This is a genomic window from Catenulispora subtropica (genome assembly GCF_039531675.1).
GTDB classification, from domain to species: Bacteria; Actinomycetota; Actinomycetes; order Streptomycetales; family Catenulisporaceae; genus Catenulispora; species Catenulispora subtropica.
This window is the reverse complement of sequence record NZ_BAAAQM010000066.1, coordinates 1-57493: the sequence shown is the minus strand read 5'-3', so window position 1 is coordinate 57493 and position 57493 is coordinate 1. Positions and strand designations below refer to the sequence as shown.

The following is a 57493-nucleotide window of genomic DNA, read 5'->3' as shown; positions in this document are numbered from 1 at the left end:
GTCGTTGAGGCGGTGGATCGGCGGCAGTGCGAAGGCGAAGCCGTCGAGGGTGGCGTACTGGCCTGAGAGCTTGGTGACCACGATGGTGTGGCTGCCAGGGTTCAGTCCGGTGGCGGTGAACACCGGGACGTTGGAGTGCCGCTGCCCGTCGGCGGGGACGGTGTTCGCAATCTGCTGAGAACCGCTGTCGATGGTGATTCCCAGGGTGCCCTCGTCGATGTACTGCTCGCCGAGGACCTCGATCAGGCTGCCGGTGAAGGTGTAGGTGGCGGTGGCCCCGTTCGCGGTCGCGTAGTGGATGTCGTCGCTGTAGTCGCCGAGGCCGCGGTGGGAGCTGAGGGCGAAGCTGTTGTAAGCGATCGATGGATCGGTGTCGTTGGTGCGCAGTGTCGGTGGCGCGGTGTCGGCGGTGCCGAATCCGTCGAGCGTCGTGAACTGGCCGGAGAGCTTGGTGACCACGATGGTGTGGGCACCGGGACTGAGGCCGGCGGCTGTGAAGACCGGTACGTTCGCGTGGCGCTGCCCGTCGGCGGGGATCGTGTCGGCCGTTTGTTGGGCGCCGCCGTCGATGCTGACGCCGACCGTGCCCTGGTCCGTGTACTGCTCGCCGAACACCTGGACGAAGCCGCCGGTGAACGAGTAGCTCGCTGTGGAGCCATTGGCTGTCGCGTAGTGCACGTCGTCGCCGAGGTCGCCCGTGCCGCGGCCGGCGGAGTATGAGAAGCCGCTGTAGGTGATCGACGGATCCGTGTCGTCGATACGACCGGTGACCCAGATCTGCGAGGCGGACGTTCCGGCGGGGACCGTCACCACGAGGAAGCCGCTGGACAGGCGTTGGATGTCGGAGGCGCTGATCTGGGTGCTGCCAGCGTATATCAGAGTACTGGAGGTGAATCCCTCGCCACCGATCAGCACCTGGTTCGCGCTCGACGTCGGTGACACGTAGTACGCCTTGGGAGCGAGCGGCGTGTGCCCGGCGGTCACGCCCGCGCCGGAGATCAGGTTCGCCGGGATGTCACCGGGACCCGGGGCCGCGGAGATCGTCGTGTTGCCGCTGGCATGGGTATCGGTCGCCGCACTGCACACGTAGCTTCCATACGGCGCCGAGAAGTAGTTCCCGCTGACCCAGATGTGCCCGGTCGAGGAGCAGCCGCCGGTGGCGTTCTGCCCGGCGCTGAACGCGGCGTTGCCCTGCCAGTTGATCCACTCCGAGCCGGCGTCGTCGTAGTACGTGAAGTCGGTGTTGCCGCCGTTGTAGGCGACGTTGCCGGTGGCCTGCAGTCCGTGCGCGAGGGTCTGGGCCGGGTCGGCCTGGTTGTACGGCACGGGGTTGCCGTTCGCGTCGACGTACTGCGACTGGTGGCCCTCGGCGTAGATCGCGCCGCCGTCGCTGCGCACCGTCAGGAAGTCGTGGAACAGGTTGTCGCTGATCGTGTTGTCCTCGTTGATGTTGGTCGAGTTCTGCGGCGTGCTCGCCTGGTCCACGTGGCCTTGGATCACGCCGGCCGTGATCCCGTCGTAGGGCAGGTCGTAGAGGTCGTTGTGGGTGATCGTGGTGCCCCGGGAGAACAGCAGCGTGATGCCGGCGGCGGAGGAGTAGTCGGTGCCGACGTGGTGGACGACGTTGTCCGAGACCGTCGTCCCGGTCAGGATCTCGTTGGTCCCGATCGTGTCCCCGGCCACCGCCGACGCGTTGGGCGTGCAGTTCTGCTTGATCAGCGCCGGATCGTCGGGGTCGGTGGCCGGGTGCGGGTTCGTGGGGTTCGGGTCGTGGGTGCAGCCGAGCAGGATGCCGGTGGAGGCGATGTCGGTGAACTCGTTCCCTGAGATCAGGGTGTCGGTCGACCCGTACATCACGCTCAGGCCCGCGCCGCCGAGTTCGGCGAAGCGGTCGCCGCTCAGCGTGATCCGGTTCGCGGCGCTGAAGGCCACGTTCGCCAGCGGCTGCGTCAGCGAGCCCCACGGGCATGAGCCGTAGGGGTTCGAGAAATGGCACATGGCCTGGTTCGTGGCGCCGGTCATCCGCAGATTGCTCTGAACGTCGGCGAACCCGGCCGAGGACGAGGGGCCGTTCCAGGTGGCGTAGGAGAACTGGAGGCCGCTGAAGGTCAGGTCGTGCAGCGGCGTGGCCAGCGTGCCCGCGCCCTGCACCAGCGACTCCAGGCGGGGGAGTTCGACGTCCAGGCTGCTCATCTGCTGGCCGGCGGCGGGTTGGTAGTACAGCGTGTTCGCGGCCGCGTCGAGGAACCACTGTCCGGGGTGAAGCAGGGTTCGAGCGTTCTCGATGAGGGCCGGCATGGTGCTGGGGTTCATCGACGGCAGGCCGCCGCTTCCCTGGCTGAACGCGGACCGGGCGGTGACGTCGGCCCAGCACGGCTGCGTCATGGTCAGCGTTCCGGCCGAGTAGGCCGCCACGCGGCAGCGGGACTCGGTCCACGAGCCGTTCGCCGCCGGATAGTCGAATTCGATCCCTGCGATCTGCGCCGCGGTCAGCTGGCCGAACCAGCTCGTGGCGGCGCTGTCGCCGCTGATGGTGTAGCCGGTGGAGGTGCCCGACCATCCGCCGCGGAAGCCCAGGGCTCCGGGACCGGCTTCGGCGATCGGCGCTTCACGGCCGTTCACGTACAGCTGCCGCGTGGCGCTCCCCGCCGGTACCGGCGCCGACCAGACACCCGAGGTGCCGACCTGGGTCCAGTTCGTGACCTGCGACGCCCCGGAGATCACCGGGTGCGCTCCCGCCGCGGCCCGCCACACCACGGGATGGCCGCCGCTGCCCGAGTCCGTCGGGCCGAACGCCCAGGTGGCCGTGAGCCGATAGGTGCCGTCGCCGACCACGACGGTGACGTCGGCGCCGGTGGTCGAGGGGGACAGGCTCCGCACGGCGCTCTGCGCACCGGCCAGCGAGCACGGAGCCGCCTGGGTGCACGCCGAACCCGAACCGGTCGGGGAGGCGTACAACGTCGCGGAGGTGGCGGCCGACGCGTGTCCGGGGACGAACACGGCCGTCGCGGCCGCGAGGAGGGCGGCGCCGGCTCCGGCGAGCCGCCGGGGGTGAGGGGATGTCACGTGAGCAGCCTCCTTGGCCGTCATTCATCCGATGTAAGGGAACGAAGGACGTCGATCTCGTAGCGTGTGACGAGATCAGTGCGGAGCTGATCGCTCGGTCGAGCGGAAACATCGGATGACAGTGCGACGGGAACGGTAACTGCGGGTTCAGTCGGCGTCAATACTCGAAGCCGCCGCGAAGCGCCGCGCCAGGACCGCGAACGCCTCCGTGAGTTCGGCCGGGCCGACCACCTCGACGGCGGCGTCGAACGTGCCGAACGCCGCCGCCAGGCTCGGCCAGGACCACGAGCCCAGCACGAGCCGGCACCGGTCCGGGCCGGCCTCCTCGACGCCGCCGTCGCGGGTGTAGCCCGCCACGACGGCGGCGGGCAGGTCGAGGATCACCTCGCCGCGACAGGGCCAGGCGCCGGACTCGTCCGCGCCCCGGAACCGGGCCACGACGAAAGCGGACGCGTCTCCGCCGGGCACCTCGCGCGGCGCGAAGCGTGGTCCGGTGGGGGTCCGCGGGGTGAGCCGATCGGCGCGGAAGATGCGCCAGGCGGAGCGATCGAGGTCCCACGCGACCAGATACCAGCGCCCGGCCCAGGCCAGCAGGTGGTGCGGCTCCACCTTTCGGGGCGCCGGACCGGCGGGATCGTCGTCCGACACCCCGGGGGCGGCGTAGTCGAAGCGCAGCACTTCGCGGGCCCGCACAGCCGCGCTCAGCGCGGCCAGCACCCGGCTGTCGACCTGCGGGCCGGGCCGGTCGGCGGGGTCCGCCACCGTGGCGACCCGCAAGGCGTCGATGCGGTGGCGCAGACGGGCCGGCATGACCTGGCGGACCGTGGCCAGCGCGCGGGCGGCGTCCTCGGCGATGGCGGCACCGGTGGCGGAGGCGGTCTGGAGCGCGACGGCCAGCGCGACGGCCTGCCCGTCGTCGAACAGCAGCGGCGGCAGCTCCGCGCCGGCCCCCAGCCGGTAGCCGCCGTCGGGACCCTTGATGGCCGCGATGGGATAGCCGAGCTCGCGCAGCCGGTCGACGTCGCGGCGCACCGTGCGCGGGCTGACCTGCAGTCGTTCGGCCAAAGCGGCACCCGGCCAGTCCCGGCGCACCTGGAGCAGGGACAGCAGAGCGAGCAGGCGCGCTGAGGTCGTCGACATGAGATCGATTCTGCCCGAGAAGAGGACACAGCCTGACCTCTACCGCTGGAAGTGTGCTCCTCGAAAGCCCTGTACCACCTCGAAAAGACAAGGAACCGCCATGTCCGTCGACGTTGTGACCCATCTGAACTTCCGAGGCGAGGCCCGCGAGGCGCTCACCTTCTACCAGTCCGTCTTCGCAGGCGACATCGCGCTCGTCACTTACCAGGACGCCGGGAACGTCACCGACCCCTCCGAAGCCGACCAGGTCATGTGGGGCCAGGTCGCCGCCGACAACGGCTTCCGCGTGATGGCCTACGACGTGCCGTCGCGGATGCCGTGGAACCGCGGCGAGAACAGCTTCTTCGTGTCGCTGCGCGGCAAGACCGCCGAAGAGGTCACCGCGCACTGGGAGAAGCTCAGCGACGGAGCGACCGTCGTCCAGCCGCTCGGCCCGGCGCAGTGGGCACCCCTGTACGGCATGCTCGTCGACCGCTTCGGCATCACCTGGGTCGTGGACGTCGTCAACCGATGAGCGCCTGCGCCTGCACGGTCGCGGCCGCGAACCGCTCGGCCGGGTCGGCGCCGGCCGTCAGCACGTCGTGCATCGCCGCGGCGGTCATGTCCTGCACGGCGCGGAACCCTCCGAACACCGCTCCCCGCGTCGCCGGGGAGTCCGTGGTCGCGCGCAGCTGTTCCAGGGCCGCGAGGTGATGGGGCCGCTCGGCGTACCAGCCGTCAGCGTGTAGCCGCGCGATCGCGGTCTCCGTCAGCGGGACGAACGCCCGGGAGTCGGCCTGCTCCGCCGGCTCGGCTCCCGGTGCCGCCAGATACTGCAGGAACGCCAGCGCCCCGTCGGTGACGTCCTCGTCGAGCCGGTCGGCCAGCCACAGCGAGTCGCCGGCGACCAGGTTCCCCGCGAACGGGACCCGGTCGTTGTACGGCATCGGCGCGGCCACCGCCTCGAAGCCCGCCGCCCGGGCGGCGCGCATCACCGGCCCGGCCTCCACCGAGGAGTTCAGCATCAGAGCCACGCGCTGCTCCGCGAAAGCGTCGAACACGCCCTGCCAGCCCATCGGCGCCCCGGTGTAGAAGAACGCTCCTTCGCGGTGCAGGCGCTGCCACCAGGTGACGAACTCCAGCATCTCCGCTCCGGCCAGGCCGACCTTCTCGGCCGGGCCGGACCGGCCGTTGTCGGGCTCGGCGAGCAATCCGCCCTGCTGGGCCACCGACTGCTCGAAGAACCAGCTCTGGTTCGGCCACGCGACACCGTGCTCCGGCCCGCCGCGCAGCAGCGCCAACGCCGAGCACGCCCGCTCGACCTCGGCCCAGGTCCGCGGCGGCGCGGCCACCCCGGCCGCGGCCAGCAGCGTCATGTTCGCGTACAGCACGGTCGTCGACGGATTCCGCGGCATCGCCAGCAGCTCGCCGTCGAACGTGTACGCGGCCCGGGCGTTCGGCAGCAGATCGCCGACCACGACCGGGACCCCGAGCACCTCGCTCCGGCCGCCGATCGCCGCCTCCAGGGACCGGAACAGCGGCGCGCCGTCGGCGGCCCGCGCGTCGCGCGCCTCCTGCGTGAACGAGTACTGATAAGCAGCCACCTGCGGCGCCCGCCCCTCGGCGACCGCCGCCGCCATCTCCTTCGGGACGAACCGCACATCCACCCCCCGCACCCGCACCTCGAACTCCGGATGCTCACGATTGAACTCCTGGGCCCGGCGCATCGCCGGCGCGGTCAGTTCCGGCAGCAACGGCCAGTGGTTGAGCCAGACTTCGAGGGGGCGGGGTCGGTTCATCGTCGTCGTCGATCCTCTCCGGCTGTGCGCAGGCATCATTACCACCTTTCGCCGCCGCCGCCCCGCCCCGCATCTTCCGAATTGCCGCACACCCGAAGATGCCGCCCGCCGCGCCGCCGCCGGAGCATGAGCGCATGACAGTGACCGAAGACGTCGCCTCCGGCGCGCGGCCCTGGGCCGACGACGAATACGTGTTGCGCACCCTCACCTCGCCCGAGGAGGAACTCCTCGTCGACGCCGTCCTGGCCGACGCCTTCGGCCTGGAGGGGCTGGCCGCCGGCCCGCCGGAGTTCTCGGTGTTCGAACCCGAGCGCAACGCGCTCGTCGAGTTCGAGGGCGAGCCGGTCGCCAACGTCGGCGTCTTCACCCGCGATCTCATCGTCCCCGGCGGGCGCATGGCCGCGGCGCACATGACCCGCGGCGGGGTGCGGCAGACCCACCGCCGCCGCGGCCTGATGACCCGCCTGATGAACTACCACCTGCGGACCGCCCGCGACGAGCACGGCGAGGCGCTCGCGGTGTGGTGGGCCAGCGAGGCGAAGATCTACCGCCGCTACGGCTGCGGTCTGGCGGCCCGCAACGTCGGCCTGGCCGTCGACTCGCGCGAGGCGCGGATCCCGGACCTGCGCGCCGGCGGCCGGCTGCGCGAGAGCGAGCCGTCGGCGGCGGCCGAGGACATCCGCCGCGTCTACGAACGCGTCCTGCCGCACCGCCCGGGCTGGTCCAGCCGGGACCGCGCGACCTGGGCCATGCTGCTGGCCCAGCTGCCGATGGAGATGCGGCAGGGCTACTCCGCCCAGCGGGCGCTGCTGTACCAGGACTCGGACGGCATCCAGGGCTACGCCCTGTGGCGCCGCAAGAACGAGTGGACCGGCGACATCCGCGGCGGCGAGGTGAACGTCGGCGAGGTGGTGGCCGCGACCCCGGACGCCTACGCCGCGCTGTGGGACTTCCTGCTGTCCGTCGACCTGACCCGTACCGTCCGCCTGGACTTCGCCTCCGCCGAGGAGCCGCTGTTCCTGCTGGTGAACGAGCCCCGGGCCCTGCACGCGACGGTGAGCGACGGCCTGTGGATCCGGATCCTGGACGTCCCGACCGCCCTGGCCGGCCGCCGCTACAGCGCCCCCTTGGACGTGGTCCTGGAAGTCCGCGACGACATGCTGCCGGAGAACACCGGCCGATGGCGTCTGACCGTCGGCGCCGACGGTGTCGGGCGGTGCGCCGCCACCTCCGACGCACCAGACCTGAGCTGCGACATCGGTGTGCTCGGCGCGGCCTACCTCGGCGGCACGCCGCTCGGCTGGTCGGCCGGCGCCGGCCGTATCAGGGAACTGCGGCCGGGCGCGCTGGCCGCCGCCTCCGCCGCCTTCAGCTGGCCGACCCAGCCGTCCGCGCTCGGGATCTTCTGAGCCCCCGTCCCCGCAAAGCAGGAAGGTCCCGCCCGATGACCCAGACCTCTGACATGTTCACCACCGAGCCCGACACCTGCCCGGTGCTGGGCCCGTCCGCCGGCACGGCCGCGACCGCGATCCCCACCCCCGAGGAGCTGATCGCCCGTGCCGAGGCGTTCCGGCCCTCCCTGGTCGCGCGCCAGCTCGAGACCGAGCTGCTCACCCGCTACCCGGACGACGTCCACACCGCCTTCTCCGAGGCCGGCTTCTACCGCATCATGGTGCCGCGCCGCTACGGCGGCTACGAGTACGGGCTCGACACCTTCCTGAAGGTCGCGATGGCCCTGGCCCGCGGCTGTCCCTCGACCGGCTGGATGTACTGCCTGGGCGCGGCGCACGCCCTGGCCGCGGCCACCCTGTTCGGGCCCGAGGCCCAGGCCGGGTTCTTCGAGACCGGCGAGTTCATCTGCCCCGCGGTCGTCGCCCCCGGCGGCACCGCCCGCCGGACCGAGGACGGCGGCTGGGAGATCGACGGCGCCTGGCCCTACAGTTCCGGCGCCCCCTACGCCACCCACCTCATGGGCCACGCCATGATCGTGGACGACGGCGAACCGCGTCCGCTGCTGTTCGTGGCGCCGCGCCGCAGCTTCACCGTCCTCGACGACTGGGGCGACCAGCTCGGGCTGAAGGGCAGCGGCTCCAACACCATCGCGCTCGACCACGCGCGCATCCCCGGGCACTGCGGGCTGGAGGGCGCGCACCTCAGCGAGATCGTGGTCACCGACGGCACCCCGGGCCTGACCCTGCACGGGAACCCGCAGTACGGCGGCGCGCCGCTCAGCTCGATGGCCCTGGAGGGCGCGGCGCTGGCGGTGGGCATGGCCCAGGGCGCGCTGGACGCGTACGAGGAGATCCTGCGCACCAAGACCACCCTCGCCCCGCCGATCACCCCGCGCATGGAGAACCCCGACTACCAGCGCTGGTACGGCCAGGCGGTCGGGATGGTCGCGGCGGCCGAGTCCATCACCCTGGACACGGTCCGGCGCTGGCAGGACCTGTGCGCCGCCGGTCCCGCGGCCTTCACGCTGCAGGAGGACCTGAAGCTGGCGCTGATCTGCCGGGAGGCCGCCGAGCTGGCCTGGCGCGCGCTGGCCGAGATCATCCAGCCCACGGCCGGGACGGGGTCGGTGCGCAGCGGTCAACGCCTGGAACGGATCTGGCGCGACCTGTCGACCGGCCACAGCCATGCCGGGTTCGCGGTGCTGCTGACGACGGTCATCAGCCGGGCCGTCGCGCAGCTGAGCTTCGGTGTCCTGCCGGGGGTGGCGGCATGAGGGCCAACGTCGTCCCCGCGCCGGGGGAGAACTGGGTGCCGCGCGACGTCCCGGCCCCGGAGCCGGGACCGGGCGAGGTGCTGGTCCAGGTGCACGCCAGCGGCATCTGCCACAACGACCTGCTGGTCAGCCGGGGCGCGCTGCCGTTCCCGCGGCTGGATCCGGTGATCACCGGGCACGAGGCGGCCGGCCGGGTCGCGGCGGTCGGCCCGGGCGTGCTGACCCGGGAGGTCGGTGACCGGGTCGGGGTCACCTGGGCCCAGGGCACGTGCGGCCGCTGCGACTACTGCCGCCGGAACCTGCCGTTGACCGGGCAGTCGATGATGAGCTGCGCCGCGCCGGTGATGACCGGCATCACGGCGCCCGGGGTGCACGCCGACTACGTCGCGGTGCGCGCCGAGAGCACCGTGCTGCTGCCGGAGAAGGTCGCGTGCACGAAGATCGCGCCGATGATGTGCGCGGGCTACACCGCCCTCAGCGCGCTGCGGGCCGCCGAGGCCCGGCCCGGGCAGCGGGTCGCGGTCGTCGGGATCGGCGGGATCGGCCACCTGGCGCTGCAGTTCGCCAAGGCGTTCGGCCACGAGACCGTCGCGGTGACCCGGTCGCCGGACAAGGCGGAGCTCTGCGAACAGTTCGGCGCGGACCTGGTGGTCGCGGACGGCGCCGGGCTGCGGGCGGCCGGCGGCGCGGACGTGGTGCTGGTGACCGGCACGTCGAACGCCGCCGCCGCCGACGCGCTGCCGGCCGTGGCCCCGGACGGCGTGCTGGTGCTGGCCTCGATCGATCCGTCGGAGCTGCTCACCGTGCCGGCGGCGGCCGTGCAGTGGGCGAGGCGGCAGCGGATCGTCGGCGCCACCCACGGCGGTCTGGACGTGCTGGCCGAGGCGCTGGCGCTGCAGAAGGCCGGCAAGGTCACGCCGATGGTCGAGGTGTTCGCCCCGGAGCAGGCCGCCGAGGCGGTCGAGCGGCTGGCCAAGGGCGAGGTCCGGTTCCGCGCCGTGGTGGAGTACGACCCGCACTGAGCGATGACAGCACCCTGAGAGATGACCCCGGTGGCCGCGCGTCCGTACCGTCCCGGTGCGGACGCGCGACTTCGACAGGAGACTCATGCCCAACCTCACCCGAATGCAGTTCCTCGCGGCCGGCACGGCCGTGGCCGGCGGCGGCCTGCTCGCGCTGGGCGAACGCGAACCCGCGACGGCCGCCGCCGGGACGAAGGGCGTGGCGACGGCCGGATCGGCCGCGGCGCCGGCGCCGTTCACCGAGCGGATGCCGGTGCCGCGGGTGCTGGAGCCGGAACGGGACGGCGGCCTGGACCGGTACCGAATACCGATCCGGCCGGGCACCGCGCAGATCCTGCCCGGTCTGCAGACCCCGGTCTACACCTACGGCCCCGACTTCCTAGCCCCGGTCATCCGGGCCCGGACCGGGCGTCCGGTGACCGTCACGTTCGCCAACCTGCTCGACGAGGTGACCAACGTGCACCTGCACGGCGGCCACGTGCCGGCGGGCATGGACGGGCACCCGCTGGACGTCATCCAGCCCGGGGCCAAGCGCGACTACACCTACCCGAACGGGCAGCGCGCCTCGACGCTGTGGTTCCACAGCCACGCGCACATGATGGAGGGCGAGCACACCTACAAGGGCCTGCACGGGTTCTACATCATCGAGGATCCGGTCGAACGCGGGATGGGCCTGCCGACCGGGGACTACGACGTGCCGATCCTGTTGCGCGACGCGCAGTTCGACGCCGCCGGCAACCTGGTGTTCGGCAATCCCGCGCTGCGGACGACCGTGCTGGCCAACGGCAAGGTGCAGCCGTACTTCCCGGTCGAGGCGCGCAAGTACCGGATCCGGTTGCTGAACGCCGCGGTCGAGGGCGTCTTCCAGCTGACCCTGGACGGCGCGCCGATGGTGCAGATCGCCTCCGACGGCGGACTGCTGCCGGCGCCGGTGCCGCGTACCGACCTGACCATGTGCTCCGGTGAGCGGGTGGAACTGGTGGTCGACTTCGGGCGGTGCGAGCCCGGCTCCCAGGTACTGCTGAGCGATCCGACCCGCGGGCCGGTGCTCCGGTTCGACGTCGGCCCGCGCACCGGCGACGACAGCCGGGTGCCGGACCGCTTCCGTCCGCTGCCGGTGCTGCCGCGGGCGACCAACACCCGCGACGTGGTGCTGAGCTTCGATCTGTCCGGCCCGCAGCCGGTCGGCCTGGTGAACGGCCGGCCCTACGACCCGAACCGCGTCGACTTCGTCATCCGCCGCGGCACCACCGAGATCTGGAACGTCACCAACGGCGACGGGGCGATGGGCTTCCTGCACGACTTCCACATGCACCTGACCATGTTCCGGGTCCTGGACCGCACCGGCGCCCCGATGACCCCGAACGACGCCGGCCTGAAGGACACCGTCCTGATCCCGCCGGGCACCACGGTCCGGGTGCAGGCCACGTTCGACGGATTCCTCGGCCGGTACGCCTACCATTGTCATTTCATGGAACACGCCGACGTCGGCATGATGGCGCAAATGGAGATCGTTCCCTAGCCGTGCCGGGCGGGGACGCGGGAATGCCGCGGCGGTGTCGACCGCCGCGGCATTCCCGTCATGGTCGTGGAAGTGTCAGCCGGCCGGCGTATACCGCAGATTCACCATGTCGCCCTCGGTTTCGGCGCCGAGCGGGGTGAGCCGGAAGGACGGCCCGCCGGGGTTGTCGAACAGGCGCACGCCGTCGCCGACGAGGACCGGCGCGAGGTGGATCAGGATCTCGTCCACCAGGCCGGCGGCCAGGCACTCCTTGCCCAGGATCCCGCCGATGAGGACGACGTTCTTGCCGTCGGCCGCCTTCTTCGCGGTGGCCACCGCGTCGGCGACGTCGCCGGTCAGGAAGGTGACGTCGGGGTCGCCGGCCTCCGGCGGGTTGTGGGTGAGCACGAACACCGGGCCCTTCAGCGCGCCGCCGTAGACCTTCTGGCCGGCGTTCGCGCCGGAGTCATAGCTGTTGCGCCCGGCCAGCGCGGCGCCGGTGCTGGCGATGATGTCCTGGAAGGTCTGCGGCGACGGGCCGCTGAATCCCCGCATCCAGTCCATCGTGCCGCCGGGACCGGCGATGTATCCGTCCAAGGACATTGTCGTGTGCCACAAGACCTTTCCCATGCGCCCACCTTAAGGGCCGGGCGCCGCACCCGAATGTGTTCTCTGATATCCGGCGTGTCGGGATTGCCGGCGGGATTGGCGAGCTGCGGGGCGGGCACAGCGCAATCTGGAAGATGTGCCGGGGCCGCGGCGGGTGCCAGTGTTCGCACCGACCGGGCCGGGACGGGAGGGCCACGTACCGCCGGCCGGGTCGGAGCGTGTCTGTCCCCACCCCAGCCACCCCGACCGGAAGAGGTGTCCCCTTGCAAGGCTCATCGTCCGTGACCGCGCCGCCGGCCGGCCGTCCCGCCCGGCTGCCCGCGCTGACCGGGATGCGGTTCTTCGCCGCGGCCCTGGTGTTCTTCTTCCACGCGATGTACCAGGTCTTCTTCAGCTCGGCCGGCGCGCAGGCCAAGTACACCTCCGTGTTCGGCCGCGCCGGGTACCTCGGCGTCGGCTTCTTCTTCGTGCTCTCCGGGTTCATCCTCACCTGGACGGCCCGCGACACCGACACCGCGCCGCGGTTCTGGCGGCGGCGGGTGTGCAAGATCTGGCCCAACCACCTGATCACCTTCGTCGTGGCGTTCATCCTGCTGGCCAAGGTCGTGCACGCGACCAACAACCTGAAGTACGCCGCCGCGAACGTGCTGCTGGTCCAGGCCTGGTTCCCGGACCTGAACATCAACAACGGTTACAACAGCATCTCCTGGTCGCTGTCCTGCGAGGCGCTGTTCTACCTGCTGTTCCCGGTGCTGCTCGTGCTGATCCGGCGGATTCCGGCCCGGCTGCTGTGGGCCTGCGCACTGGGGGTGACGGCGCTGGTGTTCCTCGTGCCGGTCGCCGCGCAGCTGCTGCCGCACCAGCAGGACGTGCCGTTCGCGCCGGCCTCCGAGGACCAGTTCTGGTTCATCTACTTCTTCCCGCCGGTGCGGCTGCTGGACTTCGTCCTGGGCATCATCGTGGCGCGGATCGTGATCAGCGGGCGCCGGGTGCCGCTCGGGCTCGGCGGGTCGCTGGCGGTGGCGGTCGCCGCCTACGCCCTGGCGCCGGTGGTGTTCCCGGCCAAGGCGACGCTGGTGGCGGTGATGATCCTGCCCACCGCGCTGGTCATCGCGAACGCCGCCCAGACCGACGCGCAGGCCCGGCCGACGTGGCTGTCCAGCCGGGTCATGGTGTGGCTGGGGGAGATCTCCTTCGCGTTCTACCTGTGGCACTTCATGGTGCTGAACTACGGGCACCGCGCGCTGGGCCTGACGCGGCACTGGAGCACACCGGCCGCGTTCGGGGTCATCGCGCTGCTGCTCGGGGTCACCGTGCTGCTGTCGTGGCTGCTGTACTCGCTGGTCGAGAACCCGGTCATGAAGCGGTTCTCGGTCGCGCGCTCGGCCCGGCGGTCCGCGGCCGCGCCCCCGGTGCCCGAACCGGTGCCGGCGGTCGCACGACCGGAGATGCCGTGACCGCGCCCGGATCGTCACAGTAACAGTGGAAAACAGTCCCCTGTCACTTTGGGAGCGCCGCATGGAGAACACGAACGGGCCGTCGCGCGAGGAACTCGTCGCCCGCGCGGCGGAGCTGGTGCCGCTGTTGCAGAAGAACGCGCCGTGGATCGAGGAGAACCGCCGCCTGTCCGATGACGTGGTGGCCGCGCTCACCGAGTCCGGGCTGCTGAAGATGCGGGTTCCGCGCCACCACGGCGGTTACGAGTCGCCGATGCGGACGGTCGTCGACGTCCTGGCCGAGCTCGGGCGCGGTGACGGCTCGACGAGTTGGACCGCCGCGGTGTGGGCGGTCAGCACCTGGATGGTCGGGATGTTCCCGGACGAGGTGCAGGACGAGGTGTTCGCCGACCCGGACGTCCGGGTCAGCGGCATCCTGAGCCCGACGGCGATGGCGGTGCCGACGGACGGCGGCGTGGTGCTGAACGGCAAGTGGTCCTTCAACACCGGCAGCCAGCAGAGCGCGTGGAACACCAACGCGGCGGTGCGGGCTCTGCCCGACGGGTCCTACGAGCCCATCATGGTGCTGGTCCCGCTGTCCGACCTGGCGGTCGTCGACGACTGGCACACGTCCGGCCTGCGCGGCTCCGGCAGCGTCAGCACGGTGGCCCAGGACGTGTTCGTCCCGGACGCGCGGGTGCTGTCGATGGGGCCGGTGCTGGCGGGCGTGCACCAGCTGGGGCGCAACGCCGCGAGCCCGGTCTACCGGGCGCCGTTCATGCCCACCGCGTGTGCCACGGTCGGCGCTGTGGCGCTGGGGCTGGCCCGTGCGGCGCGGGAGGCGTTCTTCGAGCGGCTGCCCGGCCGGAAGATCACCTACACCGCCTACGAGAACCAGTCCGAGGCACCGATCACCCACCTGGTCACCGCGGAGGCGGCCACCCACGCCGCGGAAGCCGACTTCCATGCCTTCGCGGCCGCGGGGATGCTGGACGACAAGGCGGCGGCCGGCGAGGGCTGGACGCTGGAGGAGCGGGCGCGGGTGCGGCTGCACCTGGGCGCGACCGTGCGGCGGGCCAAGGAGACGGTCGACCTGCTGAGCTCCGCCAGCGGGGGCTCGTCGGTGTACAGCGGCGTGCCGATCCAGCGGATCCAGCGCGATGCCCAGACGCTGAGCCTGCACGCCATCATGCACCCGGCGACGAACCTGGAGCTGTACGGACGCGTGCTGTGCGGCCTGGAGCCGAACACGCACTACGTGTGAGGCGCGGCGCGGTGTGAGCGGGCGCGCGGCCTGTGCCAGGAGACTGGCACAGGCCGCGCGCCCGGCGTGCCGGCCCTATGCGGCGAAGACCGCGGCGAACTCCCGCACCAGCCGCGCCGGCGAAGCCTCCCCGCCCCGGTCCAGCTCCGGCAGCGCCAACAGGATCGGCGTGTCCAGCAGCTCGGCGGGGCGCAGATCCACGTCCACGTCCACGCAGCGCCCGCCGCGGACCAGCACCGCCGCCGGCGTCCCCACGGCCAGGGGCCGCAGGCGGAGCGCGCGGCTGCGCGGGTTGGCGGGGACGGCGGCGGCGCGGACGTGCCATTCGCCGTCCGGGACCGCCGCCAGGCGGTAGGGGCCCGGTCCGTCGAGGATGTCGCAGGAGACGGGGGCGCCCTGGACGATGGGGCTGTCGAAGGCGCCGACGTAGATGCGCATCGACGGCGGCGCGGAGGGCATGCGGATCAGGCCTCGCATACCGCCGCGGGTGGCCGCGGCGTGCTCCCAGCCGGTGGCCGGGAGGGGCATGCCGTGGCGGGCCAGGCGGCGGTAGCGCGCCGGGGGCACGCCCACGCTGCTGGTGAAGCGGCTGGTGAAGGTGCCCAGGCTGCTGTATCCGACCTCGAAGGCGATGTCGGTGACGCTCATGCCGCTCTCCAGCAGCAACCGCTTGGCCTGGTGGAGGCGGACGGCCGCCAGGAAGCGGAACGGGGACGTGCCGGTCACGGCCCGGAACACCCGGGAGAAGTGGAACTGGCTCAGGAGGGCGGCTCTGGCTATATCCGACAGGGACAACGGTTCCCGGTAGCGCTCCCACATGATCTCGATCGCTCGTGCGACGGCCTCCTGGGCCTTCGCGTCGCAGTGCGCGGTGGTGCTCGTGGTGCTTTGCATCCCATCTCCTGGCGTCGTTCACGGGCGAGCGTGCATCGGCTGTGGGGGCTCGGGGACAGGGTCCGCGCGGACGGGTGCGCATCAGACGTCTGACAGGTGGACTTGTTGACGGTTCACACTCTGGGCCTGAAATGCGGAAACGCCACAGAACACGGTTCCGGGGCGCTTCCTGGCGATCGCTGGCAGCGTAGCGGTGTCACAGGTCGTCCGCAACGCGTCGCTGACGGTGACAGACGCGGTCACGGATACCCGTGACCGCTGGTCCGAAACCTGGGGGCACGGACGGTCTCAGCCTCCGGCCGACCGCGCCGCCGCCTTCCGGGAGGCGTCGCGCGCCGACACGGAGCCGTCCGGGGCCGGCGCCCCGTACCGCACGTCCACGCCGCGTTCCCGCGCGGCCCGCACGATCCCGGGGATCGCCCGCTCGGCCAGGGCGGCGATGGTGAACGCCGGGTTCACCAGCAGGGCGCCCGGGACGGCGGAGCCGTCGGTGACGAAGATGCCGGGGTGGCCGCGCACCTCGTGCCGGTCGTCGAGGGCCGAGGTCTCCGGGTCGTCGCCGATCCGGCAGGACGCCAGCGGGTGCACCGTGTACGCCCCGACCACGTCGTTGGTCCAGGGCAGCACCCGGGACAGGCCGTCGCGCTCCAGCACCCGCTTCACTTCGGCGTCCGACAGCTCCCAGCCGCGCAGGGTGTTCTTCGTCGGCTTGTAGGACAGCGGGCCGAAGCCGAGCATCTGCTGCGAGTAGCGCGCCGCGTTGCCGGTGGGCGGCGGCGGGCCGAACACGCCCTCGTTGTCGTCCTCGGACATGGTGAAGATCGTCAGCCACGACTGCCAGCGCTTGACGATCTCCTTCTTCTCGGCGCCGAACCACGCCGGGGCCGCCACGTCGGGGGCCTGCGCCAGGATGGTGCCGAGCCCCGGCGGGAAGTACAGCTGCTCCAGGCTGAACCGCTCGAACTCGGGCTTGGCCGGGTCCAGGTCGTCCCAGGACGCCACCGTGGGGCCCTTGCCGATCTGGTTGGCCGCGTAGGCCCGGCCGTCGCCGCGCGACAGCCCGAGGACGGAGGACACCTTGTCCTCGTTCAGGATCGCGGTGTTCAGCCGTTCGCCGTTGCCGGAGAAGTACCGGCCGACCGCGTGCGGCATCGGGCCCAGGTGCGGCTCGGAGCGCTGCAGGATCACCGGCGTCGCGCCGGCGCCGGCGGCCAGCACCACGATCTTCGCCTCGATCGTCCCGCTGTCCAGCACGACCCGGTAGTCGACGTCGTCCACGGTGTTGTACGCGACCCGGTAGTGCCCGTCGTCGGTCCGCGAGATGTGCTGCACCTCGTGCAGGGGACGGATCTCGGCGCCGTGCGCCACCGCGGCCGGCAGGTAGTTCAGCAGCAGCGAGCGCTTGGCGTCGAACCGGCAGCCGGCCATCATCCAGTTGCAGTTGGTGCACAGCTCCCGGTCGATCGCCGCCGGCACCGGGTTGGCGGTGCGGCCCGAGTGGGCGCACGCCGCGGCCCAGAGCCCGCCGGCGTACGTCGCGTCGTTCCAGTCCAGCTGGCTGATCGGCAGCGACTCGGCGACCCGGTCGTACCAGGGGTCGAGCACGTCGCGGTCGATGGCCGCGGGCCACATCCGCCGGCCGATCGAGCCCCGGCGCTCGAACACGAAGCGCGGCGCCCGCGGCATCGCGGCGAAGTAGACCACGCTGCCGCCGCCGACGCAGTTGCCGCCGAGCAGGCTCATGCCGTCGCCGATGACGAAGTCGAAGATCCGGGTGCCGGACGCGCCGAACCGGAAGTCGTGGTCGAACTCCTCGGACCTCAGCCACGGCCCGCGCTCCAGCACGACCACCTCGGCGCCGCCGGCGGCCAGGTGGTAGGCCGCGATCGCGCCGCCGAACCCGCTGCCGACGACCAGCACGTCGGTGCGCTCCGGCGCGCTCACTCCGGGCTCCCGGTCGCGGTGGTGCCCGGATGCAGCTTGGCCAGCGTGCGGCGGTAGGAGAAGTCCGGGAAGCGCCACAGACCGTCGCCGTCCGGCCGGGTGTATCCGAGGGCTGCCAGGCCCGGATGGCCGGCGTCCATGGCCTGCGTGGTGCTCAGGTGCGCGCCGGTGTCGAAGGCCATGTTGCTGAAGATCGCCAGCCCCACCCACAGGAACTTCTCCGGGTGGCCGGGCCGGACCAGGTCGGCCACCAGCGTCGCCCGGTCCCGGGCCGGCAGCGCCACGAACGGCGGCACCGCCGGGTCCAGGCTCAGCCTGTTCCGCTCGGCGTGTCCCTCGGCGTGCTGGTTCAGGGCCTTGACGAGGTCCGGCAGCGAGGACGCCATGCCGCCGGCCTCGGTCCGCATCAGGTCCACGGCGCCGGCGGCCACCGCGCCCCCGCCGGGCGAGATCCCGGCCACGGCCCGGTCGCCGGGCCAGCGCTTCTCCCCGGGGACGATGGTGTCGGCGAACGCTTCCAGGGTCATCGTCTCGGGATCGGCGTCCTTCGGTGGTTTCACTGGATTCCTCCCTTATGCTCGAGTGGTCCCCATTGTCGGAACCACCGTCCGGGCCGGGCGTCTTCGCTTGTGCGCAGCGCTCGCGGCCGGGGTCCGGAGCGTCCGGGGGCCCGGGACGGCCGGCGCGCGGCGTTCGGCCGCGCGCCGGCCTGGGCGTCTGCGGGCCCGGCGCCGCCGGGGTGCGGCGGCCCGGCGCAGGATCCGCCGCCGCACCTGGTGGGCCGGCGGGACCCGCCTTCGCCTGGAGTATGCGGAGCGCGCCCCGTCCGCCGTCTTCTCCGACCTTGCGTTCGGTCCGTGATCGGGCCGGATCGGCGCGGACACCGCACGACGGGAGAAGTACGGCAAATCAGAGGTCGAGCATGCTGGACAGCATTCTGTTCGAGCACTGTTCCGGCGTGCCGCCGGTCCCGCTCCAACCAGCCTCCGGCACGCCTCGACCGGGAGGAGCCCGATGCCACCCGTCCTCGGCGTCCTGCGCCGCGTCGCCCTGGCCCCCTCGCTGGCCGCCGTCGGCTTCCGCAAGCGCGGCTTCCCGGCGAGCGCCCACGACCTGGAGTCCATCCCGCAGTCCGTGGTCTGCGGCTTCGAGTGGGGCATCGAGGCCCGGCGGCCCTGGGAGGTGGAGCGGCGCCTGAGCATGGTCGACCCCGAGCTGCGCGGCTTCGCCTTCGAGGGCGCGACGATGGCCTACACGGTGCGCGACGCCATGGCCGCCGGCCGCGGCCACCGCACCCGGGACCTGCTGGCCGGCCCCGGCGCCCCGCACATCTTCCTGGCCTACATCGGCATCGGCTTCGCGATGGCCCGGCTGCCCCGGGTGCTGTGGAAGAAGGTGCTGCCCGACCTGCCGCCGAGCCCGTACCACCCGACGATGAGCTGGTTCGCCGTCGACGGCTACGGCTTCGACCGCGCGTACTTCCACACCCGTAAGTGGGTCGACCGGCAGTACCGTCCGCGCCCGTACCCCTGGGCCGGCGACAAGGACTACTTCCTGCGCGCCGTGGACCACGGGATCGGGCGGGCGCTGTGGTTCATCCACGGGGCCGAGCCCGGCCCCGTCGCGGACGCCGTCCGGCGCTTCGACCCGGCCCGGCAGGCCGACCTGTGGAGCGGAGTCGGACTGGCCGCGACGTTCGCCGGCGGCTGCACGGCCCAGGGCCTGGCAGGGCTCTGCGACGAAGCCGGCGGACACCGCCCCGAGGTCGCGCTGGGCGCCGTGCTGGCCGTCAAGGCGCGGCACCACTCCGGCCACGTGCCCCCGCACGTGGTCGCCTCCCTCGCGGCGCTGACCGGTCTGACCGTCGCCGAGGCCGTCGACCTCGCCGACCGCACCGAAGTGCCCTTCGACACCCCCGGGCCCGTGCCGCCGTACGAGCGGTGGCGCGGCCGGATCCGCGAGAGCTTCGTCGCCGCGACGGAGCCGACCGCCAGCTGACGCCACCGGCACCACCCGACCCCCTTCCGATGGGAGCACGCCTCATGGCCGCCGTTCTCCGCAAGCTCCGCCGCCGCATCCTCACCCCGAACGACAAGGCCGTGCTCATGTCGGAGCGCGGTTTCCACGTCAAGAACCCCCAGTCCGGGGACCTGCTGGAGACCATCGGCCGGCACTTCCTCAAGGGCTACGCCTTCGCCGCCGAGGCCAAGACCGTCGAGGAGGCCGAGGCGAACCTGGAACAGCTGCCGACCCGCTTCCGCGGCTTCGCCTACGAGGGCGCCGGCATGGGCTACGCGATGCGCGACGGACTGCCGATCGGCGGCTCCCGGCACTTCGCCCGGTTCCTCGCCGGCCGGGCCCGCCACCACGAGTACATGGCCTGGATCGGACTCGGCTGGGCGATGGCGCGGCTGCCGCGCATGCGCTGGTCGCGCTTCCAGGTCGCCGACCCGCTGATGTGCTGGCTCGTCCTGGACGGCTACGGCTTCCACCAGGCGTACTTCAAGACCCAGCGCTACGTCCGCGAGCACCACCGGGAGCCCGCGTTCCCGTGGCCCGGCGGCCCGCACGCAGCGTATGCGAACCGTGCGATAGACCAGGGCATCGGGCGCGCGCTGTGGTTCATCGGCGGCACCGACCCGGACACCACCGCCGATCTGATCGAGGGTTTCCAGCCCGACCGCCGGGCCGACCTGTGGAGCGGCGCCGGTCTGGCCGCCACCTACGCCGGCGGCGCCGACGAGGACGAGCTGCGCCGGTTCATGGTCCGCGCCGAGGGCTACCACGAGCACGTGGCCCAGGGTTCGGCCTTCGCCGCGACCGCGCGCCAGGAGGCCGGGCTCATCGTCCCGCACACCGCCGTCGGCCTCGACGTGCTGTGCGGCGGCATCACCGCCGAGGAGGCCGAGCGCGTCTGCCGCCGGACCCGGCCGGCCGGCGAGAACCCGGACGGCTCCGAGCCCGCCTTCGAGACCTGGCGGCGCCGGATCTCCGCCGCGCTCGTCGGCGCCGAGGCGGGCTGAGCCGTGGGCGTCCTGGACGACACCGACACCGCCGCGCGGCCGGTCCCGGCGCCGCGCCGCTGGCCCGGACCGCCGCGCACGGCCACGTTCAGCCTGCTGGGCAAGCTGTTCCGCGACCGGCTCGGCCTGATGAGCTCCTCGGCCCAGGGGTACGGCGACGCGGTGCGCGTGGCCATCGGGCCCAAGGCGCTGTACTTCCTCAACCATCCCGACTACGCCAAGCACGTGCTGGCCGACAACGCCGCCAACTACCACAAGGGCATCGGGCTGGTGCAGGCCCGGCGTGCGCTCGGCGACGGTCTGCTGACCAGCGAGGGCGAGCTCTGGCGGGAGCAGCGCAGGACGATCCAGCCGGCCTTCCAGGCCAAGCGGATCACGCGCAAGGCGAGCCTGATCGCCGAGGAGGCGACGGCGCTGGCCGACCGGCTGCGCGCGCACGTCGGCCGCGGACCGGTGGACATCCGCGAGGAGATGACCGGGCTGACGCTGGGCGTGCTGGGGCGGGTGCTGCTGGACGAGGACCTGCGCGGGTTCGACGGCCTCGGCCACGCGTTCGAGGCCATGCAGGACCAGGCCATGTTCGACGTGGTCACGCTCGGCGCGGTGCCGGGGTTCCTGCCGCTGCCCAAGCAGCTGCGGTTCCGGGCGGCGCGGCGGGAGCTGAACCGGGTCGTGGCGGCGTTGCTGGCCGGCCGGTCCGAGCCGGGGCCCGGGCCCGGCTCGGAGGGCGACGACGTCCTGTCGCGCCTGCTGGTCTCGACCGGCCGGGCCGGCGATCCGCGGGTGCGCAGGACGCGGATCCGCGACGAGCTGGTGACCCTGCTGCTGGCCGGCCACGAGACCACCGCCAGCACCCTGAGCTGGGCCTTCCACCTGCTGGACGACCACCCCGAGGCCTGGGAGCGGCTGCACGCCGAAGCCGTCGCGGTGCTCGGCGACCGGCCGCCGGAACCCGAGGACCTGCGCCGCCTGAAGTACACCGCGATGGTGGTCGAGGAGACCATGCGGCTCTATCCGCCGGTGTGGATGCTCGGGCGGATCGCCCAGGGCGACGACGAGGTGGACGGCTACCGGATCCGGGCCGGGTCCGACGTCGTGGTCTGCCCCTACACGCTGCACCGCCACCCGGCGTTCTGGGACGCCCCGGACCGCTTCGACCCGGAGCGGTTCGACCCGGACCGCGTCCACGACCGGCCGCGCTACGCGTACATCCCGTTCGGCGCCGGGCCCCGGTTCTGCGTCGGCAGCGCCCTGGGCACGATGGAGGCCGTGTTCGTGCTGGCCACCGTGGCCCGCGGGCTGCGGCTGGCCAAGGTGCCGGGCTACCGGGCGGTCCCGGAGCCGATGCTCTCGCTGCGGGTGCGCGGCGGACTGCCGATGACCGTCGATCCGGCGTGACCTTCTGATATATCAGAGTTCGTATAAGCAACGATCCGCCCGACTGGAATGAGGCATGATGAACGACTCCGTGGCCCGGGCCGCCGAGCGGGCCATCACCACGATGCACGACAAGCTGGGGGAGCCGGTCACCGTCGACGACATGGCGCGGGCGGCGATGTTCAGCAAGTTCCACTTCACCCGGATGTTCCAGCGCGCCACCGGCGTCTCCCCGGCCCGGTTCCTGTCCGCGCTGCGGCTGCAGCGGGCCAAGCACCTGCTGACGTCGACCTCGCTGACCGTCGTCGACATCAGCATCCTGGTCGGCTACAACAGCGTCGGCACGTTCAGCTCGCGCTTCAGCCGCAGCGTCGGGCTCTCGCCGACGGACTACCGGCGGCAGGGCGGCCACGCCGACCGGATCCGGCTGTGCGACGTGCGCGGCGGGATCACCGACGCGGCCACCGTGCACGGCGTGATCCGGCCGCACCACGACCGGCACGGGCTGGTGTTCGCCGGGCTGTTCCCCGAGTGCGTGCCCGAGGGACGCCCGGTGCGGTGCGCGGTGCTGGACGGGCCGGGGGCGTACCGGTTCGAGAACGTGCCGCCGGGCCGCTGGTACCTGCTGGCGCAGTCGGTCGCCGACGTCGAGGACGGCTTCGACGTGGAGGGGCGGGGCGGTCTGGGCGGCCTTGGCGGACACGGCGGACACGGCGGCCTGGGCGGCGGTCCCGGGGGCCCGGGCGCACGCCCGCTGCGGGCCCGCGACCCGCGCCAGGCGGCACTGTCCGGCGACGGCCGGGTGTCGGTCGGCACCGTCGGACCGCTCGTGGTGCGCCGCGGCGCCGGCGACCTGGTGGCCGACCTCCAGCTGAAGCCGGCCGGCGTGCTCGATCCGCCGGTGCTGCTGGCGCTGCTGGACGCGCGGCGGGCCGCCGTCGCCCGGGTCGCGGCGGTCGCGGCGACCGGGGTCACGGTCGGGGCCGGCGCGGTCTGAACTGCGCAATCCCCGAGAACCCGGTGCCGCCCCCGGTGGCCACACTGGCACTCAGGTGGCCACTCAGGTGGGCGGCATGCCCGAGGTCTGATGGAAGGGGTCTGACGATGTCCGAGGCCGAAGCGCCCGACGGTTCCCGCACGTCCCGTGGCGCCCGCGTCTCCCGCGTCTCCCGCGCGACGCTGGTCACCGGGTGCTCCAGCGGCATCGGCCGCGCGGCGGCCCGCCGCCTGCACCGGGCCGGCCTGCCGGTCTACGCCACCGCCCGCGACGTCGGCGCCCTCGCCGACCTGGCCGCCGACGGCATCGCGACGCTGCGTCTGGACGTCACCGACGAGGCCTCGGCGGCCGCGGCGGTGAAACGCGTCGTCGAGGACCACGGCGCCGTCGGCGTCCTGGTGAACAACGCCGGCGGCGGCGTGTACGGCGCGGTCGAGGACGTCCCGCTGGCCACGGCGCGCGCCTCCTTCGAGACCAACCTCTTCGGACCGCTCCAGCTGACGCAGCTCGTGCTGCCGGGCATGCGCGAGCAGGGCGCGGGCCGCATCGTGAACGTGTCGTCCATCCTGGGCCGGTTCTCCCCGCCCGGCGGCGGCCTGTATCAGGCCACGAAGCATGCCCTGGAGGCGTATTCCGAGGCGCTGCGCGCAGAGGTCGCCCCGTTCGGGATCCACGTGAGCCTGATCGAACCGGCGACCGTCCGCACCGCCTTCTTCTCCACCGCCCTGCTGCAGTTCGCCGGCCGCCCCGACTCGGCCTACCAGCCCTTCTACGACAAACTGGCCACCTGGGCGATCGCAGTCCACGAAGGCCGCACCACCGCGGGCCGCTTCGCCGTGTCCCCGGAGAAGGCGGCCGCCGCGATCGAGCGCGCCGTCCAGGCCCGCCACCCCCGCACCCGCTACCCGGTCGGCCCCCTGGCCACCGGCGCCCTCACCCTGCGCCGCGTTCTCCCCGACCGCGCCTTCGCCAGATTCGTCGCCCGCCAGTTCCCGACCCCCTGACCCCCATGCCGCTCCACCACACCGGCTACCACCACGGCAACCTGCGTGCCGCGATGACCCAGGCCGCCCTCGACCTCGCCCGCACCGGCGGCCCGAGCGCGGTGACGGTCCGCGGCGTCGCCCGCCGCGCCGGCGTCACACCCCCGGCGGCGTACCGGCACTTCGCGACCCTGGACGAGCTGCAGGACGTGGTGAAGGAGCGGGCGCTCGGCGCGCTGTCGGAGCGGCTGGAGACATGCTGCGGACCGGGCGCCGGCGAGGCCGGTCCGGCCGGCCCGAGCGATCCGGCGGCGAACGCCACCACGGTCATCCGTGCGCTGGCGGAGACGTACACGACGTTCGCCCGCGAGCAGCCGGGCCTGTTCGCAGTGCTCTGCCACGGCGGCGTGGCGCCGGTGCAGGCGCTGGCGCTGCGCTGGTTCGGCGATCGCCTGGACGCGTTGCTGGAGGCCGGCGTCCTGACCGCCGAGCGGCGTCCCGGCCTGGACCTGGCTCTCTGGTCGGTCGTGCACGGGCTGGCGGTGCTGATGGTCGACGGGCCGCTGCGTGCGGTGCCCCGGAGTGAGCAACAGACGCGGTTGGCTCAAGTCTTGGATGTGGTTCTGGCCGGGCTTCCGCATTCTCCGTAAACTCAGGGTTCTGTTTCGCTGGGTTCGTCCGGCGTGCGGGATACGGGGAGGTGGCGGGCATGGTGCGTCCGTCTGGTTGGGATGTTCTGGGGTTGGATGGGGATCCGACTCCGGGTGTGGTGGAGTCGGTTGAGGCTCTGGCGAAGCAGTTCGGGGATTTCGCTCACGATGTCGAGGCGGCTTATCGGAGCCTGAACTCTTTCGGTGGTGATGCGGCGGCGCTGCAGTGGGTCGGTCAGACCGCTGACGCGTTCAAGAGCAACTTCGGTCCGTTGCCCGGTCGCCTTCAAAAGCTGTACACGTCCTACAGCGAGGCGTCCGATGCGCTGTCGGCCTATGCGCCCAAGCTGCTCGCTGCGCAGAACAAGGCTGATGCGGCGTTGCGTCAGGCGCTGGATGCGCATGCCGATCTGCAGCGGGCTACTACTACGGCTCACAGTGCCGCCTCGGATCTGAAGACGGCGCAGCAGAATCAGGTGGCGAACCCGAACCAGCAGGCCGTCACCGATGCCCAGGCCGCTCATGACACGGCGCAGAAGAACTTGGACGCCGCCAAAAGCAAGATGGACGCCCTGGCCGCGCAGGCCAAGCAAGCCTATGACGATCGCATCTCTGCCGCGAAGGACTGCGCGAAGGCGCTGCATCATGCGCAGTCCGACGGCATCCACAACAAGCATTGGTGGGAGCACGTCGGGGAGTTCCTGTCCGAGTGGGGCGGGAAGATCGCCGAGATCGCGAACGATCTGGCGCCGTTCCTGGACGTGCTCGCTCTCGCGACCTCCTGGATCCCGGGCGTGGACGTGGTCACCGCCGCGTTGGCTGAGGCCGACAACCTGGTCGCCCTGGCCGGCACCGGTCTGGAGATCGCCGGCGACGCGATGCAGGGGCACTGGGGCGACGCCCTCATGGGTGCCGGGATGCTCGGCGTCACCTTCCTCGGCGGCAAAGCGCTCGGCGCGTTGGGCGGCAAGGTCCTGGGCAAGCTCGGCACGGAAGCCGAAGGCGAGGAGCGGAGCCTGGTCAACGGCGCCACGAAGGACGCCGAGAGCGACGCGGGAAATCTGGCCGAGCATACGGAATCCGACATCGGCGGTGAAACCCGCAGAGCCGAAGGCGCCTCCAACGGCGTCTGCGAGACCGACCCCGTCGACGTCGTCTCCGGATGGATGCTGTCCGAGGCGACCGATCTGCGGCTGCCGGGCGTCATGCCGGTGCTGCTGCGCAGGGTGTACGCCTCCGGCTATGAGACCGGACGGCTGTTCGGTCCCGGCTGGTCCTCCACGTTGGACCAGCGGTTGTCGGTCAACGCGGCGGGGATCCACTTCGCCGGTGACGACGCCCAGTGCCTGGACTATCCGATCCCGGCCGACGGGGAGGAGGTGCTGCCGGTCCGCGGTACGCCGTGGCCGCTGCGCTGGGACCGCGGCGTCGACGAGATCCGCATCACCGACCCGTGGTCCGGCCGGACGCACCACTTCGGCGCCGTCCACCATCAGAGCGAAGCCGGGCAGATCCGCGACCTCGTGGCGATCACGGACCGCAACGGCAACCAGGTCAGCATCCTGCGTCACGACGACGGGACCCCGACCGGGTTGGAGCACCCCGGCTATCGCCTCGCCGTCGACACGGTGCCGGCGCCCGGCGGTCCGCGCGTCACGGCGATCCGCCTGCTGGACGGCTCGGAGCGGGGCGTCGTCGTCAAGCGGTATCAGTACGACGACCGCGGGCGGCTGACCGGCGTCGTCGACTCGTCGGGGGTTCCGTTCGGCTACGAGTGGGACGAGGCCGACCGCATCACGGCGTGGGTCGATCGGGTCGGGTACCGCTACCGGTACGAGTACGATGACCGCGGGCGCGTCGTGCGAACCGTCGGCGACGGCGGGTTCCTGTCGGGCTCGTTCGCGTATGATCCCGCGGCCCGGGAAACGACGTTCACCGACTCGCTCGGCGGCACCGTCGTCTACGGCTTCGATCGCAGCGGTCATGTATCCCGACGCACCGATCCGCTCGGCTACACGACGGTCTCGGAGTATGACGAACGCGGCCGTCTGATCACGAGTATCGATCCGCTCGGCAACGCCGTACGGTACGTCTACGACGAGCACGGCGACCTCGTGCGGCTGGTGGGCCCCGACGGCGCCGCCGCCGAGGTGGGCCACGACGATCGGCACCTCGCGGTGAGCGTCGGCCTCCCGGACGGGAGCCGCCGGACGCGGTCGTACGACGAGCGCGGGAACCTCGTCGCCGAGATCGATCCGGTCGGCGCGCCGACGCGCTATACGTACCGGTCCAACGGGGCGGTGGAGAGCGTCACGGACGCGGCCGGGGCCGTCACCTGGATCGAGTGCGATCGCGCCGGGCTCGTCGTGGCGGTCGTGGACCCACTGGGCGGCCGCACAGAGGTGCGACGCGACGCCTTCGGTCGGGTCGTCGAGGTAGTCGACGCCCTGGGGATGCGGACCGGCTACGGCTGGAGCGTGGAGGGCCGGGCGCTGTGGCGCACCGAGCCCGACGGCGGCAGGATCAGCTGGGACTACGACGCCGAGGGGCAACTGGTCCGCGCGGTGGACCCCCTCGGCGCGACGGTGCTGTTCGAACCGGGGCCGTTCGGCCGGATAGCGGCGCGGACCGGCCCGGACGGGGTGCGGCACGAGTTCGCCCGGGACAGCGAGCTGCGCCTGCGATCGGTGACCAAAGCCGGCGCGGTCTGGAGCTACGACTGGGACGTGGCCGGGCGTTTGCTCCGCGAGACGGACTTCATCGGCCGCGCCTTGTCATATGAGTACGACGCGGCCGGTCGACTCGTCTCCCGTTCCGACGCCGGCGGACAGCGGATCACCCTGGAGCGGGACGCGGCGGGGCGCCTGATTCGGCGCCGGACGCCGGATGGCGAGTACGCGTACCGCTATGACGCCGTGGGGCGGCTGGCCACCGCGGTGGGTCCGGACAGCCGGCTGGAGTACACGCGGGACGCCGCGGGGCGGGTGCTCAGCGAGAGCGTGGACGGCCGGACGGTGACCTCCGGGTACGACCGCACCGGCCGCCGAGTCCTGCGCACGACACCGGGCGGCTCGGTCTCCCGGTGGGAGTACGACGCGGCCGGGGGCCCGAGCGTGCTGAGCACGGACGCCGGCCGACTGACCTTTTCGCTGGACGCGGCCGGCCGCGAGGCCGAGCGGGTCCTGAACGGCCGTGTCCACCTCAGCCGCGACCACGACGTGGCCGGTCGCGTAATCGGCCAGCGGCTGTGGACCGGCGATGCCGGAAACCCCGTGGCGGAACTGCTCAACCGCCAATGGACGCGTCGAGCGGACGGTCTGCCGACGCGGCTCGACGACAGCGCAAGCGGCGGGACGCGCTACGTCTTCGACGGCGCCGGGCGCGTGACAGAGGCGGTGGGGACGGATTGGAGCGAGCAGTACAGCTATGACGAGTTCGGGAACGTGACATCCGGCTCTACGCCTGCTGACCCCGACCCGCACCCCGAGACCGCCTCCGACGGCGTCCGCGACGCGGACCGCACCCTGATCCGCCGAGCCGGCCGCACCCGCTACGAGCACGACGACTCCGGTCGCCTGATCCGCACCGTCCGCACGACTCTCGACGGCCGCCGCCGGACGTGGGAGTACACCTGGGACGCCTCCGACCGCCTCCATCAGGTCACCACCCCCGACGGAGCCACCTGGCGTTACCGCTATGACCCCCTCGGCCGCCGCATCGCCAAGGCCCGCCTGCTCGCCGACGGAACCACCACCGACGAGACCTTGTTCACCTGGGACGGCCTCCGCTTGGCCGAGCAGCACTCTGTCAGCCCTGTCGGCACCGAGCAGATCGTGACCTGGGACTATGAACCCGGCACCCACCGCCCCGCAGCACAGACACGTCGCGTCCGTCACCGGACGGAACTCTCCCAAGACCAAGCCGACGTCGCCTTCTACGCCATCGTCACCGACCTGATCGGCACCCCGACCGAACTCGTCACCTCCGAAGGCCACATCGCCTGGCGCACCACCACCGACCTCTGGGGTCGCCCGGCACCCGCCGCGTCCGCTCCCGTTACCGACTGTCCCCTTCGTTTCCCAGGCCAGTACCACGACGCAGAAACCGGCCTGCACTACAACCTCCACCGCTACTACAACCCGGCAACAGCCTCCTTCCTCACCCCTGACCCGCTCGGCCTCTCCGCCGCCCCGAACGACCACGCCTATGTCCCGAACCCGTTGGTGTGGGCCGACCCGCTGGGCCTCAAGTGCTACAGCGAAGATGAGCTCTGCGACGTTACGGAACTCAAGGGTGATGAGCCGGGCACGGCGCAGCGGCTCATGGAGGCGCCGGAGTACAACGGCGGTCAGCTACGCGGGTTTCGCAATACGAACAACCCTGACTTCCTGGACGAGCGAGGCAGAACGTATGACGCGGTCGGCGGACCGACGGCCTGGACGAATCCTGACTACAATGAAGCGGCTATGCACAAGTCGGTGTGGAGACACATCTATGCCAAGAGCGGGTTCGACTACACGGTGCTTGACCTGAGCGGAGCCTCCAGTCACCAGATAGACCGAATGTTCACGAAGCTCGATGAATGGGACGCCAATCCCAAAATGAAGGCGTTGAACAAGCTCATCATCCTGGGAGACAGCTACTGATGTCGGCGATCGTGGTCTCTGATGAGGGCGATGACTGGTTCACCAATTCCTACACTTGGTCGACCATCCTGGAGATCGCCTTCGGCGCCATCGAGCAGGAACAGCGGGACCGCTACCGGAAGTACGCCAACACGATCGGTGCCGACTTCGAGCTGATGCCGGAGGAGGTCCGCCCGGAGATCGCCGGTTGGCTCCTTGCCGCCATCGAGGACCTCCTAGGGCCGGCCGGGGCCGAACACGGCTGGGACAAGCCGAGCGACCGGGAGCATCTCGGCGAGCTGGCGGGCATGCTGCGCCGGATGGCGCACCGCGGCTCCGCCTGACCCGTTGCTCCCTCGTTTCGCAACCTTGACGAACGCCCCGTCCCGCAGTTGACTGACTCCCCATCCGGATTGTTTGCGGCCGCAACAAACTCACTCGACAAGGGCTTGAAACAGCTGGGAGTGTGCTTGATGCGTGCCCGAACACCGAGTTCGACCCCGCACAGCGGGCGGCTCCGAAGGGTTGGCTCGACGCGGCGGCGACTGGTCCGCGTAGCGGTCGCCGCCGCGTTGGCCGTGGCGTCGGTGGACGCCACGACGGCGGCGGGTGCCGCGTCCGGCTCCACCGGGCCGCAGTACCTCGACCGGTCCGCGCCGTTGGCGGCGCGGGTGAACGATCTGCTCGGGCGGATGACGCTCGCTGAGAAGGCCGGGCAGATGGATCAGCAGTTGGTGGACAATCTCACGGCCGCCGCCGGGGGTGCGTGCGGGGCCGCCGGGTTCAACATGCCGTCGGTTTCGTGTATGCAGGCCGCTCTGGTCGATCAGAACGTCGGGTCGGTGCTGGCCGGGGGGACCGACAATCCTGTCGACACCACCGGTGGCGGGACCAGCGGCAACACCGCGCGGGACTGGGCGAATGAGTACAACGCCATCCAGCAGTTCGCGGTCTCGCACTCGCGGTTGCACATCCCTGTCGTCTTCGGTGTCGACGCCGTGCACGGGTTCGGGCATCCCTGGCAGGCTCCGCTGTTTCCGCAGTCCATCGGTATGGGGGCCACGTGGGACACCGCGGCGGCCCGGGACGGCGGCGCCATGACCGCCTCCGCGCTGCGGGCCACCGGCTGGGTGTGGGACTTCGCGCCTGTGCAGGACGTGGCGCGTGACAACCGGTGGGGCCGGACCTATGAGACGTGGGGTGAGGAGCCCGCTTTGACCGCGGCCATGGGTGCCGCAAACGTTGCCGGGATGCAAAGCCCAGGTGACGGCCTCAACGTCGGGGCCACCGTCAAGCACTTCGCCGGGTACTCGCAGTCGGTCAACGGCCATGACCGCAATGAGGCCCTGCTGCCCATGAACTACCTCCAAACCACGATCCTGCCTTCTTATGCCGGGGCCATCGACGCCGGGGCCGACGCCGTCATGGTCGACTCCGGTTCCATCAACGGCGTGCCGGCCACCGCCTCGCACCACCTGCTCACCGACATCCTGCGCGGGCAGATGGGCTTCAAGGGCGTCGTGATCAGCGACTACCAGGACGTCCAGGCGCTGCAGACCGCCTACCACGTCGCGTCCGACCTGCCCGGTGCGGTGGCCGCGGCGGTCAACGCGGGGCTGGACATGAGCATGGAGGTCGGTGGCGCGGACCAGTGGCAGGCCGCTGTCATCCAGGACGTCCAGAGCGGCACGATCAAGATGTCGCGGATCGACGACGCGGTGCGGCGCATCCTGACCATGAAGTTCAAGCTCGGGTTGTTCGATCAGCCCTGTGTCGCCGACCCGGCCAAGGCGTGTGTCGACGCCGACGCCGCGAACGCCGCCGTCACCGCCGGACGTGACAAGACCCTGAAGGCCGCGCAGGAGTCCATCACGCTGCTCCGCAACGAGGGCGGCGTCCTGCCCCTGGCCGCCGGGAGCCATGTGGTCGTCACCGGTCCCAGCGCCGACTCGATGACCAACCAGCTCGGCGGCTGGAGCGTGAGCTGGCAGGGGGTGGCCGGAGCCGGGCACGTCTGCTGCATGGGCCCGCCCGACCAGATCCCGCCCGGGACCACCGTCCTGAAGGGCGTCCTCGGCGCCGACGCCCAGGCCGAGTCCATTCCGGACCAGGCCGCCGCCGTGGCCGCCGCGCCCACCACCGACGCCTACGTCGCCGTGGTGGGGGAGAAGGCCTACGCCGAGGGCCTCGGCGACAACCCGGCCCCGGCCCTGCCGGCGGACCAGCAGGCCCTGATCTCCGCCCTGGAGGCGACCGGCAAGCCGGTGATCGTCGTGGTCGAGGCCGGACGCCCGGTGGGCCTGGGCCCGGCCGGGAAGGCGAACGCCGTCCTGATGGCGTACCAGGGCGGTACCGAGGCCGGGCAGGCCGTGGCCGACGTTCTCTTCGGCACGGTGAACCCCAGCGGCCACCTGCCGATCAGCTGGCCCTCCGACGCCCCCGCCGTCGGCGGCGACTTCGACGGCTCCGCGCCCTCCCCGCTCGGCGACCAGCCCAAGTTCTTCGACCAGCTGCCGAACACCGGGTCCGGGCCGGGTCACTCCTACAATCCCGCCTACCCCTTCGGCTTCGGATTGTCCTACACCTCCTTCACCCACACTGCGCTGACCGTGACCCCCGCCGCCAACCGGCATGGCACCCTCACCGCCACGTTCACGGTCACCAACACCGGTGGCCGTGACGGCACCGACGTCGTCCCGCTCTACGTCGCCCAGCCGCTCAGCGCCGCCGCCGAACCGCCGCAGCGCCTGGTCGGGTTCGCCCGCGTCACGCTGGCCGCCGGCGCGTCGCAGACCGTGAAGGTCTCCTTCCCGGCCTCGGCGCTGGCTCGCAGCCAGGGCGACATCGACGCCTCCGGTCCGCCCACCGTGGAGCCCGGTGGCTACATCCTGCAGATCGACAAGAACAGCACCACGCCCTACTCCGTCGATCTGTCCGCGCCGTTCAGCCTGACCTGACCGGGCTGAACCACTGCGGCCGGCGCGTGCGATTTGAGGGGATCGCCCGCGCCGGCCGCGCCTTCGCGGAAAACTCCGCGTGAGGGTGTCCGATCGGGGTGGAGCCGTTCGTAGAAGGAGTGAGAGGCTGCCCGCCCAGGGCGACCCCGAACCGCAGGAGATGATCGTCAGATGCAGTACCTGGTTTCCGTGATCGCCGACCAGCCCGGCATGGCCACCGAGGAGGAGCAAGCCGCGATCACCGCCTTCAACAAGCAGCTCCAGGCCGACGGCCACTGGGTCTTCGCCGCCGGCCTCAGCGGGCCCGACGCGGCCACCGTGGTCGACAACCGCGGGGCCGAGGCCGTGGTCACCGACGGGCCCTTCCTGGAGTCGAAGGAGTTCCTCATCGGCTTCTGGATCATGGAGGCGCCGGACCTCGACGCGATGCTCAAGCTGGCCGAGGGCGCGTCCAAGGCCTGCAACCGCAAGCTCGAGGTGCGGCCGATCCTGTGAACGGATCCACGAACGCCGGCGGCGCCGACGCCCGCGACGCCGTAGCCCGGGCCCACCGCGAGGAGTGGGCCCGGCTCGTCGCCGTCCTCACCCGCCGCTACGGCGACCTCGACATCGCCGAGGAAGCCGCGGCCGAGGCGTTCGCGACCGCCGTCGAGAAGTGGCCCGCCGACGGCGTCCCGCCCAACCCCGGCGCCTGGCTCACCACCACCGCCCAGCGCAAGGCCATCGACCGGATCCGCCGCGAGAGCAAGCGCGACGAGAAGCACAGGGAGGCGCAGATGGGGCACGACGGCCGGCCTGAGCCGCCCGAACCGGCCGGCGCCATTGAAGACGACCGGCTCCGCCTGGTCTTCACCTGCGCGCACCCGGCGCTCGCGATGGAGGCCCGCGTGGCCCTGACGCTGCGCATGGTCGGCGGCCTGACCGTCGCCGAGATCGCCCGGGCGTTCCTCGTGACCGAGGCCGCCATGTCCCGCCGGATCACCCGCGCGAAGGACAAGATCAAAGTGGCGCGCATCCCCTACCGGGTGCCGTCCGCGGAGGACCTCCCGGGCCGGGTCGCCGGAGTGCTCGCCGTCCTCTATCTCGTCTTCAACGAGGGCTACCTGGCGACCGGGCCCGGCACCGACCCCGTCCGCCCGGCCCTCACCGCCGAGGCGATCCGCCTCACGCGCCTGGTCCACGCCCTGCTGCCGCAGGATGACGAGGTCACCGGACTGCTGGCGCTGATGCTGCTCACCGAGGCCCGCCGCACCGCCCGCGTCTCGGCCTCCGGCGACCTCGTCACCCTCGCCGAGCAGGACCGCGGGTCCTGGGACCGGGCCCTCGTCGCCGAGGGGCACCGGCTGGTGCGCGAACGCCTCGCCTCCGGAGCCGCCCCGGGCCGCTACCAGATCCTCGCGGCCATCAGCGCCGTGCACACGTCCGCCCGCGACGTCCGCGACACCGACTGGTCGCAGATCGTCGCCCTCTACGACCAGCTCGTCCGCCTGGACGCCTCACCGGTCGTCGCCCTGAACCGCGCCATCGCGGTCGCCGAGATCGACGGTCCGGAGGTGGCGCTGGCCGCCGTCGACCGGCTCCAAGACCGGCTGGCCGGCTACCACGCATTCCACGCCACCCGCGCCGACCTGCTGCGCCGGCTGGGCCGCGGCCGGGAGTCGCGGGCCGCCTACGACCAGGCGATCGACCTCGCCGGGAACACCGGCGAAATCGCCTATCTCACCCGCCGCCGCGACCAGCTGGGATAGCCGCAACCAGCCGCGGGGCGGCGATGACTCACAGCGCCCGCAGATACCGCAGCTGCCGGTCCCGCTGCGCCGCGGCCCCGCCCTCGTGGTCGTTCCACGGGTAGACCTCGATCTCCTTCGGCCCGGCCCAGTGGTTGTAGGACGCGAACACCGTCGACGGCGGGCAGGTGAGGTCCATCAGCGCCACCGAGTACAGCGCCGGGACGGTGGCGCGCGCGGCGAAGTTCATGCCGTCGAAGTAGGACAGCGTGGTGAAGACCTGCTGGTCGGCGCCGCGCTGGATCTTCAGGAAGTCCACGATCTCGTGGTACGGCTCGGTGTCGACCAGCGTGACCGCGCGCCGGAAGTGGGACAGGAACGGGACGTCGACCATGGCCGCGAGCAGCCCCGGCCGCAGCGCCGCCACCGCCGTGCTGATCGCGCCGCCCTGGCTCGCGCCCTGCACCACGATCCGGGAGGCGTCCACGCGCGGGTGTGCCGCGGCCGTCTCCACGGCACGCACCGCGTCGGTGAACACCCGCCGGTAGTAGTACTGCTCGGGGTCCATGACGCCGCGCGTCATCCACCAGCCGCCCGCCGGGTTCCCGCCGCCGTGCGGATCCGGCGTGGCACCCAGCTCGTCGGTCTGCGCGGCGCCCTGGCCGCGGGTGTCCATGACCAGCGTGGCCCAGCCCGAGGCGGGGAACGCCAGGTGGTCGTGCGGCAGCCCGCGGCCGCGGCTGTAGCCGAGGAAGTGCACGAGGCAGGGGAGCCGCTCGCCGTTTCCAGCTCCGGAGCGCGGCAGGATCAGCCACGCCTTCACCGGATCCCCGCCCCACCCCGCGAACGTCACGTCGAAGACCTCGACCATCGACAGCGCCGCGTCGTAAGGCTCGAACACCGGCTCGAACCCCGCCGCCTCGGCCTCGTCCAGCGTCCGCTTCCAGAACGCGTCGAAGTCGGCGGGCTCGTCGCGCTCCGGACGGTAGCGCCTCAGCTCCTCCAGCGGCAGATCGAACAGCGCCATCGGGTCCTCCCCAAACGAGTGATCCACACCAGCCGCAGCAGTGTATGCGGCCGGCGTGGATCAGGGCTCCGGGTCCGGAGGGTGGCCCGGTCACACCAACGCGGCGCTCGCCCTCGCCTTCATGCGCTCCATGACCTCGGCGGCGGGCCAGGACCCGACGTGGTAGCGCGCCGGGTGGAAACCCTCGGCCGGCGTCAGGCCGGCCTCCTCGGCGACGACGGCCCACGGAATCTGGACCATCTGCTCGCCCTCCTTGGGGAAGAAGACCAGGTCGGCCTGGGGCAGCATGGACTCGATGCCGTCCGTCCACGTCGTCCCGGTGAACTCCTCGCCGGTGGGGCTGCGGAACCCCTTCAGGGCGGCCGGGAACGGGTCTTCGGCTCCTGCGGCGTCGCGCAGGTACTCGGTCTGCGGGCCGTAGGAGCTCATGGCCAGCAGGATCGTGGCGTGCTTGACGGCCGCGTGCGCGGGGTGGTCCGGCGGCGGCTCGTAGAGCGTGACGGTGCCGTCGTCGCCGACGGTGATCGGGGCCGGGCAGATGGGGCGGGCGGACTCGGTCCACTCCCGCTCGGCGGTCTGGACGCGGATGGCGATCTCGTCCGGATCGGCGGTCTCGTAGGCGAGCAGCAGAACGCTGTTGCTGGTGGGGAAGGCCAGCGGCCGGGCCTCGGCGATCCGCTGGAGGGTGGCCAGCCAGCCGTCGACCAGGGGGAGCGAGGTGATGTAGTGGTCGCCCGAGTCGTCCAGGCGCGTGGCCGCGGGCGACCCGGCCCGCAGGCGGGCCGCGTCCAGGGTGTGGGTGACCGAGCGGGCCAGGTTGCGGTGCGCGGCGTCGAACGCCTCCTCGGCGCCGACGCCCCAGGTCGCCAGGTCGTCGGGGCCGACGTACTTCATCGCCGAGGGACTGTCCAGGACCAGCATCTCCGCCAGGTAGCGCAGCGCCGGGCGGCTCACGATGCCGATCTTCGGGTCGTGCACCGGCGGCCGCAGCACCGGCCGCACCATCGGCTGCGCCCTCTCCCACGTGTCCGGCGTGGGCGGCAGCGCGGCGGCGTCGACCAGCCGCCCGACCGCGGCCTTGCGCGCACTCGCCGGCGCGCGCTCGGTCTCCTGGAACGTCCTGTCCAGGTTGATGACCGCGGGGGAGTCGTCGTCGGGTGTGCGGAACACCAGGACCTGGAACTTCTCGGCGTCGTACTCGGTGCGGGCGACGGTGTCGAGGGCGAGGACGCGGGCGGCGACCTCCTTCCCGAACCGGTCGCGGGCGGATCCGAAGATCTTGTCGGCTATCCCCATGGTCGGCGACCTTAGCGCAGGCCGCCGACGATCAGGTGACGGGCCGGTGACCGGGGGATTCTCACCTCACGAGCACCTCGACGATCTCGCGCGGCAGGCCGTGCGTCTCATGCAGGTATCGCAGGGTCCTGTCGTCCAGGACCTCCTCCCGGGGAAGGCGGGACAGGAGCTTGCGGCCGCGCTCCAGGACGCCGACGAACCGGCGTTGCTCCTCCAGCACGACCTGGCGGACCTGGTCGGGGGTCGGGCCGCCGCCCGGCGACCGGCCGAAGCGGTCGAGCGTGTGGGTGTAGAGGTCCAGCGGCAGCTCGTCGAGCAGCGTGAGGTTCTGGCGCCACAGGATCGTCAGCACGCGACGCAGCAGCCGGCGCAGCACGTAGCCGCGTCCGGTGTTCGACGGTCTGACGCCGTCGCCCACGACGACCATGCTCGAGCGCAGGTGGTCCACGACGACGCGGCGCTCGCGCAGGTCGAGCGGCCAGAGGGTGGGAACGGTCTCCCGCCAGGGCTGGAAGACGTCGCAGTCGTAGACCGAGTCCGTGCCCTGCAGGATCGTGAGCAGCCGTTCCAGGCCCATCCCGGTGTCGATGCCGACCTGCGGCAACGGCACCAGCGACCCGTCGGACAGACGCTCGTAGCGCATCATCACGTGGTTCCAGATCTCCACCCAGTCGGAGTTCGTGCCGGGGGTGTCACGCGGCTCGCCGACTCCGGTCCACACGAAGATCTCGCTGTCCGGGCCGCAGGGACCGGTGGGCCCGTTGGACCACCAGTTGTCCTCGCTCAGAACCTCGACCGGGACGCCCAGGTCCCCCCACGTCTCCAAGGACTCCACGTCGGGGCCGACCTGTTCGTCCCCTCCGAAGACCGTGACGTACAGCTGCTCGGGACGCAGGCCGAAGCCCTCCCGCAGAAGCCGGTATCCCCACCTCAGACTCTGACGGCTGCCGTAGTCGCCGAGCGACCAGGAGCCCAGCATCTCGAACACGGTCAGGTGAGTGGGGTCGCCGACTTCGTCGAGGTCTGTGGTGCGCAGGCACCGCTGGACGCCCGTCAGCCGGCGGCCGAGCGGATGGGGACGTCCGAGCAGGTACGGCGTCAGGTGGTGCATGCCGGACGTGGTGAACAGGACCGAGTCGTCGCCCCGCGGCGGTAGCAGCGACTGGCTGGGGGACAGCTCGTGACCGTGCTCGCGGTAGAAGCCGGTGAAGGTGCTGATGGTTTCGCGGGTGTTCATGGCGTGAGGCCTTTCCGGATCGTGACGGCTGGTGGCCGTGACCGGACAGGCGTCGCCGACGACGCTGCGAGGGGTGGGCTCGAAAGACGGCGAGAGTGCACGTCGCAGCCGGCGGACCTGTCCGGCCGCCGGCGGGGAGGGAGAAGGAGATCAGGCAGCGGCAGCCGGTGAGCAGATAGCTCGCGCGGCTGCGGCGAAGGTGCGCCTGGTGGTCTCCATGATCGGATTTTAGCCCTCTAACAACCTCATCACCAACCCGGTTGCCGGCTTGGGTCCGAACGCCGTCGACTTGCGCGGCATCAGCACCCCCGCCGCGGCCAGCTCCCGTACCACGTCCTCGGTCGTCGGCCGCAGCAGCACCGCCGTCCCGCCCAGGCGCGCGGCCTCGGCGATCGCGTGCGCCGGGTCGTGGTCGAACCGCACTTCCTCCGGGGTGTCCGGCAGCTGCCACACCGCCTCCACCAGCACGTGGTGCAGCACCGTCGCGTCCAGCTCGCGCCAGGCCGGCGGGCGGTCCGCGGGGATCGCCTCGGCGAGCGCGTCCGGGTCCGGCGCGGTGAGCAGGTAGTGGGTGCTTCCGTCGGAGAGTACGAAAGCGTGTTCGCCGGCCGGGATGCAGTCCAGCGCGGTGTGCGGGTCGGAGGTCTCGCGGACGGCGAAGACCTTGCCGGCCTGGGCGGCGGCCGCGGCGAGGGGGACGTGGGGCAGGACGCGGTGGATGGCGTGCAGGCTCAGCGGGTAGCGGGCCGAGTCGACCAGCAGGGCCAGGCCCAGGGCGGCCGGGCCGCCGCGTTCGGCGCGCAGCCGGCGGTAGGCGGCGTGGCGGTGGTGGCCGTCGGCGATCAGGGCGCGGTGCCAGACCAGGGCGGCGGCGACCCGGTCGACGGAGACCGGGTCGGTGAGCGCCCACAGGCGGTGCGCGGTGCCGTCGGCGGTCGTGGTGACCGTGAGCGGGGTGGTGGCGTCCGCGACCCGGTCGAGCAGGTCGGAGACGGTGTGGTCGCCTTCGTAGGTCAGCAGGATCGGCTCGATGTGGGCGTCGGTGGCGCGCATCTGGGCGAGGCGGTCGGCCACCACCGAGTCGGTCACGGCCTCGTGCGGCATGATCGCGCGGCGTTCCGGCGCCGGCTCGGCCGCGCCGCCCGGCCGGTCCGGGTCGTCGGAGTCGTCGAGCTGGACCAGGGCGATCAGGCCGCGCTGCCGGAAGTGCGGACCGGACTGTTCGTAGACGTACAACGCGGGGTCCCGGTCCAGAAGCAGGGCGCCGTCGGCGATCCACTCGTGCAGGGAGGCCGCCGCCCGGCTGTAGCGCGCGGGCGCGCCGGGGCGGTCCACCAACTCCTCCGGCGCGGCCAGGATCAGGCGCACGACGTTGTGTTCCTCGGTGTCGGCCAGCCGCCTGGCCTCCTCCGGCCCGATCATGTCGTACGGTGGCGAAGTGACCGCCGACGGGTCGTGGACCCGTTCCGGGACGAACCGTAGCCCCCGGAACGGGAGCACTCGCAGCGCCTGCGGATCGCTGTGTGCCATGCAGGCATGGTACGAGCAGCAGTCCCCGGGAGCCGATACGCGACCGTGCTCAAGTGGCCGGGGGGACGGGCGGGAGTGAGGTGGGCAGCGGCTGGAAAGGAAGAACGGCATACAGGTTGTCACGGATGGGGAGCCGGTAGCGGGAGCCGAGTACGACGGAGGATCTTATGTCTGAGCGATACGACGGCGGGTACGGCGCCGAGGACGGCGCCGGCGAACCCACCGGCGAGGCCGCCGACTGGTACCGGCAGGGCGTGCAGCTGCTGGAGGCCGGCGATCCGCAGGGGGCGGCGCAGCTGCTCACCAAAGTCGCGCAGAAGACCCCCGACTTCGCCCCGGTCCTGGAGGCCCTGGCGCGCGCCCACTTCGACGGCGGCCTCTACGAGCAGGCGTTGGAGAGCTTCGCACAGCTGGCGCACGTGAGCCCGGATGACGACTACGCGCAGTTCGGCTGGGGGCTGGCGGCGGCCAAACTCGGCCAGATGGATGTCGCGGTGGAGCACCTCTCGGCGGCCGCGGCGATGCGTCCGGAGATCCGCCATTACGCCAACGCGCTGCGGGCGGCGCGCTCCACGCTGCGCGAGCAGACCGGCAAGCGCGGGCTCGCGGACGGCTGAGCTACCCGAACCGAATTCGGCCTCTACCCCCGGCCCGTCCCCGCTCGACCGGGGAAGGTCCGGGGTCCGCCGACACGCCCGGGACGGATGTGATCAGATAGCGGTGTGACCGCTGAGACTGCCGCCGGAACAGACGGGACGGCCGCGGCCGGCAAAGTGCCGCTGCTGACCTCCGAGACGCCCCTCGCCCAGGCCTACGACACGGCCCTGCTGGATCTGGACGGCGTGGTGTACCGCGGCGCGGACGCGGTCCCGCACGCCGCCTCCGCCCTGCGTGAGGCCGAGACCAAGGGCATGCGCCGCGCCTACGTGACCAACAACGCCTCCCGCACCCCCGAGGCGGTCGCCGAGCACCTGAACCAGCTCGGCGTCCCGGCGCACCCGAACGAGGTCGTGACCTCGGCGCAGGCCGCGGCCCGGATGGCGCACGCCTGCGTCGGCGACGGCGGCCGGGTCCTCGTGATCGGCGGCGAGGGCCTGCTCACGGCGGTGAAGGAGCTGGGCCTGAAGCCGGTGCCCTCGGCCGACGACGTCCCGGACGTCGTGGTCCAGGGCTACTCGCCGGACGTGGGCTGGAAGGACCTGGCCGAGGCCGCCTACGCGGTCCGCGCCGGCGTGCCGTGGATCGCGACCAACACCGACATGACGGTCCCCACGTCGCGCGGCATCGCTCCCGGCAACGGCACGCTGGTGGCCGCGGTCCGCGCCGCCTCCGGCGTGATCCCGCAGGTCGCCGGGAAGCCCGAGCTGCCGCTGCACCGCGAGTCGATCCTGCGCTCGGGCGCGAGCCGCCCGCTGATCGTCGGCGACCGCCTGGACACCGACATCGAGGGCGCGGTCCGGGGCCACACCGACAGCCTGTTGGTCCTGACCGGCGTCACCACGGTCCGCGAACTGCTCGCCGCCCCGCCGGACCGCCGCCCGAACTACATCGCCGAGGACCTGCGCGGACTGCTGACCGTGCACGTCGCCCCGACCCGGGACGGCGTCAGCTTCACGCTGGGCCGGACCAGTGCCGCCGTGGTGTCCGGGCAGGTGATCCTGCACGCGCACGGCGACAGGATCGACGCGGTGCGGGTGATGTGCGCCGCGGTGTGGGCGCACGACGGGGAGGCCGACGCGTCGGAGGCGTTGGCGAGTCTGGCGTAGGCGAGTCTGGCCAAGGCAAGTCTGGCCAAGGCAAGTCTGGCGGTAGGCGTAGGAGTCCCCTGCCTGGACGCCGCCGCCTGGCCTCTCGCCGCCCTTCCACCGAAGCTGGGCGCCATGAAGGAAGAACTCGTATGGCGCCCCGCGATCCGCGTCGAGCTGGTGAACCACAGCGACTACCCGGTCACCTCTGTGGCCTTCGCCGGCGGCTGGGTCTTCGCCAAGAGTCCGGACGGGACCGTCGTGTTCCCGGCCTCGCAGGTCGTGAAGGTCGCCCTCGGTTAGCCGGCGTCCCAGGCGGGCCCGCGTCCGGCCGGCGCGGACGCCGGGCAGGCGCTCACGCCTGCACCACCGCCCCGCTCCCGACCAGCGCTTCCACGTCCTCGAACCCCCACGCCGCCAACGCCTCCCGGGTGTGCGCCCCCGGTGCGCACGGCGGCAGTCCCAGCTCCGCCTCCGTCCGCGAGAACCGCGGCGCCGGCGCCGGCTGCGTCAGACCGTCCCGCTCCACCAGCGTCCCGCGTGCGGCCAGGTGCGGGTGCCGCGGCGCCTCCTTCGCCGACAACACCGGTGCCACGCAGGCGTCGCCGCCCTCGAACACCTTCGTCCACTCCTCGCGGCTCCGCGTCCGGAACACGTCCGCGAGCATCTCCCGCAGCTGCGGCCACCGCTCCCGGTCGTTCTGCTCCGGCACGAGGTGCGCGATGCCCAGCCGCTCCACCAGCTCGGCGAAGAACTGCGGCTCGATCGCCCCGACCGCCATGTACTCGCCGTCGGCGGTCTCGTAGACGTCGTAGTACGGCGCCCCGGTGTCCAGCAGGTTGGTGCCCCGCTGGTCGCGCCACAGGCCCAGGCTGCTGAAGCCGTGCATGATCGCCGACAGGTGCGCGGTGCCGTCCACGATCGCGGCGTCCACGACCTGTCCGCGGCCCGAGCGCGCCGCCTCCCACACCGCCGCCAGGATCCCGACCACCAGGTACATCGACCCGCCGCCGAAGTCGCCCACCAGGTTCAGCGGCACCTGCGGGGGGCCGCCGGCCCGGCCGATGGCGTGCAGCGTGCCGGTGACCGCGATGTACGCGATGTCGTGCCCGGCGGTCGGGGCCAGCGGCCCGTCCTGTCCCCAGCCGGTCATCCGCCCGTAGACCAGGCGCGGGTTGCGCTCCAGGCACACGTCCGGCCCGATCCCCAGCCGCTCGGCCACGCCGGGCCGGTAGCCCTCGATCAGCACGTCGGCCTGCTCGGCCAGCCGCAACACCACGCCGGCGCCGCCGGGGTGCTTCAGGTCCACGGCCACCGAGCGGCGGCCGCGGTTCAGCACGTCGCGGTCGCCCAGCGACAGCCCCCCGCCGCCGGGCCGGTCCACCCGCAGCACCTCCGCGCCGAGGTCGGCGAGCAGCATCGCGGCGAACGGTCCGGGCCCGATGCCCGCGATCTCCACGACCTTCAGTCCCTGCAACGGCCCTGTCATGCGTCCTCCCGGCGGCAGTTCTGCTGACGGTGTATCAGATATCGCGGTGGGGTGCCGCTTCGAACAGCGGCCGCAGCAGCGTCTTCGACCGCTGCCACCGCTCGTCCATCCGGGCCGAGGGGTGCGGGTGCAGGAACGACACCATCCGCAGCCCCCGCATGGCCTCCAGCGCGGTCAGCAGCCGGGACTGGAAGTCCGGCAGCGCCGTGACCCGTGTCCCGAACAGGATCTGCGAGACCTCGACGAACCGCGCGGTCAGCGCCCGCTCGAACGCCGTGGTGGCCTCGCGCAGCTCCGGATCGGTGCGCGCGGCCACCCACAGCTCGATCGCGGCGTCGAAGGTCGGCCCCTGGTGCGCCTTCCAGAGCAGCTCCAGCGCGTCCCCGACCGGGTCGGCCGAGCCGGCCAGGATGTCCGGCCGGGTCAGCACCATCTGCGCCTGCTGCTCGGCCAGGTGCCGCACGGCGGCCACCACGAGCTCGTCCTTGGTCGCGAAGTGGTGCACCTGCGCGCCGCGCGAGACGCCGGCCAGCTCCGAGACCCGGGTCGTGGTGGTGCCGGCGTAGCCGTGCTCGACCAGGCACTCGACGGTCGCGTCGAGCAGCAGGCGCCGGGTGGCGGCGGAACGTTCCTCCTGGGTGCGGCGTGCGGTCACCCGTTCAACTTACAGGCAGTGCTGCCGGTTTGTTGAGCTCAGTCTTCCTCGACCAGGCGCGCGAGCTTGTCCAGGGACATCCGGGTGCCCAGCTCGTTGTCGGCCGGCGACACGCCCGGCGGCAGGTCGTCGTGGCGGAAGGCCAGGTCGGTGCCGCCCTCGGCGTCGGTGAGCACGTAGGTGATCGTCATCTCGCCTCGCAGCGCGGGGTCGTCGGTCTCGAACTCGACGGCCTGCACGACCTTGGCGTCCGGGACCAGTTCCACGAACCGGCCGTGGAACGTGTCGGTCCGCGCGGAGGTCTTCCCGGCCCCGGTGGGCGCGTCATACGTCAGGGAAATGCGGAACCCTCCGCCCTGCCATCCCTCGAAGGAGTGGATCTCGCTCGTCATCCCGTCGGGGACCATCCAGTGCCGGACGGCGTCGGCGTCGAGGAGGGCGCGGTAGACGGCGGCGCGCGGGGCGCGGATGAAGCGCGTCGAACGGGTCACAGCAGTTTCCGCAGCCTCAGCAGGTCCGAGAACGAGGCTTCCAGCTTCACCCGGCCGCGGGCCCACGCCGCCGCGAAGTTCAGATCGCCGGCGACCAGCGCGAGCAGGTCGTCGCTGTTGATCGTCAGCCGGACCTGCGCCCGCTCCCTGGGCTCGGTGGTGACGTCCTCCAGAGCGCCCTCGCGCAGCACCCCGTGGAAGGTGACGTCCAGATCCGGAACCCGCAGGCTCACGGTCCGCACCAGCTTCTTGTTCGAGTCGTCCATGCCGCCGAGCTTCCCGGCGAACTCCTTGAGCGCTTCCCGGCATTCGTCGATGGTGGCCACGTTCGCGACCTTACTCGAACCGGCGCGATAGCGTTCGGGGTGAACTACCGGCAACCGAAGGCGAGCAGCGCGAAGATGGACGAGGAACTCCCTGTGCAGGTGGACTTCGAGCACTCGGGCCACCGTCCGGTGGACGACGTCCTGGACCGTCTCACCGGCCTGCCGGGCACCGCGCTGGCCGGCCACGCCGAGGTCTACGACGCGATCCACAACGACCTGCGCGCGATCCTGGCCGAGCAGCCCGCGGGCGGCCAGGGCTCCGGCGGCCCCGGCAGCGGCCGGTGACCGCGCGGCGCCGCCTGGACGCCGAACTGGTCCGCCGCAGACTGGCCCGCTCCCGGGAGCAGGCGCGGGAGCTGATCGAGGCCGGGCGGGTGAGCGTCAACGGGCAGACCGCGACCAAGCCGGCGACCCAGGTGGAGACCTCCGCGCCGGTGCTCGTCACCGAGGCCAAGGACGGGGAGGACTACGTCTCCCGCGGCGGCCACAAACTCGCCGGCGCGCTGGCCGCGTTCGGGCCGCACGGCCTCAGCTTCCAGGGCCGGCGCGCCCTGGACGCCGGCGCCTCCACCGGCGGCTTCACCGACGTGCTGCTGCGCAACGGCGCCGCGCACGTGGTCGCGGTCGACGTCGGCTACGGCCAGCTGGCCTGGTCGCTGCGCACCGACGACCGGGTCACCGTCCTGGACCGCACGAACGTCCGCGACTTGACGCCGGACATGATCGGCGGTCGGGTGGAACTCGTGGTGGGTGATCTTTCGTTCATCTCCCTGCGGCTGGTGCTCCCGGCGCTGGCCGCGTGCGCGACCCCGGAGGCGGACCTGGCGCTGATGGTCAAGCCGCAGTTCGAGGTCGGCAGGGAGCGCCTGGGCTCCGGAGGCGTGGTGCGCGACGTCGCGCTGCACGCCGAGGCGGTGCGGGACGTGGCGGCGGCCGCGGCCCGGTGCGGTCTCGGGGTGCGCGGGGTCGCCGCGAGCCCGCTTCCAGGCCCGGCTGGCAACGTCGAGTACTTCCTCTGGCTGCGCGCCGACGCGCCGCCGCTGCGCGAGGAGGACCTGGCGCGCGCCATCGAGGAGGGCCCGGCCGGCGACGGCCGGTTCGACGCGGGATCGGGCACGAACGGCGACGAGGGGTCTGGGGACTAGGCGATGGGACACGGCGAGCGCGCGGTGCTGTTGGTCGTCCACACCGGCCGGCAGGTGGCGCTGGATGCCGCGCGGGACACGGTCGCGCGGCTGGGCGCCGCGGGCGTCAGCGTGCGGGTGCTGGCCGGCGAGGCCGGGGAGCTGGAGACGGACGCGCAAGTGTGCCCGGCGGGCGCCGGCGCCGGAGAAGGCGTCGAGCTCGTCGTGGTCCTCGGCGGCGACGGCACGGTGCTGCGCGGCGCCGAGATCGCCCGCGCCGCCGGCATCCCGCTGCTGGGCGTGAACCTGGGACGCGTCGGCTTCCTGGCCGAGGCCGAGTACGAGGACCTGGCCTACGTCGTGGACCGCATCGTGGCCCGCGACTACGAGGTCGAGGAGCGGATGACGGTCGACGTCGAGGTCGGGCTGGACGGCCGGGTGCTCGACCGGTCCTGGGCGCTGAACGAGGCCAGCGTCGAGAAGTACTCGCGCGAACGCATGGTCGAGGTCCGGATCTCGATCGACGGCCGCCCGCTGTCCAAGTGGGGCTGCGACGGCGTCATCTTCGCCACCCCGACCGGCTCCACGGCCTACAACTTCTCCGCCGGCGGCCCGATCGTCTGGCCCGATCTGGACGCGCTGCTGCTGGTGCCGATCAGTGCGCACGCTCTGTTCGCCCGGCCGCTGGTCGTGTCCCCGCACTCCATGCTGGAGCTGGAGCTGCAACCGAACGGCGACGACCCGACGAGCAAGGGTGCTGTGATGTGGTGCGACGGGCGCCGTGTGCTGGACCTGCCGCACGGCGCGCGGGTGAAGGTGCGCCGGGGCGCGCTGCCGGTGCGGTTCGCCCGCCTGCACCACGCGCCGTTCACCGACCGGCTGGTGGCCAAGTTCGCGCTGCCCGTCGACGGGTGGCGCGCGGAGAAATAGTCTGGCCCCGGAGGTGGGGGCGGATGATGTTCGGCAAGCGCAAGCGGCTTCTGCACGAGGGCGAACCGGCCGAGGCGGTCGTTCTCGACGCGCGGATCCACGGCGGCCACGTCGGGGGCGGCGGCACCTCACCGGTCTGGTACGAACTGCGGCTGCGCGTGCACTACCCCGACGGGACGACCGCGGACGTCCCCGGCCGTATCGGGAGCGACCTGCACGGCGCCCCGGTCTCGGCGGGCGTCGGCGACATCATCCCGGTCCGCTACGCCGCCGACCAGCGCGCCACGGTCGTGATCGACGAGCCGGCGCTGCTGGCGCGGCACGAGGAGAGGCGGCGGTCCCTGGCCGAGGCGGCGGTGGAGCGGGCCGAGCGCGAACTGGCCGGGCTGCCGGAGATCGACACCACGCAGCCGCCTCCGAGCGACGAGCAGCTGCAGAAGGCGCATCAGGCCTGGCGCGGCGCGGTGGCCAGGACGAAGGAGGCCAAGGCCGCCCACAAGAGCGCCGAGGCCGCCGCGGCCGCCGGGACCGCGACCAAGGGTGACGTGTTGCGGGCGTTCAACACGAGTGTGAAGCGGTCGGCGGAGGAGAAGTCCGCCCGCGAGAAGTACAACGCCCTGCGCAAACGTCGTGCGGACTGGACGCCGGGCGACAGCGGCCCTGACAACATGTCAGGGTCATGAACTTCGGCCCGGTTATTACTCCTAAGGGGACGAATCCGGCGCGCAGGTACCGCATCGGCCCCACGACCACTTAGTGTCGTATCCGTGCTGGAGCAGATGAGGATTCGCGGCCTCGGCGTCATCGAGGACGCGGTGTTGGAGCTGTCGCCCGGATTCACGGCGGTCACCGGCGAGACCGGCGCGGGCAAGACGATGGTGGTCACCGGCCTGGGGCTGCTGTTCGGCGGCCGCTCGGATTCCGCGCTGGTCCGCCCGGGCGCCGAACGCGCCTCGGTGGAGGGCCGGCTGCTCGTGGACCCGAAGGGCCCGGCCGCCCGGGCCGCCGCCGACGCCGGCGCCGAGTTCGAACCCGTGGGCGAGGACCGCGCCGAGCTCATCATCTCCCGCTCGGTGTCCGTGGAAGGCCGCTCCCGCGCCAGCCTCGGGGGCGCCGCGGTCCCGATCGGCGTCCTCGGCGGCCTGGCCGACGACCTGGTCGCCATGCACGGCCAGTCGGCGCAGCAGTCCCTCCTCCAGCCGGCCCGCCAGCGCCAGGCCCTGGACCGCTACGCCGGCCCCGCCGTCGCCGAACCGCTGGCCGAGTACAAGGCCTGCTACGACCGCCTGAAGAAGATCGAGGCGACCCTCGACGAGCTCACCACCCGCGCCCGCGAGCGCGCCCAGGAAGCCGACCTCCTGCGTTTCGGCCTGGCCGAGGTCGAGCGCCTGGAACCGGTCGAGGGCGAGGACGAGGAGCTGGCGGCCGAGGCCGAGCGCCTGGGCCACGCCGACACCCTGCGCACCGCGTCCGGGGGCGCGCACATGGCGCTGGCCGGCAGCCCGGACGACCCGGCGTCGATCAACGCCCTGTCACTGCTGTCGGAGGCCACCCGCGCGTTGGAGGGGGCCCGCGGCCACGACCCGGCTCTGGCCGAGCTGGCGTCGCGGCTGGACGAGGCGTCGTTCCTGCTGGCGGACGTGTCGACGGACCTGGCGGCGTACGCGGACTCGATCGAGGCCGACCCGCGCCGGCTGGCGGACGTGCAGCAGCGGATCAGCGACCTCAACGCGGTGATGCGGAAGTACGGCCCGAAGCTGACGGACGTGCTCGCCTGGGCGTCGACGGGCGCGCTGCGTCTGGCCGAGCTGGAAGGCGACGACGACCGCATCTCGGGGCTCCAGGAGGAGCGGGTCGCGGCCCGGGCGGAGCTGGCGCGGCTGGCGGCCCGGGTCTCCGCGGGACGCGCGCAGGCCGCGGACAAGTTCGCGGCCGCGGTGACGACGGAGCTGGCCGAACTCGCGATGCCGCACGCCCGCATCGAGGTGCCGGTGACCCAGAAGGAGACGGCGGACGGCCTCGAGATCGACGGCCGCACGGTCGCGTTCGGGCCGACGGGCGTCGACGACGTCGAACTGCGCCTCGCACCGCATCCGGGCGCGCCGTTCCTGCCCATCGCCAAGGGCGCCTCGGGCGGCGAGCTGTCCCGGGTGATGCTGGCGGTCGAGGTCGTCTTCGCCGGCTCGGACCCGGTGCCGACGTTCGTCTTCGACGAGGTCGACGCGGGCGTGGGCGGCAAGGCCGCGGTGGAGGTGGGACGACGCCTGGCACGCCTGGCGCGCTCGGCCCAGGTCGTGGTGGTGACACACCTGCCCCAGGTCGCCGCCTTCGCCGACCGGCAGCTGGTGGTGCGCAAGGCGAACGACGGCTCGGTGACGCGGTCCGGGGTGACGGTGCTGGACGACGCGGAGCGGCGTCGGGAGCTGGCGCGGATGCTGGCCGGGTTGGAGGAGTCGGAGCTGGGGCAGGCGCACGCTGATGAGCTGCTGCAGGCTGCGGCGGCGGATCGGCAGCGGGCTTAGGAGGGCGGGGCGGGGCGGGTCCGGTATGAGCCGGGCCGAGCAGAGCCGGGCCGAGCCGCGCAGCGCAGGGCCGTGCTGGCCGAGCAGGGCTGGGGCCGCGCAGCGCAGGGCCGTGCTGGGCCGAGCCGCGCAGCGCAGGGCCGTGCTGGGCCGAGCCGCGCAGCGCAGGGCTGATCGCTCTCCCCGGCCGCCGGTCCGGGCGGGTGTGCGCGGCCCCGACTCGCCATGATGTGAGAATGCTGCGGTGGCAGTGATCCGAGTGGTGGTGGCCGACGACCAGGCGGCGGTCCGGGACGGGCTGGTGGCGCTGCTGTCGGTCACGTCCGGGGTCGAGGTCGTGGGGGAGGCCGCGGACGGCGCGGCGGCGGTGGTCGCGGCCGAGACGCTGCACCCCGATGTGGTCCTGATGGACCTGCGCATGCCCGGCGTCGACGGGGTGGAGGCGACCCGGCTGATCGGCGAGCGCGCGCCGGGGGTGCGGGTCGTGGTGCTCACCACCCACGCCGACGACGCCTCGATCCTCAAGGCCCTCCGCGCCGGCGCGACCGGCTACCTCACCAAGGAGTCCGGCCGCGCCGAGATCGCCCGGGCGATCGAAGCCGCGGCCTCCGGGCAGTCGGTCCTGGACGACGGCGTGACCGCCACGCTGCTCGCCGCGGCCGTGGACGTGCCCGCCGTCGCCGAGCTCACGCCGCGCGAGGCTGAAGTGCTCACCCTCATCGCCCGCGGTAAGTCGAACACGGAGATCGCCGAGGAGCTGTTCGTTTCGGCGGCGACGGTGAAGACGCATATCAACAACCTGTTCGCCAAGATCGGCGTGCGGGATCGGGCGCAGGCGGTGCGGTACGCGTTGCGGCACGGGCTGGACTGAGGGTCGCGGTACCCGGAGACGCGGCGCTTTCCCGCGATCGTCGTCGCCAGGTGGGGGCGGTTCGAACACGGGTCGGCGTGGCTGGCCGCCTGACCTGGCGTCAAGCGAGGAACGCCAGGACCCGGCGCCACGCGTCCGCGCATGCCGCGGCCCGCGCACCGTCCGGGTCGGCGGGCGTGCTCGGGCCAGCGACGTCGACAGGATCGACAGGATCGACAGGATCGGCGGCGTCAGCTGGCTGGTCGAAGAAGCTGTGCGGCATGCCGGGGTACGTCACGAACTCGTGCGGCGTCCCGCCGAGCGCGCGCCCGAACGCGGCCACGTGCTCGGCGCTGATCCCGGCGTCGGCGCCGCCGAACAGGCCGAGGATGGGCGCGGTGAGGCCGTCGGCCAGCTGCGTCGGGCCCGGCGCGCCGAACAGCTCGTCGGGGAAGCCGTAGAAGCCGATCGCGCCGCGGGTGCCGAACTCCGGCGCGGCGGTCAGGAAGGCTTGGCGGCCGCCGAAGCAGAACCCGAGGACGGCGACCTCGGCTGGTGCGGTGGCGTCGAGGTTCGTGCCCCCCGCCCCGTTCCGCAGCGCGGCGATCCCTGCCCGAATATCCGCGAACAAACCTTCGCGCGTCACCCGGAACAGGTGCTCCATGAACGGGAACGCGTCGTCGCGCGCGCGGTGGTCCGGCCCCGCACTCCTTCCGTAGTAGTCGATGGCCATCGCGGGATGCCCCTGCTCGGCGAGGCGGATGCAGAGTTCTTCGTAGAAACCGGTGAGTCCGCGGTTGTCGGGGAGCACCAGAACCGAGGTGCCGTGGGGCCGACCAGGCCGGCCCGGGACGGCATGGAAAGCGCTGAAGCGCGAGCCGTCGCTGGAAGTCAGGACCAGAGTGTCGCGGGAGGCGACCGGCCCGGAAGCCGGTTCGAACACCGGCGGGTGAGAAGCGGGGTCATGGCACACGCCCACACCATAACCTCGCTAAAACAGCATATTACCACAACCGAATCAATTTTGGAAGATGTCGGAGATAACGATCGGAACCGTGGCGATCACCTGCCACCCGCCCCGTTCCGTCGCCTCCGCCGTCAGTGTTCCCCCCAGTAACTCGACCCGCTCCCGCAGGCCCACGATGCCCCACCCGCCGCCCGAGTCGGCCAGCGGAGCCGAGGCCGCCGTCGGTGCGTCGTTCGCCACTGTCAGCGTGACCGTGTCCACGCCGACTGACAGCCGCACCTCCACCGGTGCTCCCGGTGCGTGCTTGCGCGCGTTCGTCAGCGCCTCCTGCGCCACCCGCTGCAAGCCCTGCGCCGTTTCCACCTCCAGCGCCGGCACCGGGCCGCCCACCAGCTCGAAGGTCGCCTTCCACCCCGTGTCCGCGCCGTAGTCGGCCACCAGCTTCGCCAGCGTCTCCTCCGGCGGCTTCACGTCCTCGCGCAGCGCCGCCACCGCGCGCCGCACCTCCGCCAGCCCGTCCCGCGCCAGCCGCCGCGCTCGCACCACCATCGTGTGCGCGGCGTCGACGTCGCCGCCCTCGGTCAGCAGCGCGTCGGCGGCCTCCAGCTGGATCGCCAGGCCCGACAGCGAGTGCGCCAGCACGTCGTGCACGTCCCGTGCTATCCGCCCGCGCTCGGCCAGCGCCGCCGCGTGGGCCTGCTCCGCGTTGGCCCGCCGCGTCATCGCCAGCAGCTCCTGCGCGCGCCGCAGCGCCAGCATCCGGGAGCGGCGCACGTCGCCGAGCAGGGCGCCGCCGAAGGTGACGCCGATGATCCACGGCAGGTCCGCGGCCCGGTCCGCGACCAGGGCGCAGAACGTGCCGACGACGAGCAGCGCGACGCCGGTGGACAGCGCGACCACCCGCGGCTCGCCGACGGCCTGCAAGTAGAGCATGGCCATGAACACGAACGTCAGCCCGGCCGGCTCGCCCCAGCCCATCCCGGCCATCACCGCGCCGCAGAGGCCGAAAACGATCGCGGCGGGGACGGCGGCGGTGAGGTGGCGGGAGGCGGACAGCGTCCACACCACGGCGGCCGCGATCGCCACCGCCGCCAGCGGCCAGGCCGCGTGCTGGCCCGACTTCACCAGCGTCACCCCGATGAGGAGCAGCCCGCCCAGCCGCAGCGCCACGGCGGCGGCCGGACGCCGCTCGGTCCATCGCCGCAGATCGGGGAAGTCGTCGCCGGGGCCGGTCATCATGATGGGGTCAGTCTGCCCGCCGCGGACCGCGGCAAGCACGTCCGCCACGGTGATCAAGGCGCTCGCCCCGACGGCCACGGGTCAGGACCGTGCCATGACCGGGATGCCGGACGCCTGGGCGCGCGGCACGACCACCAGCGACTCGGCGGCCAGGGAGAGCCCGAACATCAGCATCAGCGCCGAGGTCATGACCCCGCGGCCGGCTCCGGAGGCGACCGCCGCGGCCTCGACGGCGAAGCGGGCGGCGATGGAGGCCACCCACAGCAGGATGGTGCTCGGGCGGTAGCGGGCCCACAGGTAGCCGTTGCGGGCGTACAGGCGCACGGTGGCGCCGCGGGCCAGTCCGAAGGCGATCGAGACGGCGCCGGACACGGCGAGCCAGATCTGGTCGGTGTGCGTGACCGGCCCCGCCTTCCGCAGGACGACCAGGCCGTAGACGGCGAGGATGCCCGGCATCACCACCGAGCGGCGGGTGTCCACCGGGCGGCCGGCCAGGCGCTTGCCGACGACCAGGGCCAGGACCAGGACGATGAGGGCGATCTGCACGATGTTCATGGCTTCGACGGTAGGAATCCCGGCGCCTCCCGGGATCGGAGCGAGGGTGGAGAGGCGGGTGGAGATGTGTGGGGAAGCCTCGGTGGAGATGTCCCACCCGCCGATCCCACCCGCCAATCCCTTACCGTCCCGAGGTCCGGTCGTGGGACGATAACCGCCAGAGATGTCGTACCTCCCGTTCCGCCCCAGCCGCCGAGCCCAGGCCCGCCAGCCAGACTTGCCGGGTCTGTCCGGCGTGGTCCGGGTGGACCGGCGGACCAAGGACCTGACCAAGCGCCTGAAGGCCGGCGAGATCGCGCTCATCGACCACCTCGACCTGGACCGCCCGGCCGCCGAGGCGCTGCTGGCGTGCAAGCCCGCCGCCGTGGTGAACGCCGCCAAGTCGCTGTCCGGCCGCTATCCCGCGCTCGGTCTGGAGATCCTCGTCTCGGCCGGGATCCCGGTCGTCGACGAGGTCGGGGCGGCGGTGCTGGAGCGCGTCACCGAGGGCGACACGGTGCGGCTGGACGGTAACGTCCTGCTGCGCGGCAGCACGCCGGTGGCCGTCGGCAAGACGGTGGAGCTGACCGAGGTGGTCGAGGCGCTGGCCGAGGCCCGCTCCATGGTCGCCGAGCAGATCGAGGCGTTCACCGCGAACACCATGGAGTACCTGCGCGCTGAGCGGGACCTGCTGTTCGACGGCGTCGGCGTGCCGGACATCGCCACCCGCCTGGACGGCCGCCACGTGCTCATGGTCGTGCGCGGCGCCCACCACAAGGACGACCTCGCGGTCCTGCGCCCCTACATCCGCGAGTACCGGCCGGTGTGCATCGGGGTGGACGGCGGGGCGGACGCGCTGCTGGAGACCGGACACCGGCCCGACATCATCGTCGGCGACATGGACTCGGTGTCCGACGAGGCGCTGGCGTGCGGCGCGGAGCTGATCGTGCACGCCTACCCGGACGGAACCGCGCCCGGGCTGGACCGCGTCACCTCCCTCGGGCTGCCGTGCACGGTGTTCCCGGCGGCCGGCACCAGCGAGGACGTGGCGATGCTGCTGGCCGACGACAAGGGCGCGAGCCTCATCGTCGCGGTCGGCGGCCACAGCAACCTGGTGGAGTTCCTGGAGAAGGGCCGGGGCGGCATGGCCTCCACCTTCCTGACCAGGTTGCGCGTGGGTGGCAAACTGGTGGACGCCAAAGGGGTCTCGCGGCTGTACCGCAGCCGGATCTCCAACGCGTCGCTGGCCGCCCTCGTGCTGGCGGCGCTCACCACCATCGTCGCCACGCTGCTGGTCTCGCCGGCCGGGAAGGGGTATCTGACCGTGCTGGGCTCAGTGTGGGACGACTTCGTGTTCTGGGTGCGGGGCTGGTTTTCGTAGTCAGTCGACGTCGCCAACCCGACGGAGAAGGCGACCGAGGACTACATCACCGGCCGCTTCGGATAGTCGCGGTTCCCTCTGCAGGGCGTGGCCGTCGGTCACGCCCTGTCTTACTTCCCCGGTCAGGCTTCTTGTTCGGCGTGTTCGACCAGCAGCCACAGCTCGGCGCAGGGCCCTTCGTCATCATCGACGTCGGCCAGCTCCGCCGGGCCGGCGTACTCGTACCGCAGGGAATCCAGGCGCCAGCAAGGGTTCGCATCCAGCCACTCCGAGGCGGCACGCAGGTTCGCGGCGGCGCCGCCCTGGCGGAATCGCACGTGTCCGCTTCGGATCACCGGTACCACGACTCCGTCCGCCGCATCGGGCGCCAGGCGGCGGTGATACTTCGCCGCCCATCGTCGCTGTTCGACGTCCGAGCCCACACCGGTCAGGAACCATTCGTCGGAGTAGGTGGGCTCCTCCACCGCAGGGCGTCCAAGGCGGATCCGACCAGCCTGGTGCGGCGCCTGCCCGGGTCGGCCGGTGCGCATCGCCGTCAGGGAAAGCAAGACCAGTGCCGCGATGAGCAGGATGCCGAAGGCGGCCCGAGCCTGGGTCAAAGCGCCGTTGCTGTGCCGACCCACGTGCATCGCCAGCGTCACCAGCGCGACCCCGAGCGCGGTGCCCAGACCGCGCGCCATGCTGACCAGGCTGCCGCCGGTGCCCGCCGAGCGGGCCGGAATCGCGGCCATCACCGTGGTGTTGTTCGCCGGGGTGTATATGCCCAGCCCGGTGCCGAGGACGAACAGCAGCAAGGCCAGTACGCCAGGGCTCTTCGGGGCCGCCAGCAGGGCGGTGAGTGCACCGGCCGTGATCACCGCACCGGCCAGACCACGTCGGGTATCGGCCCAGCCCGTCGGTACCGCCCGGTCGGCCAAGGCTGCGACGGCGAACCCGGCAGGCAGCGCGCTCAGCACCGCGCCGATCTGGCCGCTGCTGCGGCCGGCGAGGATCGCCGGGACAGCCACCAACGGCCCGAACAACACCAGGTATCCGCACATCGCACCGGCCAGGCCGCGAGCGACACCGGGTGCGTGCAGTACTGTCAGCTCGACCAACGGGCTCACGGTGCGGGACTGACGGCGGATGAACAGCCACCCGGCCACGATGGCGACGATCAGCAGAGCCGCGGTGCCGGTCGAGGTGATGGGGATCCCGGAGACCGCCGACAGCCCCAGCAGCAGGCTGATGCCGGACATTGTCAGCAGTGCCAGTCCGATGCCGTCGAATCCGGAGATCGGAGTGAAGGCTCGGGTGCGGGGGAGCAGGATCTGCCCGGCGGCCAGCGCGATCACTCCGATCGGCACGTTCACCCAGAACACCGAGGACCAGCCGAAACGGTCGACCGACAGCCCGCCCACCACCGGACCCAGCGCAAGGCCCAAAGCCTGCGCGGCGGCCTGTACGCCCAGTGCCGCTCTCATCCGTCCCGGCGGCGCCGAGGAGGTGACCAGGGCGACCGAGTTGGCTTGCAGCATTGCCGCGCCGACCGCTTGCAGGACCCGGCATCCGATCAACACCGTCAGCGTCGGGGCCACGGCGCAGGCGGCTGAGGCCGCCGTGAAAACGGCGAAGCCGTACAGGTACATCAGCTTGCGGCCGTGAGCGTCGGACAGGCGACCCACCGGAACCAGCAGGACCACGAGAGTGAGCAGATAGGACAGCGACACCCATTGCACGGCTGCGGCCCGCACGCCGAACGCATGCTCCAGCGGGCTGTAGGTCAGGGTGACGATGCTGGCGTCCAGTTGGCCCATGAACGCTCCGAAGCACACCGTGCCCACGGCCAGCCACCCGGCGTTGCGGGCCTGCCGTATCCGCTCCGGACGGGGGCGCTCGGTTGTCAGCCGCGTGCCGATGGAACGTTTGGCCTGGGCGGAGGCGCTGCCGAGAGACCGTCGGCCGTTCATCGGACCCCTTCCCATGCCGTGCCCGGGAGGCCTGTTCGGTGGTGTCGGACACCAGACGCGGGGGGGTATCCGACTGAATCAATCCTACTGCCGAACTACTTGGTATCCGAAACACTTGGCATGCGAACAGTGGCATCGCCGGATGCCGGTTCAGGCACTCTCGGCTTTCGTTCGCCGGCCGGGCGGAGCCGGTGCACGACGTGTTGCGCGGTGAAGGCCGCGGTGAGGGTCAGGGCGCCGCCGACGGCGTCGGCCACGAAGTGGTTGGCGGTGGCGACGATGACGGTGAAGGTGAACGCCGGATAGACCAGTCCGGCCAGCCGGACCCAGCGGTGGGCCGCGTAGCGGTAGAGCATGATGCCGCACCACAGGGACCAGGCGATGTGGTCCGAGGGCATGGCCGCGTACTGGTTGGAGACCGAGTCGACGTCGGGGGTGGCCCAGGAGCCCCAGGTGTGGTGTTTGACGACGGTGTCGATGAAGCCGTGGTCGGTGAGGTATCTGGGTGGGGCCAGGGCGAAGAAGTAGAACCCGATCAGGCTGGTCACGGTCGCCAGGAACAGGACGGTGCGGGCCTGGCGGTAGACGTGGGGTTGCCTGGTGTACAGCCAGACGAGGACACCGATGGTGATCAGGAAATGCAGCGTCGCGTAGTAGTAGTTCATGCCGACGATCAGCGGCGTGATCTTGTCCAAGGCATGGTTGACCGACAGTTCGATGTCGATGTGCAGGACGTGCTCGGCGTGCAGGACTGAGGAGGCACGGTGCATCGCCGCGGTCTTGTGGTCGGGCACGGCGTCCCGGGTCAGGGAGTACAGGCCGTAGCCGATGGCGATCAGTGCCAGTTCGGTCCACACGCCCGGGCGGACCCGGGCCGAGCGCGAGCGGGCCCAGGAGAAACGTGGGTGCGTCGGGTTGGCGGAGCGCATGCCGATCACTCGGCGTCGGCCCGGCCGGTTGCTGCCGGGATCGGCACTGCGTCCTGGTCATCACCGGACTCGACCGAGGCCTCGCGGTCGTCGTGCGGAGTCGGGGCAGGCGCAGCGCCAGTCGTCGGCGTCGATCGGGCGATTCGGCCCGAATCGATGCCGCCCTCGGCGAGGGCGTGGTCACGGCGTAGCCACAGGAATACCAGCGCGCCCAGGAACACCAGCAGTGCGACCCAGTCATTGAGTCGCAGCCCGGCGATGCGGTTGGCGTGGTCGTCGCGCAGTGCCTCCACTACGGCGCGGCCTGCGGTGTAACAGGCTACGTAGAGCGCGAACAGCCGGCCGCGATCCAGCCGCCAGCGCCGCTCGGCCCAGATCAGTAGCAGTGCCACGCCCGCGTCCCACAGCGATTCGTACAGGAACGTGGGCTGGTAGAACGCCGCGCCTGGTGTGGAGTCCGGCCGATGCGCCGGGTCGATGCGGATCGCCCACGGCAGCCCGGAGGGGCGGCCGTAGAGTTCCTGGTTGAAGTAGTTGCCCCAGCGGCCGATTGCTTGGGCGAGGACCAGCGCCGGAGCCAAAGCATCGGCGAAGTCGGCCAGCCTGATGCCCTTGCGGCGGCAGCCGATCCAGGCCCCCACTGCGCCCAGTGCCACCGCGCCCCAGATTCCCAGCCCGCCGTCCCACACATACAGCGCCCGGATCGGCTGCTCGCCACGCTTGAAGTAGAACTCGGGGTCGGTGATCAGGTGGTACAGACGTCCACCGACCAGGCCGAACGGGACGGCCCAGATGGCGATGTCGACCACGTCCTCGCGGTGTCCGCCGCGCACCGCCCAGCGTTTCCCGGCCCACCACACCGCGACCAGGATCCCAGCGAGGATGAACATCGCGTAGGCCCGGACCGGGAACGGCCCCAGGTGCCATACCCCCTGGGAGGGGCTCGGTAGAGATGCCAGTGCCATTCAGGTATGACCGCCCCTGCTCCCGGCCGCGCCGGTCGATCCGCCGCGGTTCCTGTCCGGCAGGATACAACGGACACCGATTAGTTCTGATGCCGCAATACTTGGTTCGGGTCGACTTCATGCCCAGGCGGGGTCATGCCGCACGGGATGTGGCCGCCGTGCCACTGAGCTCGAACGTCGGTCGTGACGCGCCTCAAGATTGGACAAGTAACGTGATCGATGTGGTCGGTGAGGACGAGCGTGGGGGCTTGACGGGGCGGGGCTTCGCGGCCCTGCTCGCAACCTTGTTCGGCGGGGCTGCGGCCTTCGCCTGCCTGGGGGGATGGGTAGGCATCGCCGGGATCGCGGTAGTGATGGTGGGCGTTGTGATCGTGTCGTTGGCGACTATGTGACATCTTGAGAGGCTTCGGGGTCGCTGCGACCGGCATGACTCAGCGGTGTCGAGGCCGAAGCCTCGACACCACATCGATCGTGGTCAGGCGCATGCCGACGCCGCTCGAATCCCGGCCGTCAGGCGGACCGTCCGGCTGTAGCACCGCTTCGGCATGTGTTGCCTCGCCAGGACCGGCCGAAGAGCGGTGAGATCGGG

General features: G+C 72.1%; 50 protein-coding genes (1 of these 50 cut by a window edge). 29 read left to right on the top strand and 21 right to left on the bottom strand.

Translation table 11 applies throughout. From position 1 onward, the window contains the following. Positions 1 to 3066 carry the 5' portion of a hypothetical protein gene (locus ABD466_RS37985; RefSeq protein ID WP_344662118.1) on the bottom strand. The gene continues 348 nt to the left of window position 1, outside the view, so the window shows 3066 of its 3414 coding nt (coding positions 1–3066); it begins with the start codon at positions 3064 to 3066; its stop codon lies beyond the left edge, outside the window. Positions 3067 to 3213: 147 nt separating this feature from the next. After that, positions 3214 to 4206, bottom strand: a complete 993-nt coding sequence (locus tag ABD466_RS37980; RefSeq protein ID WP_344662117.1) for a helix-turn-helix transcriptional regulator — start codon at positions 4204 to 4206, stop codon at positions 3214 to 3216. Between the two features lie 100 nt (positions 4207 to 4306). Between ABD466_RS37980 and ABD466_RS37975 the strand changes: the two genes are divergently transcribed. Beyond that, the gene (locus ABD466_RS37975) at positions 4307 to 4720 is read left to right on the top strand and encodes a VOC family protein (protein ID WP_344662116.1); all 414 of its coding nucleotides are present in this window, start codon (positions 4307 to 4309) and stop codon (positions 4718 to 4720) included. Here ABD466_RS37975 and ABD466_RS37970 read toward each other — a convergent pair. Then, entirely contained in the window at positions 4710 to 5984 is a 1275-nt protein-coding gene (locus ABD466_RS37970; RefSeq protein ID WP_344662115.1) for an extracellular solute-binding protein, read from the bottom strand. The two genes, ABD466_RS37975 and ABD466_RS37970, sit on opposite strands and share 11 nt — an antisense overlap. Positions 5985 to 6118: 134 nt before the next feature. On the opposite strand from ABD466_RS37970, the gene ABD466_RS37965 reads away from it, so the two are divergent. The 4 genes from ABD466_RS37965 (at position 6119) to ABD466_RS37950 (ending at position 11253) form a co-directional block, all read left to right on the top strand. Further along, a complete protein-coding gene (locus ABD466_RS37965) occupies positions 6119 to 7393 on the top strand; it encodes a GNAT family N-acetyltransferase (protein WP_344662114.1) in 1275 nt (424 codons plus the stop codon). A 53-nt stretch (positions 7394 to 7446) separates the two neighbouring features. Further along, positions 7447 to 8709: an acyl-CoA dehydrogenase family protein gene (locus tag ABD466_RS37960; RefSeq protein WP_425558842.1), complete on the top strand. Its 1263-nt coding sequence runs from the start codon at positions 7447 to 7449 to the stop codon at positions 8707 to 8709. Further along, on the top strand, positions 8706 to 9731 hold the full coding sequence (locus tag ABD466_RS37955; protein WP_344662112.1) for an alcohol dehydrogenase catalytic domain-containing protein: 1026 nt from the start codon (positions 8706 to 8708) through the stop codon (positions 9729 to 9731). Before ABD466_RS37960 ends, ABD466_RS37955 begins: the two co-directional genes overlap by 4 nt. An 85-nt stretch (positions 9732 to 9816) precedes the next feature. Beyond that, positions 9817 to 11253 carry a multicopper oxidase family protein gene (locus ABD466_RS37950; RefSeq protein ID WP_344662111.1) on the top strand — a complete coding sequence of 479 codons (1437 nt, stop codon included), beginning with the start codon at positions 9817 to 9819 and terminating at the stop codon, positions 11251 to 11253. A gap of 75 nt (positions 11254 to 11328) precedes the next feature. Here the strand turns inward: ABD466_RS37950 and ABD466_RS37945 are convergent, their stop codons facing one another. Further along, entirely contained in the window at positions 11329 to 11862 is a 534-nt protein-coding gene (locus tag ABD466_RS37945) for a dihydrofolate reductase family protein (protein ID WP_344662110.1), read from the bottom strand. 260 nt (positions 11863 to 12122) lie between these two features. On the opposite strand from ABD466_RS37945, the gene ABD466_RS37940 reads away from it, so the two are divergent. Further along, on the top strand, positions 12123 to 13298 hold the full coding sequence (locus tag ABD466_RS37940; protein WP_344662109.1) for an acyltransferase family protein: 1176 nt from the start codon (positions 12123 to 12125) through the stop codon (positions 13296 to 13298). Between the two features lie 61 nt (positions 13299 to 13359). After that, complete coding sequence (locus ABD466_RS37935; RefSeq protein WP_344662108.1) at positions 13360 to 14541, top strand: acyl-CoA dehydrogenase family protein; 1182 nt, start codon at positions 13360 to 13362, stop codon at positions 14539 to 14541. A 75-nt stretch (positions 14542 to 14616) separates the two neighbouring features. On the opposite strand, the gene ABD466_RS37930 is transcribed toward ABD466_RS37935, so the two are convergent. The 3 genes from ABD466_RS37930 to ABD466_RS37920 all read right to left on the bottom strand — a co-directional run bounded on the left by ABD466_RS37930 (position 14617) and on the right by ABD466_RS37920 (position 17906). Continuing rightward, positions 14617 to 15435 carry a helix-turn-helix domain-containing protein gene (locus ABD466_RS37930; protein WP_344662107.1) on the bottom strand — a complete coding sequence of 273 codons (819 nt, stop codon included), beginning with the start codon at positions 15433 to 15435 and terminating at the stop codon, positions 14617 to 14619. A 288-nt stretch (positions 15436 to 15723) separates the two neighbouring features. Further along, positions 15724 to 17379, bottom strand: coding sequence for an FAD-dependent oxidoreductase (locus ABD466_RS37925; protein WP_344662106.1), 1656 nt, complete (start codon positions 17377 to 17379; stop codon positions 15724 to 15726). After that, entirely contained in the window at positions 17376 to 17906 is a 531-nt protein-coding gene (locus ABD466_RS37920) for a DUF5987 family protein (RefSeq protein WP_344662124.1), read from the bottom strand. Before ABD466_RS37920 ends, ABD466_RS37925 begins: the two co-directional genes overlap by 4 nt. Before the next feature lie 487 nt (positions 17907 to 18393). Here ABD466_RS37920 and ABD466_RS37915 point away from each other — a divergent pair, with 487 nt between their 5' ends. The 11 genes from ABD466_RS37915 to ABD466_RS37865 all read left to right on the top strand — a co-directional run bounded on the left by ABD466_RS37915 (position 18394) and on the right by ABD466_RS37865 (position 33739). Beyond that, positions 18394 to 19377 (top strand): DUF1702 family protein, encoded by a 984-nt coding sequence (locus ABD466_RS37915; RefSeq protein ID WP_344662105.1) that lies wholly within the window; start codon positions 18394 to 18396, stop codon positions 19375 to 19377. 44 nt (positions 19378 to 19421) lie between these two features. Next, positions 19422 to 20402: a DUF1702 family protein gene (locus tag ABD466_RS37910; protein ID WP_344662104.1), complete on the top strand. Its 981-nt coding sequence runs from the start codon at positions 19422 to 19424 to the stop codon at positions 20400 to 20402. A 3-nt stretch (positions 20403 to 20405) separates the two neighbouring features. Next, positions 20406 to 21800 (top strand): cytochrome P450, encoded by a 1395-nt coding sequence (locus ABD466_RS37905; RefSeq protein WP_425558841.1) that lies wholly within the window; start codon positions 20406 to 20408, stop codon positions 21798 to 21800. Positions 21801 to 21858: 58 nt separating this feature from the next. Further along, on the top strand, positions 21859 to 22776 hold the full coding sequence (locus tag ABD466_RS37900) for a helix-turn-helix domain-containing protein (protein ID WP_344662122.1): 918 nt from the start codon (positions 21859 to 21861) through the stop codon (positions 22774 to 22776). A 107-nt stretch (positions 22777 to 22883) separates the two neighbouring features. Continuing rightward, entirely contained in the window at positions 22884 to 23780 is an 897-nt protein-coding gene (locus ABD466_RS37895) for an SDR family NAD(P)-dependent oxidoreductase (protein ID WP_344662103.1), read from the top strand. A 5-nt stretch (positions 23781 to 23785) separates the two neighbouring features. Beyond that, the gene (locus ABD466_RS37890) at positions 23786 to 24409 is read left to right on the top strand and encodes a TetR/AcrR family transcriptional regulator (RefSeq protein WP_344662102.1); all 624 of its coding nucleotides are present in this window, start codon (positions 23786 to 23788) and stop codon (positions 24407 to 24409) included. Positions 24410 to 24525: 116 nt separating this feature from the next. After that, positions 24526 to 29055 (top strand): RHS repeat-associated core domain-containing protein, encoded by a 4530-nt coding sequence (locus ABD466_RS37885; RefSeq protein WP_344662101.1) that lies wholly within the window; start codon positions 24526 to 24528, stop codon positions 29053 to 29055. After that, entirely contained in the window at positions 29055 to 29378 is a 324-nt protein-coding gene (locus ABD466_RS37880; RefSeq protein WP_344662100.1) for a hypothetical protein, read from the top strand. The genes ABD466_RS37885 and ABD466_RS37880 overlap by 1 nt, the downstream gene beginning before the upstream one ends. 129 nt (positions 29379 to 29507) lie before the next feature. Continuing rightward, on the top strand, positions 29508 to 31991 hold the full coding sequence (locus ABD466_RS37875; protein ID WP_344662099.1) for a glycoside hydrolase family 3 N-terminal domain-containing protein: 2484 nt from the start codon (positions 29508 to 29510) through the stop codon (positions 31989 to 31991). Between the two features lie 171 nt (positions 31992 to 32162). Continuing rightward, the gene (locus tag ABD466_RS37870; protein ID WP_344662098.1) at positions 32163 to 32486 is read left to right on the top strand and encodes a YciI family protein; all 324 of its coding nucleotides are present in this window, start codon (positions 32163 to 32165) and stop codon (positions 32484 to 32486) included. Then, positions 32483 to 33739, top strand: coding sequence for an RNA polymerase sigma factor (locus tag ABD466_RS37865; RefSeq protein WP_344662097.1), 1257 nt, complete (start codon positions 32483 to 32485; stop codon positions 33737 to 33739). The genes ABD466_RS37870 and ABD466_RS37865 overlap by 4 nt, the downstream gene beginning before the upstream one ends. Positions 33740 to 33767: 28 nt before the next feature. Here ABD466_RS37865 and ABD466_RS37860 read toward each other — a convergent pair whose 3' ends face one another. The 4 genes from ABD466_RS37860 to ABD466_RS37845 form a co-directional block, all read right to left on the bottom strand. After that, entirely contained in the window at positions 33768 to 34745 is a 978-nt protein-coding gene (locus ABD466_RS37860; RefSeq protein ID WP_344662096.1) for an acetylxylan esterase, read from the bottom strand. 90 nt (positions 34746 to 34835) lie between these two features. Beyond that, a complete protein-coding gene (locus tag ABD466_RS37855) occupies positions 34836 to 36041 on the bottom strand; it encodes a DUF1444 domain-containing protein (RefSeq protein WP_344662095.1) in 1206 nt (401 codons plus the stop codon). Between the two features lie 61 nt (positions 36042 to 36102). Next, a complete protein-coding gene (locus tag ABD466_RS37850) occupies positions 36103 to 37278 on the bottom strand; it encodes an alanine--tRNA ligase-related protein (protein ID WP_344662094.1) in 1176 nt (391 codons plus the stop codon). A gap of 228 nt (positions 37279 to 37506) precedes the next feature. Beyond that, the gene (locus ABD466_RS37845; protein WP_344662093.1) at positions 37507 to 38808 is read right to left on the bottom strand and encodes a DUF1015 family protein; all 1302 of its coding nucleotides are present in this window, start codon (positions 38806 to 38808) and stop codon (positions 37507 to 37509) included. A gap of 167 nt (positions 38809 to 38975) precedes the next feature. Between ABD466_RS37845 and ABD466_RS37840 the strand changes: the two genes are divergently transcribed. The 3 genes from ABD466_RS37840 to ABD466_RS37830 all read left to right on the top strand — a co-directional run bounded on the left by ABD466_RS37840 (position 38976) and on the right by ABD466_RS37830 (position 40856). Beyond that, the gene (locus ABD466_RS37840) at positions 38976 to 39425 is read left to right on the top strand and encodes a tetratricopeptide repeat protein (RefSeq protein ID WP_344662092.1); all 450 of its coding nucleotides are present in this window, start codon (positions 38976 to 38978) and stop codon (positions 39423 to 39425) included. Between the two features lie 156 nt (positions 39426 to 39581). Further along, positions 39582 to 40574, top strand: a complete 993-nt coding sequence (locus ABD466_RS37835) for an HAD-IIA family hydrolase (protein ID WP_344662121.1) — start codon at positions 39582 to 39584, stop codon at positions 40572 to 40574. A 114-nt stretch (positions 40575 to 40688) separates the two neighbouring features. Then, positions 40689 to 40856, top strand: a complete 168-nt coding sequence (locus ABD466_RS37830; RefSeq protein WP_344662091.1) for a hypothetical protein — start codon at positions 40689 to 40691, stop codon at positions 40854 to 40856. A 52-nt stretch (positions 40857 to 40908) separates the two neighbouring features. Here the strand turns inward: ABD466_RS37830 and ABD466_RS37825 are convergent, their stop codons facing one another. The 4 genes from ABD466_RS37825 to ABD466_RS37810 are packed head-to-tail and all read right to left on the bottom strand — an operon-like array spanning position 40909 to position 43514. Then, positions 40909 to 42042, bottom strand: coding sequence for a CaiB/BaiF CoA transferase family protein (locus tag ABD466_RS37825; RefSeq protein ID WP_344662090.1), 1134 nt, complete (start codon positions 42040 to 42042; stop codon positions 40909 to 40911). Between the two features lie 34 nt (positions 42043 to 42076). After that, positions 42077 to 42697, bottom strand: a complete 621-nt coding sequence (locus ABD466_RS37820; protein ID WP_344662089.1) for a TetR/AcrR family transcriptional regulator — start codon at positions 42695 to 42697, stop codon at positions 42077 to 42079. Between the two features lie 38 nt (positions 42698 to 42735). Beyond that, positions 42736 to 43188, bottom strand: coding sequence for an SRPBCC family protein (locus ABD466_RS37815; protein ID WP_344662088.1), 453 nt, complete (start codon positions 43186 to 43188; stop codon positions 42736 to 42738). After that, a complete protein-coding gene (locus tag ABD466_RS37810) occupies positions 43185 to 43514 on the bottom strand; it encodes an alkyl sulfatase C-terminal domain-containing protein (RefSeq protein ID WP_344662087.1) in 330 nt (109 codons plus the stop codon). The genes ABD466_RS37815 and ABD466_RS37810 overlap by 4 nt, the downstream gene beginning before the upstream one ends. Positions 43515 to 43589: 75 nt before the next feature. On the opposite strand from ABD466_RS37810, the gene ABD466_RS37805 reads away from it, so the two are divergent. The 6 genes from ABD466_RS37805 to ABD466_RS37780 all read left to right on the top strand — a co-directional run bounded on the left by ABD466_RS37805 (position 43590) and on the right by ABD466_RS37780 (position 48961). Continuing rightward, positions 43590 to 43799: a hypothetical protein gene (locus tag ABD466_RS37805; protein ID WP_344662086.1), complete on the top strand. Its 210-nt coding sequence runs from the start codon at positions 43590 to 43592 to the stop codon at positions 43797 to 43799. Next, positions 43796 to 44659, top strand: a complete 864-nt coding sequence (locus ABD466_RS37800) for a TlyA family RNA methyltransferase (RefSeq protein ID WP_344662085.1) — start codon at positions 43796 to 43798, stop codon at positions 44657 to 44659. Before ABD466_RS37805 ends, ABD466_RS37800 begins: the two co-directional genes overlap by 4 nt. Before the next feature lie 3 nt (positions 44660 to 44662). Further along, on the top strand, positions 44663 to 45568 hold the full coding sequence (locus tag ABD466_RS37795) for an NAD kinase (RefSeq protein WP_344662084.1): 906 nt from the start codon (positions 44663 to 44665) through the stop codon (positions 45566 to 45568). Between the two features lie 23 nt (positions 45569 to 45591). Then, positions 45592 to 46251: a hypothetical protein gene (locus ABD466_RS37790; RefSeq protein ID WP_344662083.1), complete on the top strand. Its 660-nt coding sequence runs from the start codon at positions 45592 to 45594 to the stop codon at positions 46249 to 46251. Between the two features lie 96 nt (positions 46252 to 46347). Beyond that, positions 46348 to 48090, top strand: a complete 1743-nt coding sequence (gene recN / locus ABD466_RS37785; RefSeq protein WP_344662120.1) for a DNA repair protein RecN — start codon at positions 46348 to 46350, stop codon at positions 48088 to 48090. Positions 48091 to 48334: 244 nt separating this feature from the next. Further along, positions 48335 to 48961 (top strand): response regulator transcription factor, encoded by a 627-nt coding sequence (locus ABD466_RS37780; protein ID WP_344662082.1) that lies wholly within the window; start codon positions 48335 to 48337, stop codon positions 48959 to 48961. 100 nt (positions 48962 to 49061) lie between these two features. Here the strand turns inward: ABD466_RS37780 and ABD466_RS37775 are convergent, their stop codons facing one another. Genes ABD466_RS37775 through ABD466_RS37765 form a run of 3 tightly spaced genes read right to left on the bottom strand, consistent with a single transcriptional unit; the run spans position 49062 to position 51701 of the window. Next, a complete protein-coding gene (locus ABD466_RS37775; protein ID WP_344662081.1) occupies positions 49062 to 49913 on the bottom strand; it encodes a dienelactone hydrolase family protein in 852 nt (283 codons plus the stop codon). A gap of 45 nt (positions 49914 to 49958) precedes the next feature. Continuing rightward, positions 49959 to 51224 (bottom strand): sensor histidine kinase, encoded by a 1266-nt coding sequence (locus ABD466_RS37770; RefSeq protein WP_344662080.1) that lies wholly within the window; start codon positions 51222 to 51224, stop codon positions 49959 to 49961. A 3-nt stretch (positions 51225 to 51227) separates the two neighbouring features. Beyond that, positions 51228 to 51701 (bottom strand): hypothetical protein, encoded by a 474-nt coding sequence (locus ABD466_RS37765; RefSeq protein WP_344662079.1) that lies wholly within the window; start codon positions 51699 to 51701, stop codon positions 51228 to 51230. Between the two features lie 163 nt (positions 51702 to 51864). On the opposite strand from ABD466_RS37765, the gene steA reads away from it, so the two are divergent. Further along, positions 51865 to 53061: a putative cytokinetic ring protein SteA gene (gene steA, locus ABD466_RS37760; RefSeq protein WP_344662078.1), complete on the top strand. Its 1197-nt coding sequence runs from the start codon at positions 51865 to 51867 to the stop codon at positions 53059 to 53061. Between the two features lie 122 nt (positions 53062 to 53183). Here the strand turns inward: steA and ABD466_RS37755 are convergent, their stop codons facing one another. The 3 genes from ABD466_RS37755 to lgt all read right to left on the bottom strand — a co-directional run bounded on the left by ABD466_RS37755 (position 53184) and on the right by lgt (position 56904). Then, on the bottom strand, positions 53184 to 55010 hold the full coding sequence (locus ABD466_RS37755) for an MFS transporter (protein WP_344662077.1): 1827 nt from the start codon (positions 55008 to 55010) through the stop codon (positions 53184 to 53186). Between the two features lie 95 nt (positions 55011 to 55105). Continuing rightward, positions 55106 to 55939 (bottom strand): phosphatase PAP2 family protein, encoded by an 834-nt coding sequence (locus ABD466_RS37750; RefSeq protein ID WP_344662076.1) that lies wholly within the window; start codon positions 55937 to 55939, stop codon positions 55106 to 55108. Between the two features lie 5 nt (positions 55940 to 55944). Further along, complete coding sequence (gene lgt, locus ABD466_RS37745) at positions 55945 to 56904, bottom strand: prolipoprotein diacylglyceryl transferase (protein ID WP_344662075.1); 960 nt, start codon at positions 56902 to 56904, stop codon at positions 55945 to 55947. Between the two features lie 212 nt (positions 56905 to 57116). Here lgt and ABD466_RS37740 point away from each other — a divergent pair, with 212 nt between their 5' ends. Beyond that, positions 57117 to 57296, top strand: coding sequence for a hypothetical protein (locus ABD466_RS37740; protein WP_344662074.1), 180 nt, complete (start codon positions 57117 to 57119; stop codon positions 57294 to 57296). Positions 57297 to 57493 lie beyond the last annotated feature (197 nt).

Bases quoted from the DNA above. Each gene is read 5' to 3' on its own strand.
- ABD466_RS37750 (WP_344662076.1), bottom strand. From the start codon at position 55,939: ATGCGCTCCGCCAACCCGACGCACCCACGTTTCTCCTGGGCCCGCTCG.
- ABD466_RS37840 (WP_344662092.1), top strand. From the start codon at position 38,976: ATGTCTGAGCGATACGACGGCGGGTACGGCGCCGAGGACGGCGCCGGC.
- ABD466_RS37870 (WP_344662098.1), top strand. From the start codon at position 32,163: ATGCAGTACCTGGTTTCCGTGATCGCCGACCAGCCCGGCATGGCCACC.
- ABD466_RS37895 (WP_344662103.1), top strand. From the start codon at position 22,884: ATGTCCGAGGCCGAAGCGCCCGACGGTTCCCGCACGTCCCGTGGCGCC.
- ABD466_RS37915 (WP_344662105.1), top strand. From the start codon at position 18,394: ATGCCACCCGTCCTCGGCGTCCTGCGCCGCGTCGCCCTGGCCCCCTCG.
- ABD466_RS37960 (WP_425558842.1), top strand. From the start codon at position 7,447: ATGTTCACCACCGAGCCCGACACCTGCCCGGTGCTGGGCCCGTCCGCC.
- lgt (WP_344662075.1), bottom strand. From the start codon at position 56,904: ATGGCACTGGCATCTCTACCGAGCCCCTCCCAGGGGGTATGGCACCTG.
- ABD466_RS37880 (WP_344662100.1), top strand. From the start codon at position 29,055: ATGTCGGCGATCGTGGTCTCTGATGAGGGCGATGACTGGTTCACCAAT.
- ABD466_RS37965 (WP_344662114.1), top strand. From the start codon at position 6,119: ATGACAGTGACCGAAGACGTCGCCTCCGGCGCGCGGCCCTGGGCCGAC.
- ABD466_RS37920 (WP_344662124.1), bottom strand. From the start codon at position 17,906: ATGACCCTGGAAGCGTTCGCCGACACCATCGTCCCCGGGGAGAAGCGC.
- recN (WP_344662120.1), top strand. From the start codon at position 46,348: ATGAGGATTCGCGGCCTCGGCGTCATCGAGGACGCGGTGTTGGAGCTG.
- ABD466_RS37875 (WP_344662099.1), top strand. From the start codon at position 29,508: ATGCGTGCCCGAACACCGAGTTCGACCCCGCACAGCGGGCGGCTCCGA.
- ABD466_RS37765 (WP_344662079.1), bottom strand. From the start codon at position 51,701: ATGAACATCGTGCAGATCGCCCTCATCGTCCTGGTCCTGGCCCTGGTC.
- ABD466_RS37930 (WP_344662107.1), bottom strand. From the start codon at position 15,435: ATGCAAAGCACCACGAGCACCACCGCGCACTGCGACGCGAAGGCCCAG.
- ABD466_RS37970 (WP_344662115.1), bottom strand. From the start codon at position 5,984: ATGAACCGACCCCGCCCCCTCGAAGTCTGGCTCAACCACTGGCCGTTG.
- ABD466_RS37910 (WP_344662104.1), top strand. From the start codon at position 19,422: ATGGCCGCCGTTCTCCGCAAGCTCCGCCGCCGCATCCTCACCCCGAAC.
- ABD466_RS37935 (WP_344662108.1), top strand. From the start codon at position 13,360: ATGGAGAACACGAACGGGCCGTCGCGCGAGGAACTCGTCGCCCGCGCG.
- ABD466_RS37830 (WP_344662091.1), top strand. From the start codon at position 40,689: ATGAAGGAAGAACTCGTATGGCGCCCCGCGATCCGCGTCGAGCTGGTG.
- ABD466_RS37795 (WP_344662084.1), top strand. From the start codon at position 44,663: ATGGGACACGGCGAGCGCGCGGTGCTGTTGGTCGTCCACACCGGCCGG.
- ABD466_RS37805 (WP_344662086.1), top strand. From the start codon at position 43,590: ATGGACGAGGAACTCCCTGTGCAGGTGGACTTCGAGCACTCGGGCCAC.
- ABD466_RS37845 (WP_344662093.1), bottom strand. From the start codon at position 38,808: ATGGCACACAGCGATCCGCAGGCGCTGCGAGTGCTCCCGTTCCGGGGG.
- ABD466_RS37850 (WP_344662094.1), bottom strand. From the start codon at position 37,278: ATGAACACCCGCGAAACCATCAGCACCTTCACCGGCTTCTACCGCGAG.
- ABD466_RS37955 (WP_344662112.1), top strand. From the start codon at position 8,706: ATGAGGGCCAACGTCGTCCCCGCGCCGGGGGAGAACTGGGTGCCGCGC.
- ABD466_RS37890 (WP_344662102.1), top strand. From the start codon at position 23,786: ATGCCGCTCCACCACACCGGCTACCACCACGGCAACCTGCGTGCCGCG.
- ABD466_RS37945 (WP_344662110.1), bottom strand. From the start codon at position 11,862: ATGGGAAAGGTCTTGTGGCACACGACAATGTCCTTGGACGGATACATC.
- ABD466_RS37855 (WP_344662095.1), bottom strand. From the start codon at position 36,041: ATGGGGATAGCCGACAAGATCTTCGGATCCGCCCGCGACCGGTTCGGG.
- ABD466_RS37950 (WP_344662111.1), top strand. From the start codon at position 9,817: ATGCCCAACCTCACCCGAATGCAGTTCCTCGCGGCCGGCACGGCCGTG.
- ABD466_RS37975 (WP_344662116.1), top strand. From the start codon at position 4,307: ATGTCCGTCGACGTTGTGACCCATCTGAACTTCCGAGGCGAGGCCCGC.
- steA (WP_344662078.1), top strand. From the start codon at position 51,865: ATGTCGTACCTCCCGTTCCGCCCCAGCCGCCGAGCCCAGGCCCGCCAG.
- ABD466_RS37755 (WP_344662077.1), bottom strand. From the start codon at position 55,010: ATGAACGGCCGACGGTCTCTCGGCAGCGCCTCCGCCCAGGCCAAACGT.
- ABD466_RS37980 (WP_344662117.1), bottom strand. From the start codon at position 4,206: ATGTCGACGACCTCAGCGCGCCTGCTCGCTCTGCTGTCCCTGCTCCAG.
- ABD466_RS37860 (WP_344662096.1), bottom strand. From the start codon at position 34,745: ATGGCGCTGTTCGATCTGCCGCTGGAGGAGCTGAGGCGCTACCGTCCG.
- ABD466_RS37900 (WP_344662122.1), top strand. From the start codon at position 21,859: ATGAACGACTCCGTGGCCCGGGCCGCCGAGCGGGCCATCACCACGATG.
- ABD466_RS37825 (WP_344662090.1), bottom strand. From the start codon at position 42,042: ATGACAGGGCCGTTGCAGGGACTGAAGGTCGTGGAGATCGCGGGCATC.
- ABD466_RS37790 (WP_344662083.1), top strand. From the start codon at position 45,592: ATGATGTTCGGCAAGCGCAAGCGGCTTCTGCACGAGGGCGAACCGGCC.